Annotated in this window: 54 protein-coding genes (2 of these 54 only partly in view); 33 read left to right on the top strand and 21 right to left on the bottom strand. The window is 73.4% G+C overall.

Annotated elements, in window-relative coordinates; translation table 11 throughout:
- Positions 1–890, top strand: the 3' portion of a protein-coding gene (locus tag ACQP2P_RS38105; protein WP_433609366.1) for a glycosyltransferase family 4 protein. The gene continues 238 nt to the left of window position 1, outside the view; 890 of the gene's 1128 nt are visible here — the last part of the coding sequence; the start codon falls outside the window, past its left edge; its stop codon occupies positions 888–890.
- Positions 891–1094: 204 nt separating this feature from the next.
- On the opposite strand, the gene ACQP2P_RS38100 is transcribed toward ACQP2P_RS38105, so the two are convergent.
- From ACQP2P_RS38100 to ACQP2P_RS38090, 3 genes are all read right to left on the bottom strand, one after another.
- Positions 1095–1763: a response regulator transcription factor gene (locus ACQP2P_RS38100; RefSeq protein WP_344610478.1), complete on the bottom strand. Its 669-nt coding sequence runs from the start codon at positions 1761–1763 to the stop codon at positions 1095–1097.
- 33 nt (positions 1764–1796) lie between these two features.
- The gene (locus ACQP2P_RS38095; RefSeq protein WP_433619430.1) at positions 1797–3359 is read right to left on the bottom strand and encodes a sensor histidine kinase; all 1563 of its coding nucleotides are present in this window, start codon (positions 3357–3359) and stop codon (positions 1797–1799) included.
- A gap of 167 nt (positions 3360–3526) precedes the next feature.
- Positions 3527–5317 carry an AMP-dependent synthetase/ligase gene (locus tag ACQP2P_RS38090; protein WP_433619428.1) on the bottom strand — a complete coding sequence of 597 codons (1791 nt, stop codon included), beginning with the start codon at positions 5315–5317 and terminating at the stop codon, positions 3527–3529.
- 155 nt (positions 5318–5472) lie between these two features.
- On the opposite strand from ACQP2P_RS38090, the gene ACQP2P_RS38085 reads away from it, so the two are divergent.
- Genes ACQP2P_RS38085 through ACQP2P_RS38060 form a run of 6 tightly spaced genes read left to right on the top strand, consistent with a single transcriptional unit; the run spans position 5473 to position 10183 of the window.
- Positions 5473–5916, top strand: coding sequence for an SRPBCC family protein (locus ACQP2P_RS38085; protein WP_433609363.1), 444 nt, complete (start codon positions 5473–5475; stop codon positions 5914–5916).
- The gene (locus ACQP2P_RS38080; protein ID WP_433609361.1) at positions 5913–6275 is read left to right on the top strand and encodes a hypothetical protein; all 363 of its coding nucleotides are present in this window, start codon (positions 5913–5915) and stop codon (positions 6273–6275) included. Before ACQP2P_RS38085 ends, ACQP2P_RS38080 begins: the two co-directional genes overlap by 4 nt.
- Positions 6276–6306: 31 nt before the next feature.
- Complete coding sequence (locus ACQP2P_RS38075) at positions 6307–7251, top strand: ROK family glucokinase (protein ID WP_433609359.1); 945 nt, start codon at positions 6307–6309, stop codon at positions 7249–7251.
- Positions 7252–7259: 8 nt separating this feature from the next.
- Positions 7260–7946, top strand: coding sequence for an endonuclease/exonuclease/phosphatase family protein (locus ACQP2P_RS38070; RefSeq protein WP_433609357.1), 687 nt, complete (start codon positions 7260–7262; stop codon positions 7944–7946).
- Between the two features lie 18 nt (positions 7947–7964).
- Positions 7965–9377 carry a flavin-containing monooxygenase gene (locus ACQP2P_RS38065; RefSeq protein WP_433609355.1) on the top strand — a complete coding sequence of 471 codons (1413 nt, stop codon included), beginning with the start codon at positions 7965–7967 and terminating at the stop codon, positions 9375–9377.
- Positions 9374–10183: an alpha/beta hydrolase gene (locus tag ACQP2P_RS38060; protein WP_433609353.1), complete on the top strand. Its 810-nt coding sequence runs from the start codon at positions 9374–9376 to the stop codon at positions 10181–10183. Before ACQP2P_RS38065 ends, ACQP2P_RS38060 begins: the two co-directional genes overlap by 4 nt.
- A gap of 1 nt (position 10184) precedes the next feature.
- Here ACQP2P_RS38060 and ACQP2P_RS38055 read toward each other — a convergent pair whose 3' ends face one another.
- Positions 10185–11012 (bottom strand): DUF308 domain-containing protein, encoded by an 828-nt coding sequence (locus ACQP2P_RS38055; RefSeq protein WP_433609351.1) that lies wholly within the window; start codon positions 11010–11012, stop codon positions 10185–10187.
- Positions 11013–11190: 178 nt separating this feature from the next.
- Between ACQP2P_RS38055 and ACQP2P_RS38050 the strand changes: the two genes are divergently transcribed.
- The gene (locus tag ACQP2P_RS38050) at positions 11191–11895 is read left to right on the top strand and encodes a lysophospholipid acyltransferase family protein (RefSeq protein ID WP_433609349.1); all 705 of its coding nucleotides are present in this window, start codon (positions 11191–11193) and stop codon (positions 11893–11895) included.
- 211 nt (positions 11896–12106) lie between these two features.
- On the opposite strand, the gene ACQP2P_RS38045 is transcribed toward ACQP2P_RS38050, so the two are convergent.
- Both ACQP2P_RS38045 and ACQP2P_RS38040 read right to left on the bottom strand, forming a co-directional pair.
- Positions 12107–15688, bottom strand: coding sequence for an ATP-binding protein (locus ACQP2P_RS38045; RefSeq protein ID WP_433609347.1), 3582 nt, complete (start codon positions 15686–15688; stop codon positions 12107–12109).
- Positions 15689–15803: 115 nt separating this feature from the next.
- The gene (locus tag ACQP2P_RS38040) at positions 15804–16496 is read right to left on the bottom strand and encodes a Crp/Fnr family transcriptional regulator (RefSeq protein WP_350614948.1); all 693 of its coding nucleotides are present in this window, start codon (positions 16494–16496) and stop codon (positions 15804–15806) included.
- Between the two features lie 465 nt (positions 16497–16961).
- On the opposite strand from ACQP2P_RS38040, the gene ACQP2P_RS38035 reads away from it, so the two are divergent.
- Together ACQP2P_RS38035 and ACQP2P_RS38030 are read left to right on the top strand one after the other, a co-directional pair.
- Positions 16962–17705: a phosphotransferase gene (locus tag ACQP2P_RS38035; protein WP_433609344.1), complete on the top strand. Its 744-nt coding sequence runs from the start codon at positions 16962–16964 to the stop codon at positions 17703–17705.
- A gap of 33 nt (positions 17706–17738) precedes the next feature.
- Entirely contained in the window at positions 17739–18233 is a 495-nt protein-coding gene (locus ACQP2P_RS38030; RefSeq protein ID WP_433609342.1) for a polyadenylate-specific 3'-exoribonuclease AS, read from the top strand.
- Here ACQP2P_RS38030 and ACQP2P_RS38025 read toward each other — a convergent pair.
- Both ACQP2P_RS38025 and ACQP2P_RS38020 read right to left on the bottom strand, forming a co-directional pair.
- Complete coding sequence (locus tag ACQP2P_RS38025) at positions 18183–18650, bottom strand: ABA4-like family protein (RefSeq protein WP_433609340.1); 468 nt, start codon at positions 18648–18650, stop codon at positions 18183–18185. The genes ACQP2P_RS38030 and ACQP2P_RS38025 overlap by 51 nt on opposite strands.
- Positions 18647–19615: a hypothetical protein gene (locus ACQP2P_RS38020; RefSeq protein WP_433609338.1), complete on the bottom strand. Its 969-nt coding sequence runs from the start codon at positions 19613–19615 to the stop codon at positions 18647–18649. The genes ACQP2P_RS38025 and ACQP2P_RS38020 overlap by 4 nt, the downstream gene beginning before the upstream one ends.
- Positions 19616–19659: 44 nt before the next feature.
- On the opposite strand from ACQP2P_RS38020, the gene ACQP2P_RS38015 reads away from it, so the two are divergent.
- From ACQP2P_RS38015 to proC, 3 genes are all read left to right on the top strand, one after another.
- Positions 19660–20298, top strand: coding sequence for a MerR family transcriptional regulator (locus tag ACQP2P_RS38015; protein WP_433609336.1), 639 nt, complete (start codon positions 19660–19662; stop codon positions 20296–20298).
- A 121-nt stretch (positions 20299–20419) separates the two neighbouring features.
- Positions 20420–21448 carry a 6-phosphofructokinase gene (locus tag ACQP2P_RS38010; protein ID WP_433609334.1) on the top strand — a complete coding sequence of 343 codons (1029 nt, stop codon included), beginning with the start codon at positions 20420–20422 and terminating at the stop codon, positions 21446–21448.
- Positions 21449–21517: 69 nt separating this feature from the next.
- Positions 21518–22321, top strand: a complete 804-nt coding sequence (gene proC / locus ACQP2P_RS38005) for a pyrroline-5-carboxylate reductase (RefSeq protein WP_433609332.1) — start codon at positions 21518–21520, stop codon at positions 22319–22321.
- Positions 22322–22548: 227 nt separating this feature from the next.
- On the opposite strand, the gene ACQP2P_RS38000 is transcribed toward proC, so the two are convergent.
- Positions 22549–23904 (bottom strand): IS110 family transposase, encoded by a 1356-nt coding sequence (locus tag ACQP2P_RS38000; protein WP_433609330.1) that lies wholly within the window; start codon positions 23902–23904, stop codon positions 22549–22551.
- Between the two features lie 444 nt (positions 23905–24348).
- Between ACQP2P_RS38000 and ACQP2P_RS37995 the strand changes: the two genes are divergently transcribed.
- The 9 genes from ACQP2P_RS37995 (at position 24349) to ACQP2P_RS37955 (ending at position 34241) form a co-directional block, all read left to right on the top strand.
- Positions 24349–24849: a DUF2199 domain-containing protein gene (locus ACQP2P_RS37995; protein ID WP_433609328.1), complete on the top strand. Its 501-nt coding sequence runs from the start codon at positions 24349–24351 to the stop codon at positions 24847–24849.
- A 278-nt stretch (positions 24850–25127) separates the two neighbouring features.
- Positions 25128–26219, top strand: a complete 1092-nt coding sequence (locus ACQP2P_RS37990; protein ID WP_433609326.1) for an FHA domain-containing protein — start codon at positions 25128–25130, stop codon at positions 26217–26219.
- A gap of 304 nt (positions 26220–26523) precedes the next feature.
- Positions 26524–27711 carry an elongation factor Tu gene (gene tuf / locus ACQP2P_RS37985; protein WP_433609324.1) on the top strand — a complete coding sequence of 396 codons (1188 nt, stop codon included), beginning with the start codon at positions 26524–26526 and terminating at the stop codon, positions 27709–27711.
- 106 nt (positions 27712–27817) lie between these two features.
- Entirely contained in the window at positions 27818–28294 is a 477-nt protein-coding gene (locus tag ACQP2P_RS37980; RefSeq protein ID WP_433609321.1) for a DsbA family protein, read from the top strand.
- A 119-nt stretch (positions 28295–28413) separates the two neighbouring features.
- Positions 28414–29451 (top strand): acyltransferase family protein, encoded by a 1038-nt coding sequence (locus ACQP2P_RS37975; RefSeq protein WP_433609319.1) that lies wholly within the window; start codon positions 28414–28416, stop codon positions 29449–29451.
- A 79-nt stretch (positions 29452–29530) separates the two neighbouring features.
- Positions 29531–30343, top strand: coding sequence for a hypothetical protein (locus ACQP2P_RS37970; RefSeq protein WP_433609317.1), 813 nt, complete (start codon positions 29531–29533; stop codon positions 30341–30343).
- 12 nt (positions 30344–30355) lie between these two features.
- A complete protein-coding gene (locus ACQP2P_RS37965) occupies positions 30356–31483 on the top strand; it encodes a hypothetical protein (RefSeq protein ID WP_433609315.1) in 1128 nt (375 codons plus the stop codon).
- A complete protein-coding gene (locus ACQP2P_RS37960) occupies positions 31480–32955 on the top strand; it encodes a hypothetical protein (RefSeq protein WP_433609313.1) in 1476 nt (491 codons plus the stop codon). The genes ACQP2P_RS37965 and ACQP2P_RS37960 overlap by 4 nt, the downstream gene beginning before the upstream one ends.
- Entirely contained in the window at positions 32952–34241 is a 1290-nt protein-coding gene (locus ACQP2P_RS37955) for an AAA domain-containing protein (protein ID WP_433609311.1), read from the top strand. Before ACQP2P_RS37960 ends, ACQP2P_RS37955 begins: the two co-directional genes overlap by 4 nt.
- Before the next feature lie 65 nt (positions 34242–34306).
- Here the strand turns inward: ACQP2P_RS37955 and ACQP2P_RS37950 are convergent, their stop codons facing one another.
- From ACQP2P_RS37950 to ACQP2P_RS37935, 4 genes are all read right to left on the bottom strand, one after another.
- Positions 34307–34606 carry a hypothetical protein gene (locus ACQP2P_RS37950; protein ID WP_433609309.1) on the bottom strand — a complete coding sequence of 100 codons (300 nt, stop codon included), beginning with the start codon at positions 34604–34606 and terminating at the stop codon, positions 34307–34309.
- A gap of 100 nt (positions 34607–34706) precedes the next feature.
- Complete coding sequence (locus ACQP2P_RS37945; RefSeq protein ID WP_433609307.1) at positions 34707–36590, bottom strand: endonuclease/exonuclease/phosphatase family protein; 1884 nt, start codon at positions 36588–36590, stop codon at positions 34707–34709.
- On the bottom strand, positions 36553–37173 hold the full coding sequence (locus tag ACQP2P_RS37940) for a winged helix-turn-helix domain-containing protein (RefSeq protein ID WP_433609305.1): 621 nt from the start codon (positions 37171–37173) through the stop codon (positions 36553–36555). The genes ACQP2P_RS37945 and ACQP2P_RS37940 overlap by 38 nt, the downstream gene beginning before the upstream one ends.
- Before the next feature lie 374 nt (positions 37174–37547).
- Positions 37548–37937 (bottom strand): hypothetical protein, encoded by a 390-nt coding sequence (locus ACQP2P_RS37935; RefSeq protein WP_433609303.1) that lies wholly within the window; start codon positions 37935–37937, stop codon positions 37548–37550.
- Between ACQP2P_RS37935 and ACQP2P_RS37930 the strand changes: the two genes are divergently transcribed.
- Entirely contained in the window at positions 37936–38172 is a 237-nt protein-coding gene (locus ACQP2P_RS37930) for a hypothetical protein (RefSeq protein ID WP_433609301.1), read from the top strand. The genes ACQP2P_RS37935 and ACQP2P_RS37930 overlap by 2 nt on opposite strands.
- On the opposite strand, the gene ACQP2P_RS37925 is transcribed toward ACQP2P_RS37930, so the two are convergent.
- Complete coding sequence (locus tag ACQP2P_RS37925) at positions 38157–38909, bottom strand: thioesterase family protein (RefSeq protein WP_433609299.1); 753 nt, start codon at positions 38907–38909, stop codon at positions 38157–38159. The genes ACQP2P_RS37930 and ACQP2P_RS37925 overlap by 16 nt on opposite strands.
- 28 nt (positions 38910–38937) lie before the next feature.
- On the opposite strand from ACQP2P_RS37925, the gene ACQP2P_RS37920 reads away from it, so the two are divergent.
- The 4 genes from ACQP2P_RS37920 to ACQP2P_RS37905 all read left to right on the top strand — a co-directional run bounded on the left by ACQP2P_RS37920 (position 38938) and on the right by ACQP2P_RS37905 (position 43795).
- Positions 38938–39915: a magnesium transporter CorA family protein gene (locus tag ACQP2P_RS37920; RefSeq protein WP_433609297.1), complete on the top strand. Its 978-nt coding sequence runs from the start codon at positions 38938–38940 to the stop codon at positions 39913–39915.
- Complete coding sequence (gene lpdA, locus ACQP2P_RS37915; protein WP_433609295.1) at positions 39912–41291, top strand: dihydrolipoyl dehydrogenase; 1380 nt, start codon at positions 39912–39914, stop codon at positions 41289–41291. The genes ACQP2P_RS37920 and lpdA overlap by 4 nt, the downstream gene beginning before the upstream one ends.
- Positions 41292–41379: 88 nt before the next feature.
- Positions 41380–42774, top strand: a complete 1395-nt coding sequence (locus ACQP2P_RS37910) for a class II 3-deoxy-7-phosphoheptulonate synthase (protein WP_433609293.1) — start codon at positions 41380–41382, stop codon at positions 42772–42774.
- Positions 42767–43795 carry a threonine aldolase family protein gene (locus ACQP2P_RS37905; RefSeq protein WP_433609291.1) on the top strand — a complete coding sequence of 343 codons (1029 nt, stop codon included), beginning with the start codon at positions 42767–42769 and terminating at the stop codon, positions 43793–43795. The genes ACQP2P_RS37910 and ACQP2P_RS37905 overlap by 8 nt, the downstream gene beginning before the upstream one ends.
- A gap of 235 nt (positions 43796–44030) precedes the next feature.
- On the opposite strand, the gene ACQP2P_RS37900 is transcribed toward ACQP2P_RS37905, so the two are convergent.
- From ACQP2P_RS37900 to ACQP2P_RS37885, 4 genes are all read right to left on the bottom strand, one after another.
- Positions 44031–45185 carry an MFS transporter gene (locus ACQP2P_RS37900; protein WP_433609289.1) on the bottom strand — a complete coding sequence of 385 codons (1155 nt, stop codon included), beginning with the start codon at positions 45183–45185 and terminating at the stop codon, positions 44031–44033.
- Positions 45186–45597: 412 nt separating this feature from the next.
- Positions 45598–46470, bottom strand: coding sequence for a deoxyribonuclease IV (locus ACQP2P_RS37895; protein ID WP_433609287.1), 873 nt, complete (start codon positions 46468–46470; stop codon positions 45598–45600).
- Entirely contained in the window at positions 46471–48471 is a 2001-nt protein-coding gene (pknB, locus tag ACQP2P_RS37890) for a Stk1 family PASTA domain-containing Ser/Thr kinase (protein WP_433609285.1), read from the bottom strand. It lies immediately after the preceding gene.
- Positions 48472–48505: 34 nt separating this feature from the next.
- On the bottom strand, positions 48506–49132 hold the full coding sequence (locus tag ACQP2P_RS37885) for a hypothetical protein (protein ID WP_433609283.1): 627 nt from the start codon (positions 49130–49132) through the stop codon (positions 48506–48508).
- 84 nt (positions 49133–49216) lie between these two features.
- Here ACQP2P_RS37885 and ACQP2P_RS37880 point away from each other — a divergent pair, with 84 nt between their 5' ends.
- Genes ACQP2P_RS37880 through ACQP2P_RS37870 form a run of 3 tightly spaced genes read left to right on the top strand, consistent with a single transcriptional unit; the run spans position 49217 to position 50186 of the window.
- The gene (locus tag ACQP2P_RS37880) at positions 49217–49525 is read left to right on the top strand and encodes an Rv2175c family DNA-binding protein (protein ID WP_433090298.1); all 309 of its coding nucleotides are present in this window, start codon (positions 49217–49219) and stop codon (positions 49523–49525) included.
- A 2-nt stretch (positions 49526–49527) separates the two neighbouring features.
- On the top strand, positions 49528–49848 hold the full coding sequence (locus ACQP2P_RS37875; protein WP_433609281.1) for a lycopene cyclase domain-containing protein: 321 nt from the start codon (positions 49528–49530) through the stop codon (positions 49846–49848).
- Positions 49845–50186 carry a lycopene cyclase domain-containing protein gene (locus ACQP2P_RS37870; protein WP_433609279.1) on the top strand — a complete coding sequence of 114 codons (342 nt, stop codon included), beginning with the start codon at positions 49845–49847 and terminating at the stop codon, positions 50184–50186. The genes ACQP2P_RS37875 and ACQP2P_RS37870 overlap by 4 nt, the downstream gene beginning before the upstream one ends.
- Here the strand turns inward: ACQP2P_RS37870 and ACQP2P_RS37865 are convergent.
- Positions 50122–51183 carry a polyprenyl synthetase family protein gene (locus ACQP2P_RS37865; RefSeq protein ID WP_433609277.1) on the bottom strand — a complete coding sequence of 354 codons (1062 nt, stop codon included), beginning with the start codon at positions 51181–51183 and terminating at the stop codon, positions 50122–50124. The genes ACQP2P_RS37870 and ACQP2P_RS37865 overlap by 65 nt on opposite strands.
- Positions 51184–51193: 10 nt before the next feature.
- The gene (locus ACQP2P_RS37860) at positions 51194–53131 is read right to left on the bottom strand and encodes a helix-turn-helix transcriptional regulator (protein ID WP_433609275.1); all 1938 of its coding nucleotides are present in this window, start codon (positions 53129–53131) and stop codon (positions 51194–51196) included.
- 198 nt (positions 53132–53329) lie between these two features.
- Between ACQP2P_RS37860 and metF the strand changes: the two genes are divergently transcribed.
- Together metF and ACQP2P_RS37850 are read left to right on the top strand one after the other, a co-directional pair.
- Positions 53330–54247: a methylenetetrahydrofolate reductase [NAD(P)H] gene (gene metF, locus ACQP2P_RS37855; RefSeq protein ID WP_433609273.1), complete on the top strand. Its 918-nt coding sequence runs from the start codon at positions 53330–53332 to the stop codon at positions 54245–54247.
- Positions 54234–54896: a CDP-alcohol phosphatidyltransferase family protein gene (locus tag ACQP2P_RS37850; RefSeq protein ID WP_433609271.1), complete on the top strand. Its 663-nt coding sequence runs from the start codon at positions 54234–54236 to the stop codon at positions 54894–54896. The genes metF and ACQP2P_RS37850 overlap by 14 nt, the downstream gene beginning before the upstream one ends.
- 628 nt (positions 54897–55524) lie before the next feature.
- Here ACQP2P_RS37850 and ACQP2P_RS37845 read toward each other — a convergent pair.
- Positions 55525–55974: a MarR family transcriptional regulator gene (locus tag ACQP2P_RS37845; RefSeq protein ID WP_433079117.1), complete on the bottom strand. Its 450-nt coding sequence runs from the start codon at positions 55972–55974 to the stop codon at positions 55525–55527.
- 66 nt (positions 55975–56040) lie between these two features.
- On the opposite strand from ACQP2P_RS37845, the gene ACQP2P_RS37840 reads away from it, so the two are divergent.
- On the top strand, positions 56041–56306 hold the 5' portion of the coding sequence (locus tag ACQP2P_RS37840) for a hemerythrin domain-containing protein (RefSeq protein ID WP_433609269.1). It continues 94 nt past the right edge of the window; the window shows 266 of its 360 coding nt (coding positions 1–266); its start codon is at positions 56041–56043; its stop codon lies off the right edge, out of view.

The raw sequence follows: 56306 nt of genomic DNA, 5'->3' as shown, positions 1-56306 counted from the left end.
GAGGCTGCGACCGGGTCTGGTTCGGCGCCGCGGCCCCGCTCGGGCTGCTCGCCGCGGGCCTGCGCCGCCGCGCCGGGATCGAGCGCGCGGTGGCGATCACGCACGGGCACGAGGCCGGGTGGGCGGCGCTGCCGGGCGCGCGGACCCTGCTGCGGCGCATCGCGCGGGGGACGGACGTGGTCACCTACCTGGGGGAGTACTTCCGGGTGCGGCTCGCCCGCGCCATCGGCGGGCTGACGGACCTGCGGCAGCTCGCGCCGGGCGTGGACGTGGACGCCTACTCGCCGCGGGTCGACGGCTCGGTGGTCCGGGAGCGTCACGGGCTGGGCGGCCGCCCGGTCATCGTGTGCGTCTCCCGGCTGGTGCCGCGCAAGGGCCAGGACGTGCTCATCCGGGCCCTCCCGCGGATCCGCCGGGCGGTGCCGGACGCGGCGCTGCTGGTGGTGAGCGGCGGGCCGTACCGCGCGACCCTCGAACGCCTCGCCCGCGAGCACGGCGTGCGCGGCGACGTGGTCTTCACCGGCCCGGTCGAGTGGGCGGAGCTGCCCGCGCACTACGCGGCCGGGGACGTGTTCGCGATGCCCTGCCGCACGAGGCGCCGCGGTCTCGACGTCGAAGGGCTCGGGATCGTGTACCTCGAGGCCTCCGCCACCGGCCTGCCCGTCCTCGCGGGCGACTCGGGCGGCGCCCCCAACGCGGTCCGGGAGGGCGAGACGGGCTTCGTGGTCCCCGGCCGCGACGTGGACGCGGTGGCCGACCGGCTCGTCACCCTGCTCCAGGACCGCGACCTGGCCAGGCGCATGGGCGCGGCCGGCCGCGCCTGGGTCGAGTCCGAATGGCGCTGGGAAACGCAGGCCGCGCGCCTCCGGTCGCTCCTTGCCCTGCGGTAACCATCGCCCTCGCCGGACGGCCGCGGCGCGGATATCGGTGACGGGGAAACGCCGCCGGGCGCCGGAATCGAAAGCGACGCCGAAAAACGCGGCCGGAAACGTCAGGCTTATCCCCGCCGGCGCATTCCGGGAATGGCGCGGCCGGCTGCCCGGGGGTATCGGGAGCCGGCCGTCAGCGCGATTGCGGGGGTCGGGCGGAACGCGTCAGAAACTGGGGGCGTCGGGGGCTTCGAGCAGACCGAGGCGCAATGCCGTCATGAGCGCCTGGGCCCGGTTGGCCGCGCCGAGCTTCTCGTAGAGCTTCGAGATGTGCGTCTTCGCGGTGGATTCGGAGACGAACAGCTGCTTGGCGATGCCGGCCACGCTCATGCCGTCCGCGAGCAGGCGCAGGACCTGGCCCTCGCGGGGCGACAGCTGCGGGCCGCTCGGGGCCAGCCGGCGCTTCATCGCCTCGGCCAGGTCGGCCGCGGTGAACGCGCTGGGCGCCGAGGCGGCGTGCCGGGCCGCGGCCACGACCTCGTCGGCCGGGGCCGTCTTGGGCACGAACGCGGAGGCTCCGGCCTCGAGCGCGCCGAAGAGCTGGTCGTCGCCGGCATACATGGTCAGCACCACGATGCCCATGCTGTTGCTGGTCTTGCGCAGGGCGCGGGTGGCCTCCAGCCCGCTGCCGTCGGGCAGCCGGAGGTCCATGATCACGACGTCGGGCTGCAGCGCGCCGGCCTGGCGGATCGCCTCGGCGGCGGTCGCGGCCTCGCCCACCACCTCGAACTGGCGGTCGCGCTCGAACGCGTGCCGCAGCCCTCGGCGAATCAGATCGTGGTCGTCGACGAGCAGCACTTTGGTGCGTGTCGTCGGCGTCGCGGTAGTAGACATTCCCGGTGCTCTCTCCCTCTGGGTGCCTTCACGCTACCGCGCACGCGGTGCGGTTCCGAGCACAACCGCCACTGTGGTCCCATTCGGCACGCGTGGCGTGATCTCCAACCGGCCCCGGATACGTTCCGCCCTCTCGGCCATGATCGCAAGACCATAGTGGCCGTCCGGCCGGTTCTCACCGATGCCGCTGCCATCGTCGGATATTTCTACCTGTGCGAACGGTGGATCGACCGCGCACGTTACCCAAAGATTCTCCGCGCCGGCGTGTTTGCGCGCGTTGGTGATGGCTTCCTGGGCAATGCGCAGCAGTTCTGCCTCGACGGCGGCCGGCAGCCGGGCGGTGGTCTCGTCGAGCGAGAGATGCACCCGCAGGCCGGCCGACGCGCCGACGGTCCGTGCGTAGTCGGAGATCGCCGCGGTGAGCCCGCCGTAGCGGTCCACCTCGCTGCGCAGCTCGAACAGCGACAGGCGCAGCTCCGTGATGACCCGTGTGACCTCGGCCCGCAGGATCCGCAGCTCCTCCTCGGCCGCCTCGGCGTCGGGCAGCGCGGCGACCGCGTTGTCGATGCCGTAGCCGACCATGACCAGCTCCTGCGCCACGCCGTCGTGGATCTCGCGGGCGAGCCGCTGCCGCTCCTCGGTCGTCGCCAGCGAGCGGACCTCGTCGAAGAGCAGGGCCGCCTCGAGCCGCAGCGCCGCCGCCCCGGTCACCGACTGGACCTTGGTGACCAGCGCGGGCGGGTAGGAGCCGGGGGAGTCGGACTCCAGCACGATCAGCCCGACGGTGCGCACCCCGGCGATGAGCGGCACGGCCATCGAGGAGATGCTCTGCCCGCGGGCGACCGAGCGGGCCTGCGAGCGCCCGGAGACGACCGGCTGCTGGGTGGCCCACGCGTCGGCGACGGCGCTCTCGGTGTCCAGCGCCGTCTCCCAGTCGAGCCGCTCGACGCCGGCCTGGGCCAGCACGACCAGCCGCCCGCCGCCGCTGCCGGACAGCACGGCCCCGCGGGTGGAGGGCACCAGCGCCCGGACCTCGTCGAGCAGGTGCTCGGCCAGGCCGCCCGGGTCGAGCGTGGCCCCGGGCAGCTGCCGGGCGACGCTGCGCAGCTGGGTCAGCAGGCGCGTGGCCTCGGCGTAGGGCTGCGGGGTGGCCTCGGGCCGGCGGGCCAGCAGCACCCGCTGCAGCATCGTGGCCTGGAACGCGGCGACCCCGGCGATGACCAGCCAGGTGCCGCCCGCGGCGAGGTAGTCCCGCTCGTCGAGCCGCCCCTCGACCGCCCCGCCGATGACGAGCAGCGCGGCCGCCGCGGCCAGGTAGGCCCCGGCGAGGCGGCGCCCCTCGGACAGCGCGGCCGCGACGATCGGCACCGGCAGGTAGAGCAGCAGCGCCTCGGCGTCGTGGTTGAGCGTCGACGCGGCGAAGGCGGTGATGAGGACCTCGGCGGTCCGGCCGAGCCGGCCGACCTCGTGCGGGTCGGGCGCGACGGTCGCGACGACCGCGGCGGCGAACAGCAGCGCGAGCCAGAGCAGCTCGGCCCCGCGCACGTCGTCGGAGAGCAGCAGCACGGCGACGAGGGCCAGCAGCAGCACCCGCACGACGACGATCGCCGTGCGCGCCTGCGTCGCGGCCGTCCCGGCGCGCTCACCGGCCGGCGTGCTGCGAGCCGGCGCGGCCGTGCGGGTAGCGGACAGGTCCGTCAACGGCGATCCCTCCAGGCGGCCGGGGGTTGTCAACTGCGGTCGGGCATCGGTCGGGGTGGTGCTCAGCGCTCGTAGATGGCGGCGATCTCGCCCGCGTACTGCCGCATCACGACGTTGCGCTTCACCTTCAACGACGGAGTGAGCTCCCCGGTCGCCTCGGTGAAGTCGCGGGGCAGGATCCGGAAGACCTTGATCGCCTCCGCCTTCGACACCGCCTGGTTGGCCTCGTCGATCGCCTTCTGGATCTCCGCGCGCAGCTGCTCGTCGCCGGCCAGGCTCTCCATCGAGGCGTCCTCGGGCTTGCCGTTGTCGCGCTTCCAGGCCGGCAGCGCGTCGGGGTCGATGGTCACCAGCGCGGCGATGAACGGCTCCCGGTCGCCGACGACCATGCACTGGCTGACCAGCGCGTGGGCCCGGACCCGGTCCTCGAGCACGGCCGGCGCGACGTTCTTGCCGCCGGCGGTGACGATGATCTCCTTCTTGCGCCCGGTGATGCGCAGGAACCCGTCGTCGTCGAGCTCGCCGAGGTCGCCGGTGTGGAACCAGCCGTCGTCGTCGATCACCTCGGCGGTGGCCTCGGGCTGGTTCCAGTAGCCCTTGAACACGATGTCGCCCTGCACGAGGATCTCGCCGTCGTCGCCGATGCGGATCGTCACGCCCGGCAGCGGCCGCCCGACGGTGCCGATCCGCACGCCGTTGTCGCGGTTGGCGTTGGTCGCGGGTGAGGTCTCGGTGAGCCCGTAGCCCTCGTAGATCGTCACCCCGATGCCGCGGTAGAAGTGCGCGAGCCGCTCGCCGAGCGGGGCGCCGCCGGAGATGGCCCGCGTGCACTGGCCGCCGAGCGCGGCCCGCAGCTTGCCGTAGACGAGCCGGTCGAACAGCGCGTGCTGGGCCTTGAGCAGCAGCCCCGGCGACGGCGACGCGCTGTAGTCGATCGCCACCCGCTCGGCCCGGTCGAAGATCGCCCCCTTGCCGTCGGCCTGGGCCCGCTGCTTCGCGGTGTTGTAGACCTTCTCGAACACGCGCGGCACGGACAGTACGAACGTGGGCCGGAAGCTTTTCAGCGCGTCGGCCAGGTTCTTCGTGTCGGCCGTGTGCCCCATGGTGGCCCGGGCCTGGACCACGCCGATCTGGATGAGCCGGGCGAAGGAGTGGGCGAGGGGCAGGAAGAGCAGCGTGCGGGCGCCCTCGTTGAACAGCGAGCGCAACTCCGGGATCGCGTTGACGATGTCGGAGAGCATGTTGCGGTGCGTGATCATGCAGCCCTTGGGGCGGCCGGTCGTGCCGCTGGTGTAGATGATCGTCGCCAGGTCGTCGGCCTTGGTCGCGGTGCGCCGCCGGTCGACGTCCTCGCGGGCCACGCCCGCCCCGTCGCCGACGAGCTGCTCGACCGCGCCCGGCGTGCCGTCGATCTGCCACACGTGGGCCAGCGCGGTGGCGCGCTCGCGCATCTGGGCCACGGCGTCGCGGTGCGCGTCGGTCTCCACGAAGCAGGCGACCGCGCCGGAGTCCTCGAGGATCCACGCCACCTGCTCGGGGCTGGAGGTCTCGTAGATCGGGACGGTGACCGCGCCGCAGGTCCAGATCGCGTAGTCGATGAGGGTCCACTCGTAGCGGGTCTTGCTCATGAGCGCGACGCGCTCGCCCGGCTCGATGCCGGCGGCCAGCAGCCCCCGGGCCAGCGCCATGACCTGGTCGAGGAAGTCCGCACAGGTCACGTCCTGCCAGGCGCCGTCCACCAGGCGCTGGAACTGCACCGTGGCGGGGGCCACAGCGGCGTTGTCCCAGACCGGGTCGGTCAGGGTGGCCGTCTCGGCGACGCTGACCGCGGCGGGGACGGAGAACTCGCGCACGTCCGGCTCCATTTCGACGCTGTACTTCTGTATCGGGAACCTACCTTTCCCCGTAACACCACGCACAGGGCGCCCACACCCCAATTACACGGAGGTGCCTGCGAGCAGGCGAGCCGACGCCCCGCCCGTGCCATGACAGAGGTAGCCTGCCACGCATGGCCGACACTTCGACTCAGTCGATCGTCATTGACGCGCCCCCGGAGCGGGTCGCCGCGGTCATCGCCGATTTCGCCCGCTATCCGGAATGGGTGACGGCGGTGAAGTCGGCCGAGGTGGTCGAGGAGTACGAGGACGGCTACGCCAGCCAGGTCCACTTCGTGCTCGACTCGGGCCCGGTGTCCGATGAGTACACCTTGCAGTACGCCTACGCCGAGGACCTGAGCCGCATCGAGTGGAGCCTCACCGCCCCGTCGAAGGTGCAGAAGCAGCAGAACGGCTCCTACGACATCGGCGCCAACGCGGACGGCACCTCCACGGTGACCTACTCCCTGTCGGTGGAGCTGGCGATCGGGATGCTCGGGATGTTCAAGCGCAAGGCCGAGAAGATGATCATGGACACCGCGCTCAAGGAGCTCAAGCGGCGGGTCGAGGGCTCATGAGGGATCCCCGCGAGGAGGCCGAGCGCCTGGTCGCCGCCGCGCTCGCCGCCGTGTCCATGGCCGCCAACAGCACGGCCGGCTTCGCCACCGGCTCCGCCGAGTGCTGCGTGTGCCCGCTGTGCAAGGCCATCGCCGCCGCCCGCGACCCGGATCCGGACTTCGCCGAGCGCCTGGCGACGGCAGCCGGCGACGTGGCCGCCGGCGTGGCGTCGTTCCTGCGGCAGTTCAGCCCGCCCGCGGCGGCGCCGAAGCAGCCGGAGCAGCCCGAGCGGCCCGAGCGGGGCGACGACGACACCGACGCCTGGCACAAGGCCACGCACGAAACGTCAACCACCGACAGTGACGTCGAACAGGATTGACCCCAAGCAGCAACGAGAGGAGCCAGCCGCAGTGGGTCTGACCATCGGCGTCGACATCGGCGGAACCAAGGTGCTCGGCGGTGTCGTCGACACCGCGGGCGACGTGCTCGTCCAGACGCGGCGCGACACGCCCGCGCAGGACCCGGGCCAGACCGCGGAGCGCATCATCGAGGTGATCAGGGAGCTCGCGGCCGCGCACCCGGTGGAGGCGGTCGGCATCGGCGCGGCCGGGTGGGTCGACGCGACCCGCTCGATCGTGCAGTTCGCGCCGAACCTCGCCTGGCGCGACGAGCCGCTGCGCGACAAGATCCAGCAGGCGGTCGGCCTGCCCACCGTCGTGGAGAACGACGGCAACGTGGCGGCCTGGGCCGAGTTCCGCTTCGGCGCCGCGCACGACGCCGACGACTCGATGGTGCTCTACACGGTGGGAACCGGCATCGGCAGCGGGATCGTGCTCGGGGGCCGGCTCATCCGCGGCGCGAACGGCGTCGCCGGCGAGATCGGGCACACCACGATGGTTCCGGACGGCCACCCGTGCGGCTGCGGGCGCCGGGGCTGCCTGGAGCAGTACGCCAGCGGCAACGCCCTGGTCCGCTTCGCCCGCACCGACGCCAAGGCCCGCCCCGAGGCGGCCGCGGCGCTGCTGCGCGAGGCCGGCGGCGACCCGGACGCGATCCAGGGCCCGGCGGTCACCGCCGCCGCGCGGCTCGGCGACCCGGTGGCCATCGGCGCGTTCGAGCAGGTCGGGCGCTGGCTCGGGGTCGCCTTCGCGGACCTGGTGCAGACGCTGGACCCGCAGGTCATCGTGGTCGGCGGCGGCGTGATCGACGCCGGTGACCTGCTGCTGAAGCCGGCCCGGGCCAGCTACGAGGAGCAGCTGGCCCAGCGCGGCCGGCTCCCGGTCGCGGACGTCCGCCCGGCACTGATGGGCAACCTGGCCGGCGTGGTCGGCGCAGCGGATCTGGCACGTATGTAGGTGAATCGGTGACGAAGATCAGGGTGCTGTCGTACAACCTGCACGGCCTCAAGGACGACCGGCGCGCGCTCGCGTCGGTGGTGCGCGAGGCCGCGCCGGACATCGCGATCCTCCAGGAGGCGCCGCGGCGCTTCCGCTGGCGGCAGAAGTGCGCGGCCCTGAGCCGCGAGCTGGAGCTCGTCATCGGCGGCGGCGGGCTGCCGGCGCTGGGCAACCTGATCCTCACCAGCCTGCGGGTGCGCGCCGTGGAGGCGTGGAACGTGCGCTACCCGCTGACGCCCGGCCGGCACATGCGCGGCGCCGCCTTCGTGCGGTGCCGCGTCGGCCGGTCCACGTTCGTCGCGGCCGGCTCGCACCTGTCGACCGACTCGGCCGAGCGCCCGGCCCAGGCCGAGCTGCTCAAGGCGCGGATGGCGGAGGTCGCCGAGCCGCTGGTGTTCGCCGGCGACCTCAACGAGAACTCCGGCGGGGCGGCCTGGCGCATGATCGCCGACGGGCTCACCGACGCGGCCACGACGCCGGACGGGCTCGACGAGCGGCCGACCTTCCCGGCCACGGCGGCCCGCGAGCGCCTCGACGTGATCTTCGCCGATCCGCGGATCACGGTCCTGCAGTACGACGTGATCGACACGCCGCAGTCCCGCGCCGCCAGTGATCATTTCCCGGTGATCGCCGACCTGGAAATTGACGCATAAATCCGGGATGATGCCGCAGTGAGCGCTGACGGTCGAATCGAAGATCTCGCCGGGAACGCGACCCACTGGCGTGACGGCGAGCCCGTCTACGACCGCGGCGACACCGTCTGCGTCATCGGCGCCGGTGGCACCGGCCTCACCGCCATCAAGAACCTCCGCGAGGCCGGGTTCGGGGTGGACTGCTACGAGCGCGAGACCGGCGTCGGCGGGGGCTGGAACTGGCGCCACGACCGCAGCCCGGTCTACGCCAGCACGCACCTGATCTCGTCGAAGCCGTTCACGCAGTTCCCCGACTTCCCGATGCCGGACGACTGGCCGGACTACCCGCACCACTCGCAGATGCTGCAGTACTTCGAGCGCTACGCCGACCACTTCGGCCTGCGCGAGCACATCTGGTTCGGCACCGAGGTCGCCCGGGCCGAACCCGTCGACGACCCCGGCGGCGGGCCCCCGCGCTGGGACGTGACCGTGAAGGGCTCCCGGGGCGGGGCGCCGCGCACCATGCGCTACGCCGCCGTCGTCGCCGCCAACGGGCACAACTGGGCGCCGAAGATGCCGCAGTACGAGGGGCTCGCCGAGTACCGCGGCAAGGTCATCCACGCCAGCCAGTACAAGGACGCCGCCCAGCTGCGCGGCCGCAAGGTGCTCGTGATCGGGGCCGGCAACTCCGGCTGCGACATCGCCGTCGAGGCGGCCCAGCAGGCGGCCAAGTGCTGGCACTCGACGCGGCGCGGCTACTGGTATGCCCCCAAGTTCGCCCTCGGCCGCCCGTCGGACCAGGTCAACGACCGGATCCTGGCGATGCGGCTGCCCGCCCGGGTGCGCCAGTGGCTGCTGCACCGCACGATCAACATGACCGTCGGCGACCTGACCCGCTTCGGCCTGCCGAAGCCCGAGCACGGCATCCTGGAGATGCACCCGCTGGTCAACAGCCAGCTGCCGTACTACCTCGGCCACGGCGACGTGCTCGCCGTCCCCGACGTCAAGCACTTCGACGGCTACGAGGTGGTGCTCGCCGACGGCCGCTCGATCGACCCCGACCTGGTCGTCATGGCCACCGGCTACCTGCCGAAGTTCGAGTTCCTGGCCCCGGAGCTGCTCTCCTGCGACGCGGCCGGCCGGCCCCGCCTGGCCCTGCAGATGCTCTCCCGCACCCACCCCACGCTCGCCGTCGCCGGGCTGCTGCAGCCGGACTCGGCGCTGTTCACGCTGTCGCACTGGCAGGCCGTCCTCATCGCGCAGTGGCTGCGGGTCCTCGACGCCGCACCCGACCGCGCGCAGGCCGTCTGGGCGCGTCTGCGCGTCGAGGGCGATCGGCGCTACACCCAGGCCAAGGTCACGGACTCGACGCGCCACTGGTTCGAGGTGAGCCACTTCGTGTACCTCAAGGAGCTCGAGAAGGCGCTCCACGAGCTGGAGGCGGTCCGATGACCACGCGCGTCATGAGGTCGGACGAGTGGGCGGACCCGCCCGTGCCGGTGCGCCGCGAGGTCCTCGACGCCCAGCCTCCGGGCCCGGCCGACCCCGCCGCGACCCCGGTGCTGTTCGTGCCGGGCTACGGCCACGGCGCCTGGGCCTTCGCCGAGCACTGGCTGGAGCACACGGCGCAGCGTGGTTTCCCGGCGTACGCCATGAGCCTGCGCGGCCACGGCGGCTCGGGCCCGGCGCCCCAGGCCCGCCTGCGCGACTACGTGCACGACGTGACCCAGGTCGCGGCCGGGCTGCCGCGCCAGGCGGTCCTGGTCGGCCACGGCGCCGGCGCCCTGGTGGTGGCCATGGCGATGGCGCGCTACCCGGCGCGGGCCGGCGTGCTGCTCGCCCCGGTCTTCGGCGGCCTCGCCACCGCGTTCGGCCTGCTCGGGCGCAACCCGGCGGGCACCCTGCCGGGGATCTTCGGCGGCCGGGTCTCGCTCGGCCGCGAGCAGCTGTTCAGCCGGGCGCTGCCGGCGAACGCGGGCCAGGCCTACGCCCAGCGCCTCCAGCGGGTCCCCGGCGGCGCCCAGCGCCAGCTCATCACCCGCCACCAGCCCGAGCCCCCGGTCGGCGCCCCGCCGGTGCTGGTCGTGGGCAGCCCCGACGACCGCGTGGTCTCCGCCGCCGCCCTGCAGTGGGTGGCCCGGCGCTACGGCGGCTCCCCGCTGCTCTTCCCCGGCATGGGCCACGACCTCATGCTCGACGCGCGCTGGCAGGAGCCGATCGATGCGATCGCGGACTGGCTCGGCAAAGCCGGCGGGTAGCTCAGACCCGGGCGCCGTTGTCCGGGTCGTCGTCCTCGTCGTCGCCCGGGCGCAGCCGCAGCACGAGGGTCACGAAGCCGGCCAGCACGCCCGCGAAGCCCAGGAAGAGCGTGGTCTGCGAGCCCAGCGGCAGCAGGTCGGGCCAGAACAGCAGGACGAGCCCGGCGGCCAGGGCGAGCACGGCCACGATCGTGACCGGCGCGACCCGGGGCAGCGGGGGAGGGGGCGGCGGCGTGTAGCCCTCGTCCTCCTCCTCGTCGTCCGGCAGGTCGGTGCCGAAGGTGTCGAGGCTGTCCAGCAGCGAGCGGTCCACGGCGTCGGAGGGCCGGCGCAGCGACGTGCGCGGGGCCGGCTCGGTGTCCATGTCCGGCGCGGCGGTGCTGGAGGAGTCCAGGTCCTCGGCGGCCGGCCAGGGCACCGCGACCGTCGGGTCGACGGTGGTGTGGAAGCCGGCCACGATCGCCGCGAACGCGTCCTCGTCGGACTGGGTGGGCGGGGTGCCGCCCTCCAGCGGCACCGGCGCCGCCGTCTCCCCGGCCGGGGTCTTCTGCTCGGGCACGGCCGACGTGAGCTGGGCGAGATAGTCCTGCGCCGTGGCGAGGTGCTCCCGATCGGCGTAGAGCCGGTCGGTCGGTCGCGCGGGCAGCGTCGTGGTGCGGGTCAGCGGATGCAGGTCGGAGGCCGGCTGGAGATAGGCGGCGATCCCGCCCTCCGCCAGCATCTCCAGGAGATGCTCGCCGACCCGCGGATCGACGTCACCCACCACCGCGTATTCCTGCGCCACCAGGCCGTTGTCCCGCCGGCCGCGCCGCGCCCCACCCCCTGGCACAGCTCGCCCCTCCCCGCGGCCGCCGTCGCGACGACCGGGTGCGCCGCGAAAAAACCGCTGACCGAAATCCTGACATGCCCGGCCGTCGTTCCGGGAGTGCGTTGTGGTGTGCCGTACTGGTTCGTAGGCTCTTTGCGACGGTCATCACCGATTGTCGCGCGATCCCGAAAGGCCGGCCGTGCTCTACTGGCTCCTCAAGTACATCGTCCTCGGACCTTGGCTGAAGCTGGTCTTCCGACCGAAGGTGGAGGGACTCGAGCACGTCCCCGCCACGGGACCGGTGATCATCGCCAGCAACCATCTCTCCTTCGCCGACTCGATCTTCATGCCGCTGAGCGTCCGGCGCCGGGTCACGTTCCCGGCGAAAGCGGAGTATTTCACCGGAAAGGGGATCAAGGGCTGGCTCACGAAGCTGTTCTTCGCGGGCACCGGTCAGGTCCCCATCGACCGCTCCGGCGGTAAGGCGGCCCGGGCCGCGCTCGAGGTCGGTCTCAGCATCCTGCGCGCGGGCGGGATCTTCGGCATCTACCCCGAGGGCACGCGGTCGCCGGACGGGCGGCTGTACCGCGGCAAGACCGGCGTCGCCCGCCTGGCCCTCGAGTCCGGAGCCCCGGTGGTGCCCGTGGCCATGATGAACATGGACAAAGTCCAGCCGATCGGGCAGAAGCTGCCGAACCTCCGGCGCGTGCACATCAAGTTCGGCCCGGCGCTCGACTTCTCCCGATATGCCGGCATGGCGGGGGACCGGTTCATCGAGCGCGCGGTCACGGACGAGATCATGTACGAGCTGATGACCCTGAGCGGCCGGGAGTACATCGACATGTACGCCCAGAAGGTCAAGAACGCGGCGCAGCCGACCCCGCAGGAGCCGGTGGCGGCGTGAGCGGTCCGGAGCGGAGCGGAGGGGCCGCGATCGGGAAGCTCAGTCTCCTGGGCTCGCGTCGTCGGAGCGGAGCGGAGGCGGCGTGAGCGGTCCGGAGCGGAGCGGAGGGGCCGCGATCGGGAAGCTCAGTCTCCTGGGCTCGCGTCGTCGGAGCGGAGCGGAGGCGGCGTGAGCGGTCCGGAGCGGAGCGGAGGGGCCGCGATCGGGAAGCTCAGTCTCCTGGGCTCGCGTCGCCGGAGCGGAGCGGAGGCGGCGTGAGCCCCGCGAGCGAGAGCAGCTTCGGGGTGCCCGCCTGCTCGGCGAAGGCGACCAGCTCGGCCCGCCACGGCTCGATGCGCTCGTCGCCGGCCAGCCCGAGCGCCCGCACCGCCCAGGTCACCGACAGGATGCGCGCGGAGTTGTTCGGGATCTCGCCGTAGATCTCCGCGGCCGCGAGGTGCATGTCCGCGGCCCGGGCGTGGTCACCGTCGACGGAGGCGATCGCCCCGGTGATCGTGCGCAGCGCCGCCTCGACCCACGGGGTGCGGTGCGGCACGTCGGCGAGCATGTCCCGGATCGCCATCATCGCCACCCGGCCCGACAGCACCGCCGCGTGCGCGGTCGCGTCGATCCACTCGCCGCTGGCGATCGCCCGGACCTCGCGCCACGTCTTGGCCAGCTCCACGATCAGCGCCTCGGCCTCGCGGTCGCGGCCCTGCAGCGCCCGGCACAGGGCGCCGTGGCCGAGCACGACCCACTGCAGGCGGTAGAAGCCGGAGCGGCGCCCGGCCGCGACCAGCTCCTCGACGTCGTCGTCGCCGTCGTCGCCCCGCAGCGTGCGGATCCAGGCGCGCACCCCGCGCACCTGCAGGTCCCACTCGGCGCCGGTCTCGGCCATCGCCTCGGCCGCGGCCACGTAGGCGGGCCAGTCGCCGGTGAAGTACGCCGACTGGGCCACGTCGGAGTAGCCGGTGGCGAGGGTGTGGCTGCCCGGCACCGCGTTGCGGCTGTCGCCGAGCAGGGCCGAGGCCGCGGTCCAGTCGCCGTCCTCCAGCAGCGCCCACGAGACGTTGCGCAGTGCCCGGTGCTCCGAGAGCAGCCGCCGCTCGCGGCTGACGTCCAGCGCCGTCTGCAGCTCGACCAGCCCGTTGCGGTCGCCGGCCTGGAACAGTGCGGTGCCGATGGTGATCCGGGCGCCGGTGGCCACCTCGATCAGGCCCAGCCGGTCGGCGATCTCCGCGGCCGCGCTGGCCGCCGCGACCGCCGGGTCGACCTCGAAGTTCAGCATGTGCAGGCGGCCCAGCTCGGCGTAGGCGTCCGCCTTCGGCGGCCCGTCGGGCAGCTCGTCGAAGAGCTCGACCGCGCGGTCCAGGCAGGACAGCGCGTCGAGGCGGTCGGCGCGCAGCCACGCGGCCTGGCCCCGCACGGTCCAGGCCCGCGCCGCGCCGGCCTGGTCGCCGGCCGCGTAGAGCCGCTCGGCCAGCCCGACCAGCCGGTCGGCCCCGCCGCCGCTCAGGAACGCCTCCGGGTTGCCGTAGAACAGGATCTCGGAGCTGAGCTGCTCGATGCGCAGCCGCTCGAGCGGGTCGGTGGCGGCGTCGCACAGCGCGAGCGCCTTGTTGGCGTGCGCGGCCGCGGCCTCCAGCGCGTGCAGGGCGTAGGCCCGCTGGGCGGCCCGGTGCATCGCGGCGCGGGCCGGCACGCTGTAGCGCGAGGCGTCCAGGCCCAGCGAGCGGGCGATCTCGTAGGCCGTGAAGCGGTGGTTCGCCACGACCTCGGCGAGATCGGTGTTCCGGCCCGCGGCCAGGCCGTCGAGCCACTCGGCGGTCAGCTCGTGCCGGGCGACCCGCTCGGTGCGGGGCAGGCGCTGGTAGCAGACGTCCCGGACCAGGACGTGGCCGAAGCGGTACTCCGTCTGCCCCTCCATCGTCGAGGCGGCCTGCTCGTGGATGAGGTCGCGCTGCTCCAGCCGGCGCAGCGAGCGCTCGATCCCGTCGGCGGGCCGGCTCATCGCGGCGCCGACCGCGCCCGGCCAGAAGTTCATCCCGACCACGGCCGCGGCCTGCAGCACCGCGCGGTCGGCGGCGTCGAGCAGGTCGACCCGGTTGGCGATGACCGCGTGCACGCTGTCGGGCATCGGCAGCGTGCGGCCGAGCGCGTCGGTGGCCCGCACGCTGCCCTGCTCGGCGAGCATGCGCGTGTACTCCAGCGCGTACAGCGGATTGCCGTCGGCCAGCTCGACCAGGGAGCTCAGCGACTGCGACGGGAACGTGGCCGCCCCGAGCAGGTGCGCGTACATCGTGGCGATCTCGGCGTCGCGCAGCGGCGGCAGCGTGATCGTCACCGCCCCGGCCACGGCCCCCGCCCAGCTCGGGTTGCGCTCCAGCAGCTCCGGGCGCGCCGTGCACAGCAGCAGCAGCGGCACGTCGCGCACCGAGGCGCCGAGGCGCTCCACGAACCGGACCATCGACTCGTCGGCCCAGTGCAGGTCCTCGAAGACCAGGACGGTCGGGCGGTGCGCGGCCAGCGCGACGACGAAGCGCCGCCAGGCCGACTCGGTCTCGTCCGGCGCGAGCTTGGGCCCGGGCAGGCCGACCAGCGGGCTGAGCGCGTCGGCGAGCCGCTCGGCCTCCGAGAAGGAGACCGCCGGGCCGACGATCGCGGCCAGGGCCGCGTCCAGCCGCTCCCGGGTCGTCTCGGCCGAGTCGGTGTCGAGGATGCCGGCCTGCGCCTTGACGATGTCGGCCAGCGCCGCGTAGGTGACGTTCTCCCCGAAGGGCGGGCAGCGCCCGGTCCGCCAGGCCACCGGCGCGTCGAAGAGCCGCTCGGCGTGCAGGAAGAGCTCGTGCACCAGCCGGCTCTTGCCGATCCCGGCGTGCCCGAGCACGGTCACGAGCTGCGGCGTGCGCTCGCGCAGCCCCCGGTGCAGGGCGTTGACCAGCAGGCTCAGCTCGTGGGTGCGGTTGACCAGCGGCGTGGAGCCCGCCTCGCGGTCGGGGTGGTTGCGCCGCAGCGGGGCCAGGGCCAGCCAGACCTCGGTCGGGGTGGAGCGCCCGCGCAGCGTGGCCGGCGGCTGCTGCTCGAAGCGGATCGAGGACTTGGTCAGCGCGTAGGTCGTGCCGCAGACCAGCACCCCGCCGGGCGGCGCCAGCGACTGCAGCCGGGAGGCGGTGTTGACCACGTCGCCGGCGACGATCGCCTGGCCGCCGTCGCGGGCCGCGGCCACGTCCACCAGCGCCTCGCCGGTGGCCACGCCGACGCGGAAGCGCAGCTCACGCTCGCCCTCGCCGGTGCTGGCGTAGCGGGCGAGCACCCGCTGCAGCTCCAGGCCGGCCCGCACGCAGCGCACGGCGTCGGTCTCGGTGGCCACGGGCGCGCCGAAGAGCGCCATGACCGCGTCGCCGATGTACTTCTCCACGACCCCGCCGTATTGCCCGATGACCTCGCGGGCGGTGGAGAAGAAGCTCTTCTGCAGCTCGCGCACGAGCTCGGGGTCGGCGCGCTCGACGTAGGGCGTGAAGTCGATCAGGTCCACGAACAGCACGCTGATGCGGCGCCGGTCCTCGCTGCGGGCGGGCGGGATCGCGGGCACGGAGGCCCGGCCGGTCGCGCGCTCGGCGCGGATCAGGTTGCGCGCCGCCGTCGTGTCCGCCCGCGGGGTGCCGCAGCCGGTGCAGAACGCGGCGTCGGGGGCGAGCGTGCGCCCGCACGTGGGGCAGGGTGGGCTCAGCTCGGCGCCGCATCCACCGCAGAAACGGTCGCCCTCGCCCGCCTGGCGGCCGCAGCGTGCGCACTGACTGGAAATCGCCGACACTCCCTTGCCCTGTGAGATCCCATCCTCACACGGCGGCGGCCGGGGCGGCCAGGTGTCCGAAATGGCACCCGCGACCCCGGCCGTCCAGCCCTACAATCCTGGCCCGAAACGGTACTTACCGGTCGGTCATTCCGGCACGCCGGCGCAGCGCGGTCAGGTCCGTGACGACGATCCGGCGCCCCTCGGTGCGCAGCCAGCCGCGGCTGGCGAACGATCCGATCGCCTGGTTGACGCTCTGCCGCGAGCCGCCGGCCATCTCGGCGAGCTGGCTCTGGTTGAGCTCGATGGTGACCATCGGCGCGGTGGTCTCGCCGGCCAGCCGGACCAGCGTCTTGGCCACCCGGCCCGGCAGGTCGAGGAAGACGTGATCGGCGTTCTGCTCGGTGAGCCGCCGGATGAGCATGCCCAGCGAGCGCATCACCGCGTCGAGGATCCGCGGGTTGGCGTGGACCAGCTCGATGAACGCGTGCCGGGACAGGGCCAGCGCCTGGCAGTCCTCGATCGCCTCGGCCGAGGCCGAGCGCGCCGCGCCGTCGAGCAGCGCCACCTCGCCCAGCGTGTCGGGGGGCCGCACGACGGAGAGGACCGCGCGTTCGCCGGTCGGCGCGGTCCGGAACACCATCACGGCACCGCGCTTGAGCACGATGAGCGACTCTCCCGGATCGTTTTCGACGAACAGCAGCTGGCCTTTGCGGTATGTCCGTGGCACCGCCGCCTGGATGACCCGTTGACGCACATCGGGCTCCAGACCACTGAACATTTCCACACCGGTCAGTGCGTCGCCGGGATCTGGCAGCCGACCCTCCACGGTCAAACCCCTCCCGGTTCGGCGTTGATCGGACTCGTGATCACGGTAGGTGATCACGACGACAGTACGGAACTTCTACCAGATCATGACGTGCGTGTCGGAGTCTGTACATCCCCGCATCGGCTCACTGACAGCGCCGCGCATGAGTCCGCACGCAGGCTAGTGCCATCGTGCAAGCGGCCGGGTGGCGGGGGCGCGGCACCGGTGCGGGCGGGCCGGGGGGTGGTGCGGGCACCCTTCGGCCGGCCGCTGCCCGGGGGCGATCCCGGAGTATTTCCGCCGATTTGCGGGTGCGCTCCGCCGCGGGGGCGGATAATGCGCTGCGTGTCTGCCCCCGCCGCCGAGCAGGTGCGTGCGACGTTGCGCCGAAGCTGGCAGTGCAATCCCGGTCCGTGCATTCCGCTGGACCGCCGCGCATGGCAGGTCGAGATCAACGGCGGCCAATTTGTCGGTAAATGGGTGCCGATGCGTGGACGGTCCGGTCTCGAGGCCGGGCTCGCCGCGGCCGGGCACGTGGACGCGTGCGGCGTCGGGGCCGGGTCCGCGGTCCGCGCGGCCGACGGCGCCCTGACGGTGGCCACCGGTGACGGCGTGGTGGCCCTGCTCCACCTGGTGCCGGGGCGCCCCCTGCGCGCGGCCGACCCGCTCGACCGGCAGTGGTGGGGCGACACTCTCGGGTCCGCGCACCGCACCCTGCGCCGGTTCACGCATCAGCACCTGGCGAAGTTCGATCCGGCGGCGTCCGCGGCCGCGGGCCGCCACCTCGCCGCGGACCCCTGGCTCGGGCCGGCGCTGCGGGACACGGCCGCGGCGGTGCGCCGGATCATGGTGACCGACCAGCTCACGTACGGCGTGCTGCACAACGACCCGCGGGCCGCGCACTTCCGCCTCGACCCGGCCACGGGCGCGGTCGGCCTGGTCGGCTGGTCCGCCGCCGGCACCGGGCCGCTGCTGGCGGACCTGGCCGCCGCGGTGCTCGCGGCGGGCGGGCCGGACGCGGCCGACGGGCTCGTGGATGCCTACCTGCACTCGTCCCGCGTGCCCCGCGACGAGTGCGAGGCCGTCCTGCCGGCCCTGTTGTGCCTGGCCACGGCGCTGGCCGCGGCCGGGGTGGCGGCGCGCGCGCACGCCGGGGGCGCCCAGCCGGGGGACCGCGCCGAGCTGACCCGGCTCGCCGGGCTGTACGCGCAACTGTCCGACGCCCTGTGATCACCCGGGACCGGATGGTGTTGGATGGGGCCGGTGGCCCCCTATCGGTACTTCTACGACTGCGAGTTCATCGAGGACGGCAAGCTGATCGACCTCGTGTCCATCGGCGTGGTCGACGAGCACGGCCGCGAGTACTACGCGGTCTCGACCGAGTTCGACGACTCGCGCGCGGTCTCGTGGGTGCGCCGCAACGTGCTGGACAAGCTGCCGTCCCCGGCCGACAAGGCGTGGCGGTCGCGGGAGCGCATCCGCGAGGAGCTGCTGGACTTCCTCACCGAGCCGCTCAAGGCCGGTGACGCGGACGAGATCGAGCTGTGGGCCTGGTACGCCGCCTACGACCACGTCGCCCTGGCCCAGCTGTGGGGTTCGATGCCGGCCCTGCCCCGGGAGATCCCGCGCTTCACCAAGGACCTCCGCCAGTTGTGGGACGACGCCGGGCGCCCCCCGCTGCCGGTCGCGGAGGGCCGCCACGACGCCCTAGTCGACGCGCGCCACAACCTCGCCCGCTGGCGCGTCATGCACGGCTGACCCGGGCCGCCCGAACAGCCGGATCGCGAGGTACAGCGGCAGCCCGAGCGGCGAGAGCAGGATCGTGAGCACGAGCAGCGGGGCCATGAGCAGCGGGTGCAGGCCGCGCGCCCGGCTGTCGAGGTAGATCCAGCGGCCGACGAACAGGTCCCACGCGATGACCTGGGCCCACACCGCGGCCACCACGTCGTCGCGCGCGAACAGTGCCTTGACCCCGGCCAGGTCGGGGCCGAGCATCTCGCGCGCGAAGTCCCCGAAGTCCGGCGCGATCGCCACCGCCCAGACGAGCAGCGTGGGCAGGACGATGAGCGGCGAGGAGACGATCCGCCGGGTCCAGCGCCAGGCGGGGGCCAGGATCATGAGGGCCCAGAACGGTACCGTCGCGAGGAACGCCAGCTCGAACAGCGTCCCGTTCATGCCAGGGCCCCCGCGGGCGCGACGGTCGCCTTCGCGCCTGCGGACCCGGCCCAGGCGGCCCCGGCCACGGCGAGCAGGAGCAGCGCGGCCGCGGCGGACAGGGTCACCGCGTCGGGGCGCACGAGCGGCTGCCCACGCAGGGCCTGCCAGGTGACCAGCGCCGTGAGCCCGGCGTAGAGCAGCCCGAAGACGCCGATCAGCCGGGCGCGGACCCGCTCGTCGCGCAGCCGGGCGATCCGGCGCCCGGCCAGGGCCAGGGCGAACGCGAACAGCGGCAGCGCCTGCAGGGCGTGCATGCCGATGAAGTGCCCGGCGCGCAGGTCGCCACCGGTGGTGCTCCAGCCCAGCAGCGGCAGGCCGGGGCCGCCGTCCGGCACGCCGACCGCGTGCGCGCCGACGATCGTGGGGTGGCCGGTGGCGAGCTGGGCGGCGCTGGGGATGGTCATGAGGAAGCCGACGCCCATGCCGGCCAGCGCGACGAGGATGCCGAAGCGCACCGCGAGCGCGTCGGCCCGGTCCGGCATGCGCTGCATGAGCAGCAGGACGGCGATGATCAGCGTGGCGACCCAGGCGATCGCGATGGTGGCGCCCATGATGCTGTACAGCGTCGCGTCGAGGGGCGTGCGGTTGTTGAAGTGGCTCTGGTGGCCGCGGGCCGCCTGCCCGGCGATGATCACCATCTCGACGAGCATGGTGCCCGCGATGACCGTGCCGAGCCACCAGCCCAGCCGCGGCCGCCGCTCGAGCCGCGGCAGCAGCCACGCGATCGTGGTGGCGTAGATGGCGATCGAGATCGAGAACTTGAGCGGCTTGAGCCAGATCGGCGCGCCGAGCAGGGTGCGGTCGTCGACGAGGACGCCGATCAGGGTGGCGAGGGTCAGGGCGGCCATCAGGCCGGCGACAGCGATGAGGGGCCGGTGCATCGCCGCCCCCTTGAGCGGATAGTGGATAGCTGTGCTTCCCATAAACGGGAAGGTACACTATCCATTCCAAGGTCGGAAGGAGTCACGTGCGCATTGCGGAACTGAGCCGTCAGACCGGTGTCCCGGTGCCGACGATCAAGTACTACCTGCGCGAGGGCCTGCTCCCGGCCGGCGAGCTGACCAGCCCGAACCAGGCGCGGTATGACGATCGCCACGTCCAGCGGCTGCGCCTCGTGCGGGCGCTGCTGGACATCGGCCGGCTGCCGATCGCCACCATCCGTCAGCTCCTCGAGGCGCTCGACGAGCCCGACCCGGACGTGCACAGCGTGCTCGGCCGCGCCCTGCCCTCGTCCGCGAACGGCAAGGAGTCCATCGATCCCGAGTCGGTCGCGGCGGCCCGCCAGCGCATCGACCGGCTCGCCGAGAAGCGGGGCTGGCTGGTCGGCCCGCAGGCGCCCGCCCGGCAGGCCGCGGCCGAGGTGCTCGCCGCGTTCGAGCAGGTAGGGGCCGATGTGGGGGTACTTTTGGAGCAGTACGCCGACGTCGCCGAGACGATCGCGGTGCACGATCTGGCCTTCGTCGGGCGGGCCACCGGCCCCGAGGGGATGCTCTACGCCGCCGTCGTCGGATCGATCCTCGGCGACTCGCTGCTGGCGGCGCTGCGCCGGCTGACCCAGGAGCACGAGTCGGCGAAGAAGTTCGGGATCCGCGGGGACGACTGCTGAGGGCTCAGCCGGAGCGACTACAGTGCGCTGTGAATCGGCAGCGTCGCCATGATGCGGTACCTCCGGCTCGACCGCGCCCTTCTCGGGGGTCGGGCACGCAACCAGGAAGGCTAGATCAAGCATGCGTATCGGCGTACTGACCGGGGGCGGCGACTGCCCCGGCCTCAACGCGGTCATCCGTGCCGTGGTCCGCAAGGGGATCTCCACCTACGGCCACGAGTTCGTGGGCTTCCGTGACGGTTGGCGCGGTCCCCTCGAGGGCATCACCCGCGAGCTGGGCATCGCCCAGGTCCGCGGCATCCTTCCGCGCGGCGGCACCATCCTCGGCTCCTCCCGCACGAACCCGTTCAAGATCGACGGCGGCGTCGAGAAGATCAAGGCGAACCTGTCCGAGCTGGGCGTCGACGCGCTCGTCGCCATCGGCGGCGAGGACACCCTCGGCGTGGCCAGCAAGCTCACCGACCTCGGCGTGAACGTCGTCGGCGTGCCGAAGACGATCGACAACGACCTCGGCGCGACCGACTACACGTTCGGCTTCGACACCGCCGTGAACATCGCCATGGAGGCGATCGACCGGCTGCACACCACGGCCGAGTCGCACCACCGCACCCTCGTGGTCGAGGTCATGGGCCGCCACGCGGGCTGGATCGCCCTGCACGCCGGCCTCGCCGGCGGCGCGAACGTGATCCTGCTGCCGGAGCGGCAGTTCGACGTCGACCAGGTTGCGGGCTACGTCGAGAAGCGCTTCCAGACGCAGTACGCCCCGATCGTCGTCGTCGCCGAGGGCGCCCAGCCGCTCGACGGCCAGATGACGCTGCTCAACCAGGAGCTCGACGCCTTCGGCCACGTCCGCCTCGGCGGCATCGGCCAGTGGCTCGCCGAGCAGCTCGAGGCGAAGACCGGCAAGGAGGCCCGCACGGTCGTGCTCGGCCACATCCAGCGCGGCGGCACCCCGAGCGCGTTCGACCGCGTGCTCGCGACCCGCTTCGGCCTGCAGGCGATCGACGCCGTGCACGACGGCGACTTCGGCAAGATGGTCGCGCTGCGCGGCACCGACATCGTGCGGGTCCCGCTCGCGGACGCGACGCGCGAGCTCAAGACCGTGCCGGTGGAGCGCTACACCGAGGCCGAGGTCTTCTTCGGTTCCTGATCTTCCTGTGGTACCGCCTGGGGCCGCACGCGCGGCCCCAGGCGCTTGCTTGTCTCTGGGGGTTGTGTCGTGCGCGTCATCGCCGTTCTCGGTGCCGGAAAACTCGGCGAGGTCCTGCTGTCGGGCCTGCAGCGAGCCGGCTGGTCCACCGACCGGATCATCGCGACGGCCCGCCGGCCGGAGCGCGCTCGCGAGCTGACGGAGCGCTACGGCATCCGCGTCGTGGACAACGAGACCGCCCTGCGCGAGGCCGACGTCGTCACCATCGCCGTGAAGCCCCAGGACGCCGGCGCGCTGCTGGCCGACCTGGGCCCGAAGATGCCCGCCGGCAAGCTGGTCGTGTCCCTGTGCGCCGGCCTGCCCACGGCCTTCTTCGCCAAGCACCTGCCGGAGGGCACCCCGGTCGTGCGGGTCATGACCAACACTCCCGCCCTCGTCGACGAGGCGATGACCGCGATCTCGGCCGGCTCCTTCGCGACCGCCGAGCACCTGGCCGTGGCCGAGGAGATGTTCCGCCCGCTCGGGCGCACCATCCGGGTGCCCGAGTCCCAGCAGGACGCGGTCACGGCCCTGTCGGGCTCGGGCCCGGCCTACTTCTACTACCTCGTCGAGGCCATGACCGACGCGGGCATCCTGCTCGGCCTGCCCCGCCAGGTGGCCCACGACCTGATCGTGCAGACCGCGATCGGCTCGGCGGTGATGCTGCGCGAGTCGGGCGAGCACCCGGTGAAGCTCCGCGAGGCGGTGACGTCTCCGGCCGGCACCACGATCAACGCGATTCGCGAGCTGGAGAACCACGGCGTGCGGGCGGCGCTGCTCGCGGCCCTGGAGGCGGCGCGCGACCGGGCTCGGGAGATCGCGGCTCAGGGCTGACGCGGCCGGTTTCGGCCCGTTAACGCGGCCGGTTTCGGCCCGTTAAGTCGGGCGCTGTGCGCCGCGACAGATCGCGGCTCAGGGCTGATGCGGCCGGTTTCGGCCCGATAAGTCGGGCGCTGCGCGCCACGACTGACCGGAAAATGACCTGGACCACGACGGACTGTGGGTGTGCGGCAGCGGCCTGTGGCGGGGCTTGCGCGCTGCAGGCTGGTGCGGGGTGTGGTTCAGGCGGTGGGTTGCAGGGTGACGGTGTGGCCGAGGGCTTCGAGTTGCCGGATGAGGTTGCGGATTTTGCGGTCGGTGTTGACGCGGGTGGTGTGGTAGTCAGGGCCGAGGTCGTGGAAGCGGGTGGTGGGGTCGTTGAGTAGGTGCCAGACGATGACGAGGATGGAACGGGCGACAGCGACGAGGGCTTTGAGTTTGCCGCGGCGTTTCACGATGCGCCGGTAGCGTTCGCCGAGGAAGGTGCTGGTTTTGGCGGCTGCGGCGGCGGCCTCACCGAGGATGCCTTTGAGGTAGGGGTTGCCCTTGCCGGTCTTGCCGGCCCGGTTGGTGGCCCCGGACTGGATGGTGCGGGGACACAGCTTGCTCCAGGACGTCAGGTGGGCGGCGGTGGGGAACCTGGTCATGTCCAGGCCGATCTCGGCCAGGATGATCTGCGCGCCGCGCAGGCCGATGCCGGGGATCTCGGCCAGCCGGTCCAGCGCGGGCAGTCCAGCCTGGGATGGGATGCCCGGGCCGGGTTCGTCGTGGCCGCTGGGGCCGGTGGTGGGTGCTGCCGCGGCCGGGATCGCGGCGATCAGCTGCTCGATGCGGGTGGTGAGGATGTCGACCTGCCGGTCCAGCCCGTCGATCTGGTCCAGCAGCATCCGGGCCAGTTCGGCGTGATGGTCATCGAACCGGCCGGTCAGCGCCTCGACCAGAGCGGCGTGTTTGGCTCGCATCTTGCCGCGGGCCAGGCCGGCCAGCACCCGCGGATCGCGTTCACCACGGATCAGCGCCTCGATCATGTCCCGAGCAGACAGCGTGTCCAGTTTGCTGGCCACCGACGACACCTTGATCAGCGCGTCTTCGAGAAGCTTTTCCAGCCGCTGCCAGTGCCGGGTGCGTTCCCGGACCAGATCGGTGCGCATCCGGGTGTAGTCGCGCAGCACCCGGATCTGCGCCGGCGGCACGAACGAGGGCCGCAACAGACCCTTCTCGGTCAGCTTGGCCAGCCACACCGCGTCAAGCTTGTCAGTCTTGGGCCGGCCCGGCACGTTCTTGACGTCCCGGGCATTGACCAGCTGCACATCCAGCCCAGCCGCCTCGAACAGGTAGAACCAGATCCGCCAGTAATCCGACGTCGACTCGACGGTGACCTTCGCAATCCCCAGCCCGACCAGCTGGTCGGCGAGCTCAGCAACGGCCCGGGCCGTGGCCGGCACATCCCACACCCGGCTCACCCGCCGCCCCGGCGCAGCCGGCCGGGGCAGGCGAGTGCACACCTTGCCCGACTCCTTGGCCACATCGACCGCGCAGACCCGCTCGAAGAGCTGCTCATACGCAGCATCGGCGATCTCCTCGGGCTCACTGATCACTACGGCCGGTCCTCCATCACCTGTACTCGGCACAGACATGGCGGGATGCCCGGGGGCCACGGTCGGGAACCGAAATGCTGACCGGCGTGCTCAAGGCAACAGTGCGTGACCCGTCAGGGCCAGGCCCCGACGTCAAACTTATCGACGGGCTCCTACGTCCCAGGTAACGGACCGACGTCGGCGGGCAACCCGGCCCAATTTTCACGCCTGCGAGGCGTTACCGGAAGGGATGGGAAAACTTATCGGATTTTTCGCCCGTCAGGCGATTCGCCGGATTCCGCGGCCGGCACACCGATCGCGATGTGCGTCGCCCTCGCGGCAGTGAACGATGGCGGGCGTGCCCAATGGCCGGCGCGGCGAGGTCCACCGGGTCGGCCACGCGGCGGTGCGCCGCGGGACGGGCGGGCGAAGGTGGGCGCAGCCGCGCGGGTCTACCATGCCGCGGTGACTTCAGTCTGCGAATGCTGCGGCGCGGAGCTCGGCGAAGTGCCGACAGTGTGGGCGTTCTCCGCCCCGGACTACTGGGGTGCCCCCGAAGCCGGCGGCGAGTCCTTCCTCGAGGACGAGCTCTGCTGCATCGACGCGCCCGGGCTCGACGAGCTGCACTTCTTCATCCGGGGGCTGGTCGAGATCCCGGTGCGCGGCCGTGCGGAGCCGCTGACGTACAACGTCTGGGTCAGCCTGAGCCCGGTCAACTTCGAGCGCGCGGTCGAGCGGTGGGACGACCCCGAGCGGGTCACCGAGCAGCCGTACTTCGGATGGTTGTCCAACTCCATCCCCGGCTACCCCGACACCATCCGGCTCAGGACCCGCGTGCATACTCGGGAACCGGGCCGCCGGCCGCTGGTCGAGCTCGAGCCGACCGACCACCCGCTGGCGGTCGAGCAGCGCGACGGCATCGACGCGCATCGCCTCGTCGAGGTCGCCGGGGTCTGCGGCGGGTGAGATCTCGTTCATTCAGGCATTCACCGCTGTTGACCCCTCGAGTGGTGATCTATTTTTGCATTACCGACAGTGATCCAACGCCTACCCACGACGAACGGCATTCCCCCCATGCCTCCGTCGTGTGTACCGCGCCCGGCGCCTTCCCATCCTCCCCCCGAGGGTTCGCCGAGAGCGCGGCGTAAAGCCCGCCGTCGACCGCAGAGGTGGTCGGCGGCGGCTTTGCGGCCGGGCCGCGGCGGGTCTGCGTCACGTGGCGGCGCCTGAGGCAGAATGTTCCGGTGCGATTCGAAACGAGCCGAGCGCTTGACGCGATCGAGCGCCGCCTGACCGTCGACCCCCTGGCGGCGGGCGGCGTCATCGACCTGGTGGAGGCCGCGCGCAGCGTCGACCTCGACGGCGGCCGCCCGGCCGCGCTGCTGCGCCTCGGGATGTTCATCGACGCGCTGAGCCGGCGCCTCGGCGACGGCAACACCGGCCTCTACGCGATCACCGAGCGCGGCGCGATGTCGGACACCGACTTCACGTCGAACGAGCGCATGGTCCTGCGCCGGTGGTCGGACGACGGTCTCATCGAGATGCTGCCCCCGGGCGCCCGCGTCAACGCGCGCGTGCGGGAGGTCGCGCACCTGACCGGCGTGCCGGTGATCAGCCGCAACCCGCTGCCCGGCCACCCCGGCCCCGTCTACCTGACGACCGGCGCCCAGGGCGGCATGGAGCTGACGCTCGCGCCGTCGACCGGCTCGACCCCGCGGCCCCACCCGGTGCTGCAGCGCTACTGGCGCTGCCCCGCGACCGACTGCCCGGTCTTCGGCCGCCCGCCGGCCCAGGGCGCCGGCCAGGCCCCGCCCGCCCTGCCGAGCGGCGCGCCCATCTGCCCCCGCCACGGCGACCGGCTCATCGACGCCGGCCCCCGCCCGCCGGCGACTCCGCTCGCGGTGCGGATCAACGGCGCCGTGCGCACCCGTTTCCCGGTCTCGGCCGCCCGCCCCGTCGTCGTCGGCCGCGCGCCCGAGGAGCAGGGCGGCATCACCATCGGCAACTGGCTCGACGACGAGTCGAGCCGCCGGGTGAGCCGCAACCACCTGCGCTTCGAGCTGCGTGACGGCATGCTGCTGGTCACCGACGTGAGCACGAACGGCGCCGCGGTGCTGGCCCGCACCGGCCCGACGGCCGCGCCGCGCGAGATCGAGCTGACCCGTGGCGAGCCCAAGGCCATGGGGGAGTGGGACGAGGTCGAGATCTACCCGGAGATCACCGTCGGGCGCGCGGACCGTCCGCCGGCGGACGCCCCGACCGGCGGCGCCCCGAACTCGGTGATGGCCGACGCGCCGACGATCGCCCTGCGCCTGCCCCCGCCGCCGCGCTCCTGACGGCCTGGATACGCGTAAATGCGTTGCCGGGCCCGCGGGGCCCGAGCTACCTTTCCGAACGTGATCGCGACGACCGCCCTTCTGGAGCACGGCCACCTGGCCGGCTCGGCGGTCGCCTGGGCACCCGAAGCGCTGGCCGCGGCGCTAGAGGCCGGCCTGCGACGCTGACCCTCCTCCCGCAGCCATCATGCGGAACCGACGGAGGAGGGTGAGCCGGCCGAGCCGGTCCGCCCCTTCGGAGCACGCCGGCACGCGGCCACATGGTTCTGCGCATCCACACCACAAATCCACTGTGGAGAGTCAGATGGCCAAGCAGACGTTCACGAGGAACAAGCCTCATCTCAACATCGGCACGATGGGTCACGTCGACCACGGCAAGACGACCCTGACCGCCGCCATCACCAAGGTGCTCGCCGAGCGGTACCCGGGCGTCAACCGCTACACGAGCTTCGAGGGCATCGACCGGGCGCCCGAGGAGATCACCCGCGGCATCACCATCAACATCGCGCACGTCGAGTACGAGACCGGCAAGCGGCACTACGCCCACGTCGACATGCCGGGGCACGCGGACTACGTGAAGAACATGATCACGGGGGCGGCGCAGGTGGACGGGGCCATCCTCGTCGTCAGCGCCGTCGACGGGGTCATGCCGCAGACCCGCGAGCACGTGCTCCTCGCGCGGCGGATCGGGGTGCCGTACCTCGTCGTGGCCATGAACAAGGCCGACGCGGTCGACGACACCGAGCTGCTGGACCTCGTCGAGCTCGAGGTGCGGGAGCTGCTGAGCGAGTACGGCTTCCCGGGGGACGACATTCCGGTCGTCCGGGTGTCCGCGCTGCGGGCGCTCGCCGGTGAGCCCGAGTGGGTGCAGTCGGTCGCCGACCTGCTCGACGCGGTGGACGAGTACGTGCCGCTGCCCGAGCGCGTCACCGGCGAGCCGTTCCTGATGCCCATCGAGAACGTGCTCACCATCACCGGCCGCGGCACCGTCGTCACCGGCTCCGTCGAGCGCGGCACGCTCGTGCTCAACACGCCCGTCGAGGTGGTCGGGCTGGGCCCCACCCAGTCCACCGTGGTCACCGGGATGGAGATGTTCGGCCGGCAGCTGGACTCGGCCGAGGCCGGCGACAACGCGGCGCTGCTGCTGCGCGGCGTGCGCCGGGGTGACGTGCAGCGCGGTCAGGTGGTCGCGCTGCCCGGCTCGGTCGCGCCGCACCGGCGGTTCAAGGCGCACGTGTACGCGCTGACGACGAAGGAGGGCGGCCGGCACACGCCGTTCTTCGCCAACTACCGGCCCCAGTTCTACTTCCGCACCACGGACGTGATGGGCTCGGTGGACCTGGGTGACATCACGATGGTGATGCCCGGTGACACGGTCGACGTGACCGTCGAGCTGGGCAAGCCGGTCGCGATGGACGCCGGCCTCGGCTTCGCGATCCGCGAGGGCGGCCGCACGGTCGGCGCCGGCACCGTCACCGAACTGCTCGACTAGACGCCGGCCGGCGCCGCAGCACGCGATTGCCTCTCGAGACGGCGAATGCCCCTCAGGGAAATTCCCTGAGGGGCATTCGCGGCGGAAAACGGGGCACAGGTACCCCATGCATGTTCAGGGTCGAGCCGGTGCGCCACTGCGCCTGATCGAGTACGGCGACTACGCGTGCCCGGAGACCGGCCGCGCCTTCGGCATCGTGGAACGGATCCAGCTGCACTACGGCGAGGAGCTGCGCTTCGAGTTCCGGCACTTCCCGCTGGTCGACGCGCACCCGCGCGCCATGCCCGCGGCGCTGCTGGCCGAGGCGGCCGCGGACGCCGACGCGTTCTGGGGCATGCACGCGCTGCTGCTCACCCACCAGGACGCCCTCCAGGACGAGGACCTGGCCCGCTACGCCGAACGGTTCGGCCTGCCCGACGCCGGCGGCACGCGGGAGCACCACGAACGAGTGTTGCGGGACATGGCCGGCGGCCGCAAGCGGGGCGTCCGCGACTGCCCGGCGTTCTTCGTGAACGGGATGATGCACGAGGGGCCCAACGACTTTCCCGCGCTCACCGGGGCGCTCGGGGGACGTGGAGGGTGAACCGGTTCGATTGCCCGATCGGTTACGGGACCGGCTCTCTAGGATCTTTGAGAAGAAACACAGCCAATTTTGAGCTGAATGAAGGTTGCCCCTAAGGGTCACAGGGCAACCTGTAGGGGATGCGGAACCGGTACGTAGACCTCCTGCGAGCCGTCGCGATCATCCGCGTGGTCACCTACCACACGCTCGGATTCGCGTGGCTGACCGTCGTCTTCCCGGCCATGGGCCTGATGTTCGCGCTCGGCGGCTCGCTCATGGCCGCCTCGCTGGACCGCTCGGGCGCGAAGGCGATAGGACGGCGGATGCGCCGCATCATCGTGCCGTTCTGGGTCCTCGGCGTGTTCGCCGTCACGCTCATGTCGCTCTGGGGCGGCATGGAGCACAGCTGGCGCACGCTGCTGTGGTTCCTGCCGCTCGACGACCCGCCGACCACCGAGAACGGCGGGCTCTGGTTCAGCCAGATCTGGTACGTGCGCTCGTACCTCTGGTTCATCATCGCCTCGCCGGTGCTGCTGTGGCTGTTCCGCCGCTGGCCGATCCCGAGCGTCCTGGTGCCGTTCACGGTGCTGGTGGTGCTGTGGGAGACCGGCCACGGCTCCGGCGGCATCGTGCGCGACTTCTTCATGTACGCCCCGGCCTGGATGCTCGGTTTCGCACACCACGACGGCACCCTGCAGCGCATCTCGAAGAAGATCCTGTGGCCCGTGTGCCTGGTGATGGGCGGCCTCGGCCTCGCGCTGCTCTTCCACTCGCCCGGCCCGCGCGGGTACGACCTCAACGACGCCCCGATCGCGGACACCCTGTGGTCGACGGCCTTCCTGCTCGTCATGCTCAACGCCGCGCCGGCCGCGCTCTCGCTCGGCGCGGCGACGCCGGCCGTCGAGGCGATCAACCGCCGCGCGCTGACGATCTACCTGTGGCACGAGGCCGTGATCACCTTCGTGCGCATGGTGGGGGTGTGGCTCGGGATCACGATGGTGGGCGGCTACCACAGCACCGTGCAGCTGACCCTGGTCGCGGTGCTGACGGCGGCGCTCGTGCTGGGCCTCGGCTGGGTCGAGGACCTCGCGGCGAAGCGGCGGCCGCAGGTGTGGCCGCTGCCGAAGCGGTCGCCGGCACCCAGAGCGGTCGAGCAGCCACAGCCCGTGCCTGCCTAGGAGTATCGGGAAAAAGCAAGCGCGACACGCCGACACTGGTCTTTGCTGGAACTTGCTGGAACCGGTTACCGTGCCGTTCGTGTCCGAATCGATCTCGGCCCCGGGCGAGCAGATCGAGCTGCTCGAGCGCCGGATCGACCGGCTGCGCGCAGACCTGCGCCGCGCGGCCACCACGGGGGATCGCGCCCACGCCCGCACGCTGCGCGCGGAGCTGCGCCGGGCCGAACAGGAGTGGGACGAGGCGCTCGCCCGTCTGGAGGAGCGGGCGCCGGTCGTACCGCGCCAGCCCACCCCGCCGCCCATGCTCTCGATCCGGGAGCAGGTGCACCACGCGCTCACGCTGCTGACGGTCCCCGCCGCGCCGAAGCTCATCATCGCCGTCCACGACGCCTTCTTCCCGGGCGAGCTCGTGGCCGCGCGCCTGACCAGCCTGCGCCGCGACGAGGAGCGCTCGTTCAAGGTGGCCCCCTACGGCCGCCCGTACTACCTCTGCCCCGCCCTGACCGCCGACCTGCTCGCCCCGGCGCGTGGCCTGCTGGCCATCTCCACCTGGCCGCTCGCGACCCGCGTCGTCGGGCCGCTCAGCGCCCGGGTCGACTTCCTCGTGGCCGCCGTCAAGGTCGCGCAGCGGGTGGCCCAGCTCCCCGACGACGCCCACGACGCGCGCCGGCTGCTGTGGCGATTCGCCGCCGGCATCCCCGGCGCGGCCTCGGTCGCGGGCGGCGCCGACCCCGGCCTCGTCGCCAAGCAGGCCGAGGCCGAGCTCGACGTGCACCTCGAGGCCGACACCGCGGACCGCGCCGCGGCGGCCTCCCGCGCGCAGGACCGCCTCGACGGCGCCGAGGCCCTCTTCGGCGCCCGTCTCCAGCGCCTGCGCAAAACCGCGAAGTGAGATGGGACCCCCATGGACGCACTGGTAGACCGGTTGGACCGCATCCGCGGCACCGTGGCGCCGCGCAACCACAACGCCCGCACCATCGCCGCGCTCACCACCAACCCCGGCTGCGGCCGGCGGGGGCTGATGGACGCGGCCGGGGTGAACAAGGGCGCCGTCGCCGGGCAGCTCGGCTTCCCGGCCGCCTTCGGCCAGTCGCGGTTCGCGATCGCCCGCGGCAACGCGTTCGAGGCCCAGGTGAAGGCCGACGGCGCGGCGGAGCTGCTGCAGCTGCTGCGGGAGCGGCTCGGGCTGGCCATCCCCGAGGTGGCCTACGACGACCTGTCCAACGTCGGCGGCAACGCCAGCCGCGAGGTGCGCTACGCCCGCACCCGCAGCCTGCTGGCCCGCGCCGCGGCGGAGCGCGACGACGCCGGCACGCTCTTCGACCACCCGATGCTGCGGCTGGACATCGCGGGCTACTACGCCTACCTCGAGCCGGACCTCATCGCCTTCCGCGCCGGCGGGCGCTTCCACGTCGTGGAGATCAAGTCGTTCGCGGTCATCGACGGGCAGGCCGACCCGGGCAAGGCGGCGGCCGCGGCCAAGCAGTCGGCGGTCTACGTGCTGGCCATGCGCGAGCTGCTCGGCGAGCTCGGATACCCGCCCGAGTCCGTGTCGCACAACGTGGTGCTGGTCTGCCCGGAGAACTTCGCCAACCGGCCGACGGCCACCCTCGTCGACGTGCGCAAGCAGCTCACCGTCCTGCGGCGCCAGCTGTCGCGGCTCACCCGGCTCGACAAGATCCTCGACGCGCTGCCCTCCGGGCTCTCCTTCGACCTCGCCTACGACAGCGACCAGAACGCCACCCGCCCGGCGGACGAGCTGCGCAAGGCGGTCAGCGAGGTCGACGCGCGCTACAGCCCCGACTGCCTCGGCTCGTGCGAGATGGCGTTCTTCTGCCGCGACGAGGCGGCCGGCTCCACCACGGCGCTGGGCCGCTCCATCCGCGACGACCTCGGCGGGGTGGAGAGCGTCTCGACCGTGCTCGGCCTGGCCCGGGGCACGCTGATGCCGGGCGCCGGCCAGGAGGAGATCGCGGGACTGTTGCGCTTGGCCCACCGCCTGCGCCGCGAGTGCCTTGACGAGGCCGTGTGAGCATCCTGACCGCGCTGGCCCGGGCGGAGGCGGTCGAGTCCGGCCGCGCCCAGCCGCTGACCACGGTCCGGCACACGCACGTCGCCCAGCGCCCGCTGGTGCTCGTGCCGCTGGCCCTGGCCGGCGAGGCCGCCGCGCCCCTGGCCGCCATGGTCGGCACCGACCGCGGCAGCGGGCGGCTGCTCGTCGTGGCCAATCCCCGCGACCGCACCCAGCGCTTCCAGTTCGTCGCGCAGCTGGCGAAGGTCTTCCTGGCATACGTCGAGGGCTGCTCCCGCGCCGTCGACGCCACCCACACCGCGAAGCTGCGCTACGCCGAGGCGCCCCAGGTGCTCGTGCCCAACCGCGGCGGCGTGGAGTTCATCCGGCTGCTGGGCCGCTCGACCCGCTTCCGGCGCACGTACGGCCCGCACCCGGTGCACCGCACCGTCCCGCTGCTCGGCCAGTGGTTCACGTTCCTGCGCGAGCGGGCCGACCACCCGGGCTCGGCGATGCTGCTGGCCATGACCGAGCTGCTCGGCGAGCACTGGGCGACCGGCCAGAGCGGGCTCGAGGACGCCAACCTGGCCGCGCTGCTGGGCTGGATCGACCCGCCGGACGGCCTCGACGGCGCCGCCGCCGCGGAGCTGGCCGAGGATCCGCTGCGCTGGCCGCCGGCCGGGCCGAGCACCGACCCCACCTTCGACAACGAGATCCTGGCCCCGGCCCTGAGCGCCTACGCCCGCGCCGCCGACCCGCAGGCGCAGAGCCGGGCCGAGTCCGCGCTCGGCGGCGCGATCCGGGAGCAGCTGGAGCCGACCTGGGGGCTCATGTGGCGGGCCGTGGACCTGCTGCGGGCCCGGCCGGCGGGCGCCTCCGTCGAGGCCCGGTGGGCGATCGATCGCGACGTGTTCACGATGTACCACATGTCGCTGGCCGAGGGCACCGCGCTGCCGCAGCCGAGGCGGGACAGCGCCGTCGCCGCGGCCGGGCGCCTCGACCGCCTGGAGCGCGAGCAGGCCCGCTACGAGGCCCAGCGCGCGCTCGACGACCCGCTCGTCATGGCCGAGTTCCGGCTGTCGGGGGAGGCGTTCACCGGCACCGTCGTGTCCGCCTCGCCCAACCGCGTCGACACGTCCGGCAAGAAAGCGGCCCTGCGCCCGCACATCACCGTGCAGACCGAGGACCCGGTGCGGCTGGAGCCCGGGGCGCTGCTCGTGTCGCCCGCGCGCCTGTCGCAGCAGGCGATGGTCGTCTCGGTGTCCTCCGTGGACGTCGTGCTGGAGCTGTCGAAGGGCATGGGGCGCTCCACCAAGCAGGCCCCGCCCGGGTCGGTGCCCGAGGTCGGGGAGGTCGTCACGTACGGCCCGGTCAGCGACGCCTACCAGCCGCCCGGCCGGTTCCCGTCCCGCGAGGACACCCCGTGGACGCACGGCGGCCCGCCCCCGGACTACCAGCCCAACGACATCGACGCCGCGGAGGACTGGTCATGACGGTGATCGACGACATCCTCACCGGCTTCGGCCAGGCGGTCGGGCGCGGGGTGGTCGTCGACTCCCCGCCGGGCGCGGGAAAGTCCACACTGGTCGTTCGCGCCGCCCGCACCATGGCCGAGGCGGGGGAGCGGCTCATGGTCGTGGCCCAGACCAACGAGCAGGTCGACGACCTCATCGACCGGCTCGCCACGGCCGCGCCCACCATCGAGATCGGCCGGCTGTCCGCGTCCACGTACGTGCCGGCCCAGCGCGTGGCCAAGCACGGCTCGGTCACCGTCAGCGGCGCCGTCTCCGACGTGCAGACCAGCGCGGTCGTCATCGGCACGGCCGCGAAGTGGGCCACGGTCACCGAGGGCACCTGGGAGCGGGCGATCGTCGACGAGGCGTACCAGATGCGCTCCGACATGCTCCTGCGCGTGGCCGGCCGGTTCTCCCGGGGCCTGTTCGTCGGCGACCCGGGCCAGCTCGACCCGTTCTCCGTCGTCGCCGTCGAGCGGTGGGCCGGGCTGTCCTGGGACCCGATGCAGAGCGCCGTCGCCGTGCTCCTGCGGCACAACCCGGACCTGCCCGTGCACCGCCTGCCCGTGTCGTGGCGGCTGCCCCCGTCGGCGGCCGAGGTCGTCTCGGCGGCGTTCTACCCGTTCACGCCGTTCGAGGCCGGCACCAAGCCCGCCGACCGCAGCCTCGAGTTCTCGGTGCGGGCCATCGGCGGCGATTCGCGCGTCGAGGCGACTCTGGAGACCGCCCGCCGCACCGGCTGGGCCCTGCACGAGCTGCCGGCCCGGCACACGGTGCGCACCGACCGCGAGGCCGTCGCCGCCATCGCCGACCTCGTCGTGAACCTGCTGCGGCGGGGGCCGATCGCATACTCCGAGCACGCCCCCGAGGGCCGCCCGGTGACCGCGGACCGCGTCGCCGTCGGGGCCGCCCACCGCGACCAGGTGGCCGCGATCCGGCTGGCCCTCGCCGACACCGTCGCCGCCGACGTGACCGTCGACACCGCGAACCGGCTGCAGGGCCGGGAGTACGACGTGACCGTGATTTTGCACCCGCTCTCGGGCCGCCGCGACGCGAGCGCGTTCCACCTCGAGGCGGGGCGACTGTGCGTGCTCGCCTCCCGGCACCGTCACGCGTGCATCGTCGTCGCCCGGGCCGGCATCGCGGAGCTGCTCGACACCCACCCCTCGGCCGAGCCGGTCCACCTCAACGTGCCCGTGCGCTTCCCCGACGGCTGGGAGGCGAACCAGGCGATGCTCGCCCATCTGTCCACTGTGGACGGCTAGGCGAACGACCGCGGCCCCCGCACCGGTCGGATCGGTGCGGGGGCCGCGGCCGTGGGGAGAGGAGGTTACCGCTTGATTCGCTTCTTCACGCTCTTGCCGGTGCTGCGCAGGGCCCGCATCGCCCGCTGCTGCGGGGTCTGACGCGCCTTGCGGCGCCGCGCGACCGCCACCACCGCCACGACGACGGTGGCGAGTCCGGCCGCGGCGGCGGTCACCAGCGGAACGGGACGACGACGTGCCACGTCCTTGGTCTGCTCGGCCAGCTCGGCCGCGCCGTCCTTGGCCTTGGTGGACAGATCGCCGACCGCCTGGCCGAAGTCCTTGCGGGTCTCGGTCATGCTCCCGTTCGCATGTGTCACGCTCATCGCTGCCCCTTTCTCTCTTGTCTCGGGATGCCCAATCGGCCCACCGGCCAATCACGATCTGGCCGATGCGTCGCCCAGAATGGTGACGAATGCCCCGAAATCAGGCGAAGGCCAGCGTGACGTGCAGGGCGGCGTGGTCGGACGCGACGACCCCGGCCCCGACCGAGTGCCCGCGCAGGTCCAGGCCGCGCACGAGCACGTGGTCGATCTCCTCGGCGGGGTGGTCGGCCGGGAACGTGCGCACCGGCCGGAAGGGGGCGAGCGGGTCGGTGAAGCCGGCCGCGGTGATCGCGGTGAACGGGGCGCTGCCGGGTGTGATGTTGAGGTCGCCGGCGACGAGGACCGGGCGGTCGCCGGCGAACCGGGTGGCGAAGGCGGCGATCTCGCCCGCCTGCCGCAGCGGCTCGGTGCCGGGCGGCGGCTGGATGTGCGTGGCCACCACGGCGAGCTCGCGCCCGCCGACCGTGACGATCGCGCCGAGGGCCTGCGCACCCGTCGGGGCGCCGACGGCGGTCAGCGGCACGGACCGCACCGCGGAGACGGGCAGGCGGGTCAGGATCGCGTCGCCCCACACCGCGTCGGCGGCGGGGCCGAACCAGTACCGCATCCCGAGCCTGCGCGCGAGCACGGCCAGGGTGTCGTGGCCGCCGTTGAGCAGCCAGGCCCGGTCGACCTCGCAGAGCACGACGATGTCGGACCGGCTCGCGCGGATCTCGTCCACCAGGTCGTCGGGGTGGAAGGTGCCGTCGAGCCCGAAGCCCATCCGGATGTTGTACGCCGTGACGCCGATCTCCCGCGGATCTCCGCCGGCCCGGGGCGAGGGCGGGACCCAGAGCCCGGCGAGCGGGAGCACGAGGCACGCGGCCCCGGTCGCGGCGAGGGCGTGCCGCGGCAGCCGGACGGTCACCGGCCCGGCCCCGCGCAGCAGCGCGCCGGCCGGGACGAGCGCGACCGCGACCGGCACCCACTGGTTCGGGTAGCCGATGTCGTAGGCGGCGTAGTACGCGATCGCGGCGACGCCGAACACGAGCATGCCCAGGGCCGCGGCGTAGCCGGCCCGCGGAGCCGGGCGCTGCCCGGCCAGCCGCAGCGCGAGGCCGAGGCTGGGCGCGCCCAGCAGCAGCGCGAGCCACAGCGGGGCGGGCGCGGCGAAGTCGTAGGCGAAGCAGGCGGCCGAGGCGACGAGCAGCACCGCGGCGACCACGCGGGCCACGCGGCCGGAGGGCACCCGGGGCGCGAAGGCGACGGCGAGGAACGCGAGCACGGCCAGCCCGATGCCCAGCGGCGGCAGCAGCGCGGGCGGCGTCGCGGCGAAGCCGCCCGTGCCGTAGGAGGCGGCCACGGCGGCGACGGCGGGGGAGAGGGCGTACAACCCGGTCAGCAGCATCACCGGGCCGGCCAGGAGCCAGCCGCCGGTCGCGGGCCGGGCCTCGACGCGCTCCAGCTCCCCGGGGCCTTTCGTGGGGCCAGCCGTGGTGCCGTAGAGCAGGGCGACGCCGAACACCAGGGCCAGTGGGAGCGCCACCCACCAGGCCCGCCAGGTCGCGTCGACGGTGCCGAGCGCGGCGTGCTCCACGGCCGCGGCGGCGAGGCCGGCCGGGACGCCGACCGCGACGGAGGCGCCACCCGCGGCGGAGGCGGCGAGGAAGGCGAGGCCGGCGAGCAGGCCGGCCGAGGCGACGTAGAGCTGCGGCTGTCCACCGTGGACGAACACCAGCGCGAGCCGGGCCAGCGCCAGGATCACCCCGGCGGTCAGCGCGAGGCGGCGCGGGCCGAGGCGTGCCGCCAGGGGCGCGGCCGCGACGCCGGCGACGAACCACGCGAGCGCGAAGGCCCCCATGAGCTCGGCCGGGGTCGAGGCCGCCTGCCCGAAGATCGTGATGATCGACGGGAGCCACACCCGCAGGACATCGAGCAGCAGCAGGATGCCCGCGGCGGTCGCGACGTCAGTCTTCGCGGACCACGACCTGGACGGCGGCGTCATCGTCGAGACGATAGCCGACGCCGCGCACGGTGGCGATGATCCGGGCGGCGTCGCCCAGCTTGACGCGCAGCCGGCGGACGTGGACGTCAACCGTGCGCTCGGTGCCGACCATGTCGTAGCCCCACACCTGGCGCAGCAGCTGCGCGCGGCTGAACACGCGGCGCGGGTGCTCGCAGAGGAAGAGGAAGAGGTCGTACTCCCGGCGGGTCAGCGGCACCGGGGCGCCGTCCTGCAGCACGAGGCGCGAGCCGGTGCACAGGTAGAGGGAGGGCGCGTCGGGCGTGGCCCGGCCGATCCGCCTGATCCTGGGGTCGGGCTCGGCGGGCTCGGCGGGCTCGGCGGCCGGCTGCTCGACCAGGCGCAGGTTGCGCGCCGGAGCGGCGGCGGGAGCGGAGGACGGGGTGCGCGGCAGGGGCGCGGTGCGCTGGATCTGCGGCGCGGCCTGGCTGGCGGCCAGTGCCTCGAGGTCACTCAGCAGGCGGGAGGCCTCCGGTGGGAGCTCCTCGCCGTTGAGCGTGATGTGGACGGTGATGGTGACCACGGAGGGTGCGACGTCGGGCGCACCCACGACCGAAACGGCCATTTTCAATCCTCTCGAAAACCTTCTGAATGAACGCCGATTTCAACCGGGGGTCACTCGACAAAGGCCGTCGAAATGGTGCTCGCGGCGGGATATCCACATTGGATCAAGCTGCACCTCAGGGCACATGTCACCGACCTTACCAGGTATGTCACATGAAGCGACAGCCGTGTTACGTGCCGCACAGAATAGATCGTCACTAATTTGTCTGACGTTTTGGGGAGGTATTCACCAGCAATTCACGACACCGGTACCGGGATAACTTTGCGTGAGTCGACGGTTGCGGTCAACCGCTTCTCACATAGTGGAAGATCGGCTGACGTTCTCGTATTGCCATGCACTCATGCAGTGTCGACGGTTCCCCTAAATCATATCGGCTAGGTATGGTCGGGCCGTCCACCATATGAGATGGTGGCCCGCAGCTGGCCGGGGCTGACAATACCCGCACCCAGTTCCGTCACGCGCTGCCGCAGCCCCCGGTCGGACGTCACCACGACGACGGGCCGATGTGACACATTGTCGCGCACGAGCGCCACAATGTGGTCGTCGCCGGATTGCGGCGCCGCCTCGACCGCCACCCCGTCGATGGGCGGCACGCCGCGGGCCGCACCCTCCACGACGAGCATGATCTCGCCCGGCAGGGCGGCCGCGTCCCGGACCGCGAGGGCGTCGCGCAGCCGGGTCGCCGCGCCCGCCCGGTCGCGCCACCAGCGGTCGGGCACCGAGCCGACCACGTTGGCGCCGTCTACGACGATGAGCGGGTCCATGTGGCCAGTGTTACTCCGGGTGCTGCGCGGTGACCAGCGATTCCCCGCGGCCGCACCCCGGCGGGCCGATGCCTGGCCGGGGACGTGGTGGCGCGCCTCGGCGGCCCGCGCGAGCGTCGGCGGGACCCGGTTCGCGGCCGGCGGGGAGACCCGGACGGTGCTGCACCGCGCCGGCGCGGCCATGTCCCCGGCCAAGCGCGGCGCGGCCGCGGTGGCGGGTCAGGCCCTGCGGTAGATCGCCAGCTGGGTGGCCTGGGCGACCGGGCGTCCGGCCGCGTCCCAGACCTCGCACACCTGGTCGAGCTGGCCGTCGGTGACCATCCGGGCGTACTGGCGCACCCGCAGCGGCCCCGGCGCCGGCAGCCCCCGCACGTACGCGGTCAGCTCCAGCGTCGGCGTCCACCCGCTGCCGCCGAGCGTGAACGTGACCGGCGGGAACGCGTCGACCGCGTAGAGCAGCGAGAACGCGTCGAACGGGGTGCCGTCGTCGAAGCTGAGCCAGCCGCGCAGGTCGCCCGGGCGGCTCAGGTCCACCCGCTGGTCGACCTGCTCCAGCATGGTGATGCGCACCCCGGCCCCCGGCGGCTCGACGGGCGTGCGGCGCAGCTCGTCGCGCGGCTTGACCTCGGGCGGCTCGGCCGCGGTGAACCGGACCTCGCCGGCCGCGGCCAGGTCTCCGAGCGTGAACAGCGCCTCCACGCAGATCCGGTCCCCCTGCGTGAGCCGGACCCGGGCCTGGCTCACCGAGCGCCCGTCGCGCAGCGGCTCCACCGCGATCGTGGCCGGGCCGGGCTCGGGCGGCGCCAGGTACACCGCGCTCGCGCTCAGCGGATGCGGGTGCGCGGCCGTCACCGCGGCCCGGGCGAGCACCGCCAGCAGGTATCCGCCGTTCGGCCGCCCGCCGACGGTCCACTGTGGATCGAGCCGGGCCGTGCCGTCCCCGACCTCGGTCGCCTCCGCGAAACCGGCCACCGGGGCCTCCTTCTGCTTTGATGAGCCTATGGCGCGCACGCGGCTCTACCGGGACGGTCGGCTGGAAGCCGAGGACTTTCCGCTCGACGATATATCCGAGCATCTCAAGGACTCCGCCGCGGTCGTGTGGCTCGACCTGACCGAGCCCGGGCCGGACGACTACGACCGGGTCCAGGAGGAGTTCGGGCTGCACCGGCTGGCCATCGAGGACGCGACCTCGCCGCACGAGCGGCCGAAGCTCCTGCACTATCCGGGGCACCTGTTCTTCAACGCCTACCAGGTCACCTTCCACGGCGGCGGCGGCGACGGCGGGGCCGAGCTGCACGAGGTCTCCGCGTTCCTGACCGAGCAGGCGCTGATCACCGCGCACGGGGCCGGCTTCGACATGGACGCCGTGGTCGAGCGCTGGGACGCCACCGAGGAGCTGGCCGGCCAGGGGGTGCCCTACCTCGCCCACGGCCTGCTCGACGTGATCGTCGACGGGCAGTTCGACGCGGCGCAGGCCCTCGACGACGAGCTCGAGGAGCTCGAGGACCGGCTGTTCCAGGAGACCCCGCAGGCGATCCGCGACGTGCAGCAGCGCAGCTTCCGGCTCCGCAAGACGCTCGGGCGCATCCGCAAGGTCATCCTGCCCATGCGCGAGGTGGTCGGCAGCCTCATGCACTCCCGCGAGCACCTCGTCGACGACGAGATGGTCCCGTACTACCAGGACCTCTACGACCACGTGCTGCGCGTGACCGAGTTCACCGAGAACCTGCGCGACTTCACCGCCACGATCCTGGAGTCCAACCTGGCGGTGCAGGGCAACCGCCAGAACACGGTGATGAAGAAGGTCACGAGCTGGGCCGCCATCATCGCGGTGCCGACCGCGGTTACGGGTTACTACGGGCAGAATGTGCCCTATCCGGGTTCTGACAAGCTGTCGGGGTTCATCGCCTCGGCCGTGCTGATCGTGGTGCTGTCCGCGGTGCTGTACGTCACCTTCAAACGCAAGGATTGGCTATGACTGAGCACTTCGACGTCGTTGTCCTGGGCGCCGGCCCGGGCGGGTACACGGCCGCGGTGCGGTCCGCGCAGCTCGGCCTGCGCACCGCGATCGTGGAGGACAAGTACTGGGGCGGCGTCTGCCTGAACGTCGGCTGCATCCCCTCGAAGGCGCTGCTGCGCAACGCCGAGCTCGCGCACATCTTCAACCACGAGGCGAAGACGTTCGGCATCTCGGGCGAGGTCACGTTCGACTACGGCGCGGCGTTCCAGCGCAGCCGCAAGGTGGCCGACGGCCGCGTCAAGGGCGTGCACTACCTGATGAAGAAGAACGAGATCCGGCAGTACCAGGCCAAGGGCTCGTTCCTCGACGACCACACGCTGCGGGTCGGCGACGAGACCATCACCTTCGCCAACTGCATCATCGCCACCGGCGCCACGACCCGCCTGCTGCCCGGCACCTCGCTGTCGGAGCGCGTGGTGACCTACGAGGAGCAGATCCTCAGCGAGGACCTGCCCGAGTCGATCATCATCGCGGGCGCCGGCGCCATCGGCGTCGAGTTCGCCTACGTGCTGCACAACTACGGCGTGAAGGTCACCATCGTCGAGTTCCTCGACCGGATGGTGCCGCTCGAGGACGCCGAGGTGTCGGCCGAGCTCTTCAAGCGGTACAAGCGCCTCGGCATCCAGGTGCTCACCTCCACGCGGGTCGAGACGGTCGAGGACACCGGCTCCGGCGTGAAGGTCACCGTGAGCTCGGGCGGCAAGAACCAGACGCTCGAGGCCGGCAGGCTCCTGCAGGCCATCGGCTTCGCGCCCCGGGTCGAGGGCTACGGGCTGGAGAAGACGGGCGTGCGGCTCACCGAGCGGGGCGCCATCGCGGTCGACGGCCGGCTGCGCACCAACGTGCCGCACATCTACGCGATCGGCGACGTCACCGCCAAGCTCATGCTCGCCCACGCGGCCGAGTCCATGGGCATCGTCGCCGCCGAGACGATCGCCGGGGCCGAGACGATGGAGCTCGACTACGTCATGATCCCCCGGGCGACGTACTGCCAGCCGCAGATCGCCAGCTTCGGCTGGACCGAGGAGCAGGCCCGGGAGAAGGGCTTCGACGTCAAGGTCGCGAAGTTCCCGTTCACGGCCAACGGCAAGGCGCACGGGCTCGGCGACCCGACCGGGTTCGTGAAGATCATCAGCGACGGGAAGTACGGCGAGCTGCTCGGCGCCCACCTGATCGGCCCCGAGGTCACCGAGCTGCTGCCCGAGCTGACCCTGGCCCAGCAGTGGGACCTCACCGTGCACGAGGTCGCGCGCAACGTCCACGCCCACCCGACCCTGGGCGAGGCGGTCAAGGAGGCCATCCACGGCCTGGCCGGGCACATGATCAACATGTAGGCCGGCGGCGGGCATCTCCCCGGTCCAGCCTGCGGGATCGGCGGGTGGCGTCCTCCACCCGCCGATCGCGCTCGGTAGGCTTTTGCTCATGCGCCAGGAGTGGCACCACTTCACGTACCCCGGACCGGAGATCTCCCGTGTCGCCGTCCCGGGCAACTCCGATGACGACGTGTTCGGCCTCGACCGGTGGCGGACGCTGCCCCGGGCGCAGACGCCGCCGTGGCCGGACCCGGTCGCGGTCGACGAGGTCGCCGGCCTGCTGTCCTCGGTCCCGCCGATCGTCGCGCCCTACGAGGTCGACCAGCTCCGCGAGCGCCTCGCCCTCGTCGCCGACGGCAAGGCCTTCATGCTGCAGGGCGGCGACTGCGCCGAGACGTTCGCCGACAACACCGAGGCGCACGTGCTGGGCAACGCCCGCACGCTGCTGCAGATGGCGGTCGTGCTGACCTACGGCGCCTCGCTGCCGGTCATCAAGATCGGCCGCGTCGCCGGCCAGTTCACCAAGCCGCGCTCGTCCGCGCTGGACTCGCTGGGCCTGCCGGCCTACCGCGGCGACATGATCAACTCGCTGGACCAGGACCCCGAGGCCCGCGTCGCCGACCCGCAGCGCATGGTCCGCGCCTACGCCAACTCCTCCAGCGCGATGAACATGCTGCGCGCCTACCTCGGCGGTGGCATGGCCGACCTGCACGCCGTGCACGACTGGAACAAGGGCTTCGTGGTCACCTCGCCGGCCGGCCAGCGCTACGAGGCCATCGCCCGCGAGATCGACCGGGCCCTGCGCTTCATGCAGGCCTGCGGCGTCAACGACGACGAGGCGCTGCGCACGGTCACGCTGTACTGCTCGCACGAGGCCCTCGCCCTGGAGTACGAGCGGCCCCTGGTGCGCATCGCGGGCGACCGGCCCTACGGGCTGTCCGGGCACTTCCTGTGGATCGGCGAGCGGACCCGCCAGCTCGACGGCGCCCACGTCGACTTCATGTCGCGCCTGGCCAACCCGATCGGCGTCAAGCTCGGCCCGACCACCACGCCGGAGCAGGCGATCGAGCTGTTCGAGAAGCTCAACCCGCAGAACGTCCCCGGCCGCCTCACGTTCGTGGCCCGCATGGGCAGCACCAAGGTCCGCGACGCCCTCCCGCCGATCGTGGAGAAGGTCACCGCGGCCGGCTGCCGCGTCGTGTGGCAGTGCGACCCGATGCACGGCAACACGCACGAGTCGTCCAACGGCTACAAGACGCGCCACTTCGACCGGATCGTCGACGAGGTGCTCGGTTACTTCGAGGTCCACCGCGAGCTCGGCACCCACCCCGGCGGCCTGCACGTGGAGCTCACCGGCGAGGACGTCACCGAGTGCCTCGGCGGCGCCCAGGCGATCGTGGACGAGGACCTGCCCGACCGCTACGAGACCGCCTGCGACCCGCGCCTCAACACCCAGCAGTCGCTCGAGCTCGCCTTCCTCGTCGCGGAGATGCTGCGTGGCTGAGGTCGTCATCGACTTCCGCTCGGACACCCTGACCCGGCCGTCGCCCGCCATGCGTGAGGCGATGGCGGCGGCCGAGGTCGGCGACGACGTGTTCGACGAGGACCCGACCCTGCACGAGCTGCAGACCGAGGTCGCGGCCCTCTTCGGCCACGAGGCGGCCCTGTTTGCCCCGAGCGGGACCATGGCCAACCAGATCGCCCTGCAGCTCGCCGTGCCGCGCGGCGAGGAGCTGCTCTGCGACGCCGCCGCGCACGTGGTGACGGACGAGATCGGCGCGGCCGCGGCCCTCGGCGGCGTGTCGACCCGCACCTGGCCCTCCGCGGCCGCCGACCTCGACCCCGCGACCGTCGCGGACATGATCCGCCCCGACGGCTTCGTGGCCGTCCCGACCCGCGCGGTCGCGGTCGAGCAGACCCACAACCGCCTCGGCGGCGCCGTGATCCCGCTGGCCGCGCTGGAGTCCCTGCGCGCGGTCACCGCCGAGGCCGGCGTCCACCTGCACTGCGACGGCGCCCGCATCTGGCACGCCCACGTCGCCGACGGCGTGCCGCTGGACACCTACGGCCGGCTCTTCGACTCGCTCTCGGTCTGCCTCTCCAAGGGCCTCGGCGCCCCGGTCGGTTCGCTGATCGTGGGCTCCGCCGAGCGCATCGCCGCGGCCCGCAAGCTGCGCAAGCGCCTCGGCGGCGGCATGCGCCAGGCGGGCATCCTGGCCGCGGCGGGCCTCTACGCGCTGCGGCACAACATCCCGCGCCTGGCCGAGGACCATGCCCGGGCCCACCGCCTGGCCGAGGCCCTCGCCCCGCACGGCGTCGTGGACCCGGCCCGCATCCGCACCAACATCGTGCCGCTCGACCTCACGGGGGCGGCGGTGGACGGGCCGGCGTTCGCGGCGGCGGCGCGGGAGCAGGGGGTGCTGGTGTCGGTGCTCGGGCGGCGGCTGGTTCGCCTGGTGACGCACCTCGACCAGACCTCGGACGGGATCGACCACGCGGTGAAGGTGCTGCCGACGCTGTTGTGAGTGCTGCCGGGCGCGGCTCCTGCTTCTTTGAACCGGCTTGTGCTCGGGGTGCTGGGCGCCGTTGAGCGCGGCCCCGCCGGCCCGCACCCGTGTCCGTCGCCCGGCCGATATGTCGTGGCGCTGGCGCGCCACGACATATCGGATTTATCGGGTATGTCTTTTTCGCCGGGATCTGCGGGGCCTACGTCGGGATCACTGCGCCAGCGGCCGTGAGCGCCCGGTGAGTACGTCGGGATCACGGTGCCGGCGGCCGTGAGCGCCCGGTGAGCAGGAGCGCGACCAGCGAGCTCGCGCAGGTCAGCAGGCCCGCCCAGAGCATGGCGCCGTCCGCTCGCAGCAGGGCGACCAGGGGCGCCCCGGCCGCCGTGCCCACGCCGATCGCCGTCTGCAGCACCGCTCCCGACGCCGCGAACGCCCGGCCGTGCTGCGCGGCCGGGGTACGGGTGCTGATCAGCGCCGACTGCGACACGTTCGCGATCCCGTTGCCGACGCCGCCGGCCGTGGACGCGACGTACGCGAGCACGAGCCCCGGCGCGAGGCCGATCCCCGCGATCCCGGCGCCCGTGAGCAGGTTGCCCAGCGCCAGCAGGGCGCCGCTGGAGAGCCGGATGCGGGGGACGAGCTGGGCTCCGGCGAGGGCGCCGACGCCCCACAGCGTGAGGTACAGACCGTAGCCGGAGTCGCTCGCGCCCAGCTGCCCGACGAACCGGAACGGCGCCGCCACGTTGTCGATCACGCCGCTGCTGACCGCGACGGCGCTGCCGAGCAGAGCGGTGCGCAGCAGCGGGTCGCCGAGGACCAGCCGCAGCCCGCCGCGGGCCGTCTCGCCGTCCTCGGGTGCGGCGGCCGGATGCCGCCGGGCCCGCAATGCCGAGCACGCCAGGGTCAGCAGCGCGAACGTGACCGCGTCGGCCAGGATCGCCGTCGTCGCGCCGAAGGCCCCGGTGAGCAGCCCACCCGCGGCCGGGCCGGCGATCCAGCCCAGGCCGGTGCCGGTGGCCAGCCGGGAGTACCCGCGCTGCGCACCCCCCTCGCCCGTGATCGCCGGCACCAGCGCCGAGGTCGCCGGGCGCACGAACGCCGAAAGCGCGGTGACCCCGGCGAAGAGCGCGACCGTGGCCCACAGCGTGTCGACGAGGGCGAGCGGCACGCACAGCACCGCCTGCCCGGCCAGCGCGACGAGGAGCACGGACCGCGTCTCGAGGCGGTCCACGACGCGCCCGGTGAGCGGGGCCAGCACCACGTACGGGATCAGCTCCGCCGCCAGCAACCCCGCCACCCAGCCGCTCCCGTGGGGCTGGAGGCGCAGCAGCAGCGCGACGAGCGCGGCCGCGTCGCCGGCGGTGGACAGCGCCAGCCCGGCGGCGAGCAGGTTGAGATCGCGTCGCATCACTCGATCGCTCACGGTGCACGCCCCCCGTCCCGTCGCATCGACGGCCACCATAGCGGTCACGGCCCCGGTCGCGCTTCGTCCACAACCCGCTGCCACACCCGCCCCATGCGGAGCCGGTGATCCGCGGTCCGCGCGGCGCCCGGCCGCCGCCGCGACGACTGCCCGCGGCGGCGGGCAGCCGTGGGGGAGGCGTGCCCACGGCGGCGGGGAAGCCTGTCCGCCGGCGCGGCGACTGCCCGCGGCGGCGGGCAGCCGTGGGGAAGGCGTGCCCACGGCGGGCGGCCGTGGGGGAGGCGTGCCCACGGCGGGCGGGAAGCAGGTGCTGAGCCGTCAGGCACGGAACGCCGCATAACCGAAATGTCGGATATGTCGCGGCGCGAAGCGCCCGACATATCCGCGCCGAACGACCTCAGGCCCGAGGAGTGCTGGACCGCAGCAACGCGATGTCCGCCGCGTGATCGGCATGGTCGTCCCCGCTGGGCGTCTCCACGATCAGCGGCACCCCCCGCGACGCGGGATGCGCGAGCAGCTCGCCGAACGCGGCCGCACCGATCAGCCCCTTGCCCAGCGACTCGTGCCGGTCCCGCAGCGACCCGCACGCGTCCTTCGAGTCGTTGGCGTGGATCAGCTTGAGCCGGTCCGGCCCGGCCGCGGCCACCAGCGCGTCCAGCGTGTGCGTCATCCCGCCCGGCGTGGCCAGGTCGTGCCCGGCCGCCCACGCGTGGCAGGTGTCGAAGCAGACGCCGAGGAGGGGGTGCCGGTCGACCGCGTCGAGGTACTCGGCCAGATGCTCGACCCGCGACGCGAGCGACCGCCCGCCCCCCGCGCTCGGCTCCACGAGCAGTGGCGGCCAGCCCTCACGGTCGGCCTGGTCGAGGAGGGGGAGGAGCACTCGCCGTACCGTCGCGAAGGCTTTTTCCGCGTGCTCCGCGTCCACCGCGGACCCGGCGTGGAAGACGACGCCCCGCGCCCCGATCGCCTGGGCGCGCCGCAGCGCGTGCTCCAGCGTCGCGACCGAGCGCTCCACGGTGGCCTCGGTCGGCGAGCCGAGGTTCACGAGCAAGGCCGCGTGCACGTAGGCGGTCACCCCGCGGTCGGCGCAGCCCTTGAGGAACGCGTCGTCCTGCTTCGCGTCGCCGGTCGCGAGGGCCCAGCCGCGGGGGTTGGAGACGTACACCTGGACCGCCGACGCCGTCGTGAGCTCGACGTAGCGCAGGGCGGCCTTGGCGAGACCTCCGGCGGCGGGCGCGTGCCCGCCGACCGGCGCGATGGTGGCGTCCACTTAGAAGAACGCGAAGAGCGAGACGTGCTGGCCCGGCACCACCGGCGTGCCGGGCGCCGGGTTCTGCTGGCGCACGGTGCCGAAGCCCTGCGCGTCGACCACCAGGCCGAGCTGCTCCAGCTGGGCCTTGGCCTGGTCGAGCGGCATGTTGCGCACCTCGGGCATCGGGACCTGGGCCGGGCCCTTGGAGATCTGCAGGTCCATGACCATGCCGTCGGTCACGCTGTTGCCGTCGCCGATGCTCTGCGAGACGACCTGACCCTTGGGCTTGTCGCTCTCGACCTCCTCGACCTTGCCCACGGCGATCTTCACCTTGGCGAGGTCGTTCTTGGCCTGCTCGACGTTCTTGCCCACGACCAGCGGCACCTTGACCGGGTTGGGGCCCTTGCTGACGAACACGGTGATCGTCTGGCCGGGCTTGACCTGGGTGCCGATCTTCGGGTCGGTGTCCACGACGTAGCCCGGGGGCACGGCGTCGTCGAACCGGTCGGCCTTGTTGCCGGTGATCTTCATGGCCTGCAGGTCGACCTGCGCGAGGTCCCACTCCTTGCCGGCGATGTCGGGCACCTTGTAGACCTCGGGCCCGAGCGACAGCGTGAGCGTGATCGTCCCGCCGTCGAGGATGCGCCCGCCGGCCGCCGGGTCCTGGGCGAGGACCTGGTCCTTGGGCACGGAGGCGTCGAACTTCGGGTCGGCGAACTTGACCTTGAATCCGGCCGTGGTGGCCAGGTGCGTGGCCTGCTCGCGGGTCTTGGCCCGCAGGTCGGGGGTGTCGGTGTAGCGGCCGACGCCGAACCAGTAGCCGCCGATGGCCACGAGCAGCCCGAAGGCGAGCATCCCGGCGATCACCGCGAGGCGGGTGCGCGGGTTGGCGTTGATCTGCGCGAGCAGCCCCTGCAGGCCGCCGCCCTCGCCGTCGCGGTGCGCGACCTCGGTCCGGTGCCGGCGGGCGACCGCCGGCGGGGGAGCGGAGGCGGGCAGCCGGGCCCAGGACGGGCGGCGGCTGGCCTGGTAGGTCTGCGTGACCGGGTGCGCCTGGGTGAGGGCGTGCGACTGCGGCACCGAGTCGACCCGCGGCACCATGACCGTGGGCGGGGCGATCTGCCGGCCGCGGCCGGTGGGCGTGGCGCCGATGTCGTCGCGGACGGCCTGCACCTCGGCGAGCATCGCGCCGGCGTCGGTCGGGCGGCCGCCCGGGTCGCGGCGGGTCGCCCGGGCCACGAGGTCGTCGACGGCCGGGGGCAGCCCCGGCACGAAGCGCGACGGGAAGGGCACATCGCGGTCCACGTGCTGCCAGGCCACCTCGACGGGCCGCTCCGCCTCGTACGGCACCCGCCCGGTGAGCATCTCGAAGAGCACGATGCCGGCCGAGTACACGTCGGTGCGCGGGTCCGCGTGCCCGTCGGTGACGAGTTCGGGGGCCACGTAGGCGACGGTCGCCATGAGGTGCGAGCCGGTCTCGTCCGCGCTCGCCTCGACCGCGCGCGCGAGGCCGAAGTCGGCCACCTTCACCACGCCGTCGATGAGGTTGTGCTGTTCGCCCGGCGACTCGGCGACGAGCACGTTCTCGGGCTTGACGTCGCGGTGCACGAGCCCGGCGCGGTGCGCGGCGGCGATCGCGGCGAGCATCTGCTCCATGATCGCGAGCGCCTCCTGCGGCTGCAGGCGGCGCCGCTCGGTGAGCAGTTCACGCAGGGTGTGCCCGCGGACGTACTCCATGATCAGGTAGGGCAGCCCCTGGTGCGTGCCCTGGTCGTAGACGGCCACCACGTTCGGGTGGGTGAGCCGCGCGATCGTCTTGGCCTCGTCGGTGAACCGGTCCACGAACTGCGGATCGCGCGACTGGGCGGGATGGATGATCTTCAGCGCGACGATGCGCTCGAGTCGCTCGTCGAGAGCCGTGTAGACCGTCGCCATGCCGCCCTTGGCGACACGCGAGCGAACGCGGTAGCGCCCGTCGACAAGCGCACCGAGGAGAGGATCGGCGACCGTGGTATCCATTGGCTGCGAGTGTACGGCTGGGACCCCTAAATCCTCAGTGCCCTTCGCTTCCAACTGAGGAACGTCCCCATTTCGAGCGCTTTGTCCAGGACGGCGAGGGCGACAGACTGCTCACCGAGGGTGACGAACTGGCGGACGGGCTGGCGGACGGACTGGGGCTCGTGCTCGGCGACGACGTCGGGGTGCTCTCCGGATCCGTCGTCTGCTGAGACGGTACGCCGGCCGGGCCTGGAACCTCCGGCAGCGCCAGCACCTGCGGGGGCGTGGTCCGGCGCACCTGGGGCCGGACCTGGGTCGGCTGCGGCGCCGGCGGGCGGATCTGGCTCGCCGCGCCGCCCGGGCTCGTCGCGGGCGCGGCCGGCGCGGCGACCGGGGCCTCGTAGGGCTCGGGGGCCAGGGCGGCGAGGCTGCCCGCGACCGCGAGGTACGTGCCCGCGGCCCCGCCCGCGACCAGCAGCGCGACGCCGGTCGTGGCCGCGGCCCGGTGCCGGCCGGTGGTCTTCATGACGTGCTGACCGCGGTGGTTGCGGGGCCCGTACTCGGCCGTCTCCGCCATCCGCAGGCGCACGTCGCGGCGGCGGTTCGCGTGCCGGTACATGTCGTAGCACGCGGAGCGCCAGGCACCGGCGACCTCTCGGTGAACCTTGAGCCAGAGCCCCACTGCCCGTTCCTTCCCGATCGCGGTGCACGGTTTACTGTCTTCGGTGTGAGCGAACAACCTGCCGGCCCCACCGAGTGGCTGACCATGCCCGACGTCGCGGAGCGCCTCGGCATCCCCGTCAACCGGGTGCACCAGCTCGTCCGCGACCACGCCCTGATCGCGGTCCGCGAGAGCGGCGTGCTGCGCGTCCCGGCGGACTTCATCACGGACGACGGAGTGGTCAAGCACCTCCCGGGCGTGCTCACGTTGTTGTACGACGCTGGGTACAACGAGGCTGAGGCCCTGCGGTGGCTCTACACGCCGGACGAGTCGCTGCCGGGCACCCCCGCCGAGGCGCTGCGCGGCAACCGGGCGACCGAGGTCAAGCGGCGCGCGCAGGCGCTGGGCTTCTGACGGTGCGCTGGACCTACCTGCTGGTGCTGGCCGGCTGCCTGTTCGGCGCCCTGTGGCTCGAGCCGCTGCTCAAGGTCGGTGTCCTGCGGCAGGTCCGGCGGCTGGTGCTCACCATCGCCCCGGTCGCCGCCGTGTTCGTGGTCTGGGACCTGCTGGCCATCCACGCCCGGCACTGGACCTTCGACCCGCGCCAGATCGCCGGCGTCATCCTTCCGGGTGGCCTGCCCCTGGAGGAGCTGCTGTTCTTCCTCGTCGTCCCGGTGTGCGCGATCCTCGGCTTCGAGGCGACCCGCCAGACGCTCGAGCGGTGGTCGCGGCGGTGACCTACACCGTGGCGGCCGTCGTCGGCGTTCTGGCGGCATTGGTACTGGATGTGGCCGTGCTGCGCACCAGAGTCGTGCTCGGGCGCGTGTTCTGGTGCTCGTACCCGATCGTCGTCGTCTTCCAGCTGCTGTCCAACGGCATCCTGACCGGCCGCGGGGTGGTCCTCTACAACCCGTCGGCGATCCTGGGCGTACGGCTGGCCCACGCCCCCGTCGAGGACCTGCTGTTCGGCTTCGCGCTCGTGCTCGCCACCCTGGCCCTGTGGGTCTTCTTCAGACCGCGCGCTGCGTCGCCGCCCCCGCCAGGCCCGTCAGGACCTCGCGAGCCTCGTCCGTGATCTCGGCCTCGGCCAGGGCCCCGAGCGCGGTGGCGGTCAGCTGCTCGATCCGCTCCTCGGTGCGCCGCAGCGCCCCGCTCTCCACGATCGTCTTGCGCAGCAGCGCCACGCCGTGCTCGTCGAGGCACGGGTCGCCGAGGTGGTCCTCGAACACGGCCGGCCCGGCGCTCTCGATCGCGGCCGCGACGAGGTAGGTCCGCTTCCCCTCGCGCAGGTCGTCCCCGGCCGGCTTGCCGGTGACCGCGGGGTCCCCGAACACGCCGAGCACGTCGTCGCGCAGCTGGAACGCCTCGCCGAGCGGCAGCCCGAACGCCGAGTACGCCTTGGCGAGCCGCCCCTCGTCCGCCAGCGCCGCGCCGAACACCAGCGGCTGTTCGATGGTGTACTTCGCCGACTTGTACCGCGCCACCAGGCTCGCCCGGGCCGTGGACGTGTCGCCGGTGGCCTGGGTCTGCACGTCGAGGTACTGCCCGATCGTCACCTCGGTGCGCATCTGGTCGAACACGGGCCGCGCGCGGGCCAGCGTCGCCGGGTCGACCCCGCTGGCGTGCAGCATCTCGTCGGACCAGACCAGGCACAGGTCGCCGAGCAGGATCGCCGCCGAGGTGCCGAACCAGTCGCCGTCGCCCCGCCACCCGCCGGCCGCGTGCAGCCGCGCGAACCGCCGGTGCACGGCCGGCTCCCCGCGCCGCGTCTCCGAGCCGTCCATGACGTCGTCGTGGATGAGCGCGCTGGCCTGGACGAGCTCGAGCGAGGCGACGGCCGCCACGATCTCGTCGCGGTCCTCGCCGCCGGCCCCGCGGTACCCCCAGTACGCGAACGCCGGCCGCAGCCGCTTCCCCCCGCCCAGCACAAGCGCGTCGATCGCGCCGGCGACGGGCGCGAGGGCGTCGGACTCGATCTCGTCGAGCCGGTCGCGCCGCCGCCGGAGGAACCCGGCGAGGGCCTCCCGGACCCGCTCGCGAAGCCCGGCCCGGTCGAGGAAGGGGTGTGTCACGGCAGAGACGCTAGTCCGAAACCACCCGCCCCGACGAGCGGGTGTCACCCCCGTCTCCGGCGATCCAGCGCACAGACTCGTACATTTCGGCGAATTCGCGATATCCCCGAGCCCGCCGCAGCCCCGGCCGCACCGCCGCCACCTCCCTCCCGACTCGTACGGATCCACAGCCGACCCCCGCCACGACGCCGAGCCACGCCGCCGCACAGGCCGCGTCGAGCTCCCCGGCCGCGACCAGCGCCCGGGCCCGCGCGAGCTGCACGAGCCCGAGCCCCCGCAACCGCACGGAGCCGCCACCGGGCCCACTGCCACCGCCCCGGCCGCCCGCCCCACGACCGCCGCCGCGCCGCACTCCACCGCCGCCGTTGCCGTTGCCGTTGCGCGCGATCGGGCTCCCGCCGCGCGTGACGGAACTCCCAGTGCCCTCGCCGTTGCGTGCGATCGGGCTCCCGCCGCCGCGCGTGATGGGGCTCCCACCGCCGTCGTGCGTGACGGGGCTTCCACCTCCGTTGCCGTTGCGTGCGACCGGGCTCTCCTCGCCGCCCGCCCGCCGCCGTCCACCCGGCCCGTCGCCCGCTCCCGTGCGCGGGGAGCGCCCGGCCCGGCCGTCATCCGGGCCGCTCCCGCCGCCGCCCGGCCCGCCGGCCCAGGGGCAGCCGCCAGGACCCCGTGCGTCCCGCACCCGGCCCGGTTCGCCGCCGCCCGTGGTGCCCGGCTCGCCGCAAGGCCGCAGGGCGGCGTCGAGCAGCCGCAGCGCGAGCCGGTGCCGCCCGAGCACCGCCTGACAGCGCCCGGCCGCGGCGGCGAGATGGGCGTCGTCGAGCCAGTACAGCCAGGCGGGATCGTGCTCGCCCCGCGCCCCGTGCGCCTTCTCGGCCGCCGCGATCGCCGCGTCGCACCGGGCCCGCTCGCCGAGGGCCGCCGCGGCCGCCGCCTCCCGCAGCCACAGGACCGCGAGCGTCCCGGCATCGGCCGGCTCCGCGATCCGCCGCGCCGCCCGGGCGAGCCGCAACGCCCCGGCGCCGTCACCGCTCTCGGCCCGCAGCTGGGCCAGGCACCCGAGCAGGTGCCCGGCCAGCCCGCGCTGCCCGGCCCGGACGGCCGCCCGGACGCCGTCGCGGACCAGCCCGGAAACCGCCCGCCCGTCGCTCGCGGCGCCCGCGTCCACCCCGGCCCACACCGCGAGCTGCGCCAGCTCCGCGACGAGCCCGAACTCGGCCCGCCCGCCCGAGCAAGCGGCCCGCCGGGCCGCCTGCGCGTAGGCGTCCCGCACGACCCGCACGACCTCGGGCCCCGAGAGGAGGTCGTCCATCCGCCGCAGCTCCGCCAGCCGCCCCGCGTCGAGTCCCGGCTCGCGCCGCCCCACGCCCAGCGCCGGCCCGCGCCGCCCCGTGCCGAGTCCCGGTTCGCGTCGTCCCACTTCGAGCCCCGGCGTGGCCGGCCGCCCCCTGTCGAGCGCCGGCCCGCGTCGCCCTATGTCGAGTGCTGGCTCGCGTCGTCCCGCGTCAAGCCCCGGCTCGCGTTGCCCGCGCCCGGCGCCGGCCGCGCCGGCGGTTCGTCCGCTCGCCCCGCCGGACCGGCGCCCGGTCGCCCCGCCGGCTCGCGCGACGGCCGCGGCGGGTGGCTCGGGACCGGGCCCGGCGACGGCCGCCGCCCGATCGGCCCACCCGGCGGCCCGGCGCCGGCGCGAGCGGGCGGCCGCGCGCTCGAGGTCCTCGAGCGGCGCCTGCAGCACGAACGCGAGCCAGGCCAGCCACGGCGCCCCCGGCACCCGCTCGCCGCGCTCCCACCGTGACACCTCGTGCCGTGTGATCGTGGGCACGTCCGCGGCCGCGCACAGCATCTCGGCCAGCCGCAGCTGGGAGCGTCCGCGCGCGAGGCGCAGGCGGGTGAGCAGGGCGCCGAACGTCTCGTCGTCGCCCGGGACGGGGTCTGGTCGAGCTGGCATGATCCACCTCCCGGGAACGCCGCCCCGGGCCGGCGTCCACCACGGCGGCCCCACCCGAAGCAATGTCCACCCTCCTTATACCCCAGGGGTACGACAGGTTCCTGTGCGAGAAGCGGCAGGGCTCGCCGGGCGTGCGACAGGCTCCCGCACGAGAGCGGGAGTGCTCATCGACGGGCTCGGGGCATTACAGTCAGGAGTGTGGCTCTCGGACTTCCCTCTGTCATGGCCGGCGGACCCGCCGCGATCGGTGATCTGATCGCGAACCAGGGGCCGACCTTCTCGTTCGAGTTCTCCCCGCCGAAGACGCCCGAGGGGGAGCGGCAGCTGTGGCAGGCGATCCGCGAGCTCGAGTCGCTGCAGCCGTCCTTCGTGTCGATCACGTACGGCGCCGGCGGCTCCACCCGCGACACGACGGTCGCCGTCACCGAGCGGGTCGCGACCGAGACCACGCTGCTGCCCATGGCGCACCTGACCGCCGTGAACCACTCCATCGCCGAGCTGCGCAACGTCATCGGCCAGCTCGCCGGGGCCGGCATCCGCAACTTCCTGCTCGTGCGCGGCGACCCGCCCGGCGACCCGACCGCGGAGTGGGTCCGCCACCCCGACGGCGTGCTCTACGCCGAGGAACTGGTCCGGCTCGTGCGCGAGGCCGGGGACTTCAGCATCGGCGTGGCCGCGTTCCCGTACAAGCATCCCCGCTCGGCCGACGTCGAGTCCGACACCGCCAATTTCGTGCGCAAATGCCGGGCCGGCGCCGACTTCGCGATCACCCAGATGTTCTTCGACGTCGACGACTACCTGCGCCTGCGCGACCGGGTCGCCGCGGCCGGGTGCTCCACGCCGATCGTCGCGGGGATCATGCCGGTCACCAAGATCGGGACCATCGCGCGCTCGCAGCAGTTGACCGGCGCCCCGTTCCCTCCGGCGCTGGCCGAGCACTTCGAGCGGGTCGCCGAGGACCCGGAGGCCGTGCGGCGCCTGGGCATCGACCACTGCACCGGGATGAGTCAGCGCCTGCTCGACGAGGGCGTGCCCGGCATCCACTTCATCACGTTCAACCGCTCGACCGCGACCCGCGAGGTCTGGCAGCAGCTCGGCGTCGGTGCGCGGGCCTGAGCCCCTCGACTGGGACGGGTACTGCGCGCGCTGGTCCGCCGCCCACGGCGGCTACGACCCGCGGAAGGCACCGTCCCCGGTCCGGGGCTGGCTGCGGCTGAGCCACGCCCTGGGCGCGACCCTGCTGCGGGCGGGCGTGCGCAGCCCCAACGCCGTGACGTCCGTCGGCCTGCTGCTCTCCGCCGCGGTACCGCCCGTTGCCGTCCTGCTCCCCGCCGGTCCGTTCTGGGCGGCGGTCCTGGTCCTGCTCTCCGCGTTCGCCGACACCATCGACGGGGTGCTGGCGGTGCTGGCCGGCCGCGCGAGCCGCCTGGGCCAGGTCTACGACTCCGCCGCCGACCGCGTGTCGGAGGCCGCCTGGCTCCTGGCCTTCGCCCTGCTGGGCGCGCCGGTGGGGCTGAGCGTCGCGGCGGGCGGCGCGATGTGGCTGCACGAATACGTCCGGGCCCGCGCCTCGGTCGCCGGCATGCGGGACATCGGCACCGTGACCATCGCGGAGCGCCCGACGAGAATCCTGCTCACGATCTTCGGCCTGCTGGCGACGCTCGTGGCGCCGCGGGCGTCGACGGTTGCGATGGCCGCGGCGCTGCTGGTGACGGCGGTCGGCTTCGCCCAGCTCCTGCGAGCGGTCCGCCGAGCCCTGGGGTGACCGTGCGGGGACGATAAGTCGGGCACTGCGTGCCACGACTTATCGGATTTATACCCCGACGGGGCTTAAATCCGATTCGGGGGAATCGGGGCGCGTGCGGGGCTCCAGCGGGGCGAGTGGCGGCATCGAGTTCGGCCCGAGCCGGCGATCGTCCACGCGCCGCGCAGATCGCCCCGTGGGCCGCGCTCGCCGCGTGGCGGCTGCCGTCCGAGGCGGCATCCCAGCGGGCGCTGGAAGGCCCGCGGCGTCGAGGCGGCCGGGGCGCGCTGCTCGTCGCGCGGCGAGGGCGGCGAGGGCGGCGGGTGCGGTCCGAGGCGGCGTCCCAGCGGGCGCTGGAAGGCCCGCGGCGTCGAGGCGGCCGGGGCGCGCTGCTCGTCGCGCGGCGAGGGCGGCGAGGGCGGCGGGTGCGGTCCGAGGCGGCGTCCCAGCGGGCGCTGGAAGGCCCGCGGCGTCGGGGCGGGTGGGGCGCGCTGCTCGTCGCGCGGCGAGGGCGGCGAGGGCGGCGGGTGCGGTCCGAGGCGGCGTCCCAGCGGGCGCTGGAAGGCCCGCGGCGTCGGGGCGGGTGGGGCGCGCTGCTCGCCGCCCAGCGGCCTGGCACCCGGCGGGCCGCCGGGCGCGGCAGTGGGGTTCAGTCCGCGTCGGCGCCCAGTGCCCGCTCGAAGGCCAGCAACGTCGACACGACGAGCGTCCGCTGCTCGTCGCTCAGCGGGCCCAGCGCCGCCCGCCACGCCGCGGCGCCCCGCCCCAGCCAGCCGTCGATCGCCGCGTGATGCTCCGGCGCGATGCTCACGATCGTCCGCCGCCGGTCCGCGTCGTCCTCCCGCCGCCGCAGCACCCCCTTCCGGCTGAGGTCGCCCACCATCAGGCTCACCGTCGCCGGCGCCACCTCGAGCCGCGCCGCTAGTTCGCCGACGCCCAGCGCGCCCTCCAGCAGCAGGTACGACAGCAGCGACAGGTGCCGGGGCGCCAGGTTGAACGATGCCAGCTCGGGCGGCGGCGGCGTGCGCTTGGCCCGGCCGACCATGCGCGGCATGAGCAGCAGCAGGGTGCGGACGGCGTCATCGACCGACGTTGACACTGTCTTGCTCCTCAAGTAGCTTTGTCATCAAAGTAAATTTATCCCCAAAGCGAAGGCGAACCCATCATGACCGATGCGCCGGAGCCGGACCGGGTCCGGGCCGCCCGCGAGCAGCTCGCCGCGATCCACGACATGCTCCGCCGGGACCTCGCCGCGGCCCGGCGCGATCCCCGGGCCCACTGCCTCGCGTTCTGCGCCGCGCTCAGCGGGCACCACGGCAACGAGGACGCCGTGTTCCCGCGCATCGAGCGCGCGTTCCCGCAGGCCGCCCCGATCATCGCGCGGCTGCGCGAGGACCACCGGCGCATCGCGGGCCAGATCGCCGCGGAGCC

This window comes from Dactylosporangium sp. CA-139114 (assembly GCF_050955725.1).
In the GTDB taxonomy this organism is placed as follows: Bacteria; Actinomycetota; Actinomycetes; order Mycobacteriales; family Micromonosporaceae; genus Dactylosporangium.
Note: the sequence above shows the minus strand (reverse complement) of the source record. Positions and strands in the feature narration are given on the sequence as shown.

Excerpts from the sequence above, each read along its gene's own strand:
- tuf (WP_433609324.1), top strand. The coding sequence starts at position 26,524 with ATGGCCAAGCAGACGTTCACGAGGAACAAGCCTCATCTCAACATCGGC.
- ACQP2P_RS37860 (WP_433609275.1), bottom strand. The coding sequence starts at position 53,131 with ATGCCAGCTCGACCAGACCCCGTCCCGGGCGACGACGAGACGTTCGGC.
- ACQP2P_RS37930 (WP_433609301.1), top strand. The coding sequence starts at position 37,936 with ATGTGGCCAGTGTTACTCCGGGTGCTGCGCGGTGACCAGCGATTCCCC.
- ACQP2P_RS37900 (WP_433609289.1), bottom strand. The coding sequence starts at position 45,185 with ATGCGACGCGATCTCAACCTGCTCGCCGCCGGGCTGGCGCTGTCCACC.
- ACQP2P_RS38100 (WP_344610478.1), bottom strand. The coding sequence starts at position 1,763 with ATGTCTACTACCGCGACGCCGACGACACGCACCAAAGTGCTGCTCGTC.
- ACQP2P_RS37975 (WP_433609319.1), top strand. The coding sequence starts at position 28,414 with ATGCGGAACCGGTACGTAGACCTCCTGCGAGCCGTCGCGATCATCCGC.
- ACQP2P_RS38080 (WP_433609361.1), top strand. The coding sequence starts at position 5,913 with ATGAGGGATCCCCGCGAGGAGGCCGAGCGCCTGGTCGCCGCCGCGCTC.
- ACQP2P_RS38020 (WP_433609338.1), bottom strand. The coding sequence starts at position 19,615 with ATGGGAAGCACAGCTATCCACTATCCGCTCAAGGGGGCGGCGATGCAC.
- pknB (WP_433609285.1), bottom strand. The coding sequence starts at position 48,471 with ATGGATACCACGGTCGCCGATCCTCTCCTCGGTGCGCTTGTCGACGGG.
- ACQP2P_RS38025 (WP_433609340.1), bottom strand. The coding sequence starts at position 18,650 with ATGAACGGGACGCTGTTCGAGCTGGCGTTCCTCGCGACGGTACCGTTC.
- ACQP2P_RS37980 (WP_433609321.1), top strand. The coding sequence starts at position 27,818 with ATGCATGTTCAGGGTCGAGCCGGTGCGCCACTGCGCCTGATCGAGTAC.
- ACQP2P_RS38035 (WP_433609344.1), top strand. The coding sequence starts at position 16,962 with ATGCGTGGACGGTCCGGTCTCGAGGCCGGGCTCGCCGCGGCCGGGCAC.
- ACQP2P_RS37920 (WP_433609297.1), top strand. The coding sequence starts at position 38,938 with ATGGCGCGCACGCGGCTCTACCGGGACGGTCGGCTGGAAGCCGAGGAC.
- ACQP2P_RS37965 (WP_433609315.1), top strand. The coding sequence starts at position 30,356 with ATGGACGCACTGGTAGACCGGTTGGACCGCATCCGCGGCACCGTGGCG.
- ACQP2P_RS37955 (WP_433609311.1), top strand. The coding sequence starts at position 32,952 with ATGACGGTGATCGACGACATCCTCACCGGCTTCGGCCAGGCGGTCGGG.
- ACQP2P_RS38010 (WP_433609334.1), top strand. The coding sequence starts at position 20,420 with ATGCGTATCGGCGTACTGACCGGGGGCGGCGACTGCCCCGGCCTCAAC.
- ACQP2P_RS38060 (WP_433609353.1), top strand. The coding sequence starts at position 9,374 with ATGACCACGCGCGTCATGAGGTCGGACGAGTGGGCGGACCCGCCCGTG.
- ACQP2P_RS37950 (WP_433609309.1), bottom strand. The coding sequence starts at position 34,606 with ATGAGCGTGACACATGCGAACGGGAGCATGACCGAGACCCGCAAGGAC.
- lpdA (WP_433609295.1), top strand. The coding sequence starts at position 39,912 with ATGACTGAGCACTTCGACGTCGTTGTCCTGGGCGCCGGCCCGGGCGGG.
- ACQP2P_RS37945 (WP_433609307.1), bottom strand. The coding sequence starts at position 36,590 with ATGACGCCGCCGTCCAGGTCGTGGTCCGCGAAGACTGACGTCGCGACC.
- ACQP2P_RS37935 (WP_433609303.1), bottom strand. The coding sequence starts at position 37,937 with ATGGACCCGCTCATCGTCGTAGACGGCGCCAACGTGGTCGGCTCGGTG.
- ACQP2P_RS37910 (WP_433609293.1), top strand. The coding sequence starts at position 41,380 with ATGCGCCAGGAGTGGCACCACTTCACGTACCCCGGACCGGAGATCTCC.
- ACQP2P_RS37880 (WP_433090298.1), top strand. The coding sequence starts at position 49,217 with ATGCCCGACGTCGCGGAGCGCCTCGGCATCCCCGTCAACCGGGTGCAC.
- ACQP2P_RS37940 (WP_433609305.1), bottom strand. The coding sequence starts at position 37,173 with ATGGCCGTTTCGGTCGTGGGTGCGCCCGACGTCGCACCCTCCGTGGTC.
- ACQP2P_RS38085 (WP_433609363.1), top strand. The coding sequence starts at position 5,473 with ATGGCCGACACTTCGACTCAGTCGATCGTCATTGACGCGCCCCCGGAG.